Genomic DNA, 43,378 nt, shown 5'->3' on the forward strand with positions numbered 1-43,378 from the left:
TCAGCATCAACGCGGTGGTCGGCTCGATCTGCCCCGGCGCATACCCGTGCAGCCGGTACACCTCCGGTGACCACTCCCACCGCCGGGTCGCGAACCAGAACCGGAACCCGCCCACCGCAGGCCCACCGAGCCCCGGTACGTCGGAGCTCGATGGATTCGGTGTCACGGGTGCTCGCACCGAACCAGTATCCCCTTCATCGGCGGGCCTCGTGCTCTTGGTGGGGTCGATCACCGCGGGCGAACCGGCCACGTGCGTGCACCAGCGCGCGGGGACGCCGGGCGCCTGTCACCATGCGTAATTTTCTCGGGCGTGGGTGCATAACAACCGGTGGCACCGGATAAGCCGGAAATGCCGGAGATGGCTGTACGCAGCCTCCCCTGGCGGGCCGGGAGTGGTTGAGCAAGCAGCCTCACCCGGCATCCGGCAATTCTCAGGGTAGTCGCCCCGATGAAACTGAGCCGCAGAAACCGTCGACGGTGCGGCCGTCGGTGGCGGCGGCCCAGCTGAGGCCCGCGCCGCCTTCACTTCGGCATCACCCCGTGGAAGCCGTTGCCCGCCAACCAATCCGAGGGCTGACCAACACGCGCCCAAGGCCTCGACACAAGACGAACCCGTCTTGTGTCGTTCGCGACGGGCCCGCAGGAGCGCGGCGAATTCGCGAGGCGCGCCCATCGTGCCGCTCGCCCTCTTCTGACCCTCGGGCGCGGGTGGGATTGGCGTTACCAGGAAAAACTCTCCCTTCCCCCGGTCCGCGCATGGCAACATCCTGGTTATTGATATGTGGAGTACGGATCGGGCGGACACTGGAAAAGGAGTTTCGTACTGGTGTTCGTCAGGTCCGTCGTTCGCTTGGACGAGGTCAGCGCCATCGCCCTCGGCTACCCCCACGACACTCTGGCCCGCGACCGCGGCCGCGCCCTCGGCGGCATGAAGTCGAACCGCACCTCTGAGAAATGAAGGGAGCAGGGAGATGAGCGGCACCATCACCAGCGGCCCCGCGACAGGTGGATCGGTGACGGTTGGCAAGCTTGCCGTTCCACCTCGCGAGAGGAATGGGGAGCTATGGATCTGAGTCTGCATTACTGGAGCTTTTCGATTCCGGCGGATCCAGCACGGATGGCCGGCACGCTCGGCGACAGTGCGCGCCTCGCCGAGCAAGCCGGGTTTGCCGAATTCACCGTGATGGACCACTTCTTCCAGCTGGAGAACGAAGCGCCTGCCGACGATCCGATGCTGGAGGCGTACACCACCCTCGGGTATGTGGCGGCGCTGACCGAGCGCATGCGGCTGTCGGTGCTGGTGACCGGTGTCATGTACCGGTATCCGGGTCTGCTCGCCAAGATCGTCACCACGCTGGACGTGCTGTCCGGTGGTCGGGCCCAGCTGGGGATCGGCGCCTCCTGGTACGAGCGCGAGCAGCTCGGGCTCGGCGTGCCGGTGGTGCCGGTGAAAGAGCGGTTCGAACGGCTGGAGGAGACGCTGCAGATCTGTCTGCGGATGTGGAGCGACAACAACGGCCCCTACCAGGGCGCCCACTATCAGTTGGCCGAAACCCTGTGCGTGCCAGCGCCATTGACCCGGCCGCGGCCGCCGATTCTCGTGGGAGGAAGCGGTGAGCGCAAGACGCTGCGACTGGTGGCCCGGTACGCCGATGCCTGCAACCTGGTCGAATCCAACCCCGAGGATGTCGCGCACAAGCTGGACGTGCTGCGCGGCCACTGCGAGACCGAAGGACGCGATTACGACGCGATCCGCAAGACCATGTTCTACACGGCGCCCCTCGGCGATCCGGACACGGTACTGGCCGATGCGCAACGCTATGCGGCCATGGGTATTTCGCAGTTCAACATGATGCCCGACCGACACCCCATCGAATATGTGGAGCGGGTCGCCGACCTGATTCCGAAACTGGCGCACGTATGACCGTTCCGCGCAACGGACGTAGTCGCTCGCCGTTGGCGTGCATCCTGTTCACCGGCAAAGCGTCCGCTGCGGAGGGCATCGCATATTTGGCGTGCGCGGCCTGTCGAGGATGTCGTATCGTGGTCGAGTCCTGTACCGAGGATTCCTTCGGCGGCAGGCGCGGACTTCCTGATGCTTCTGTAGTGGATTCGAGGTGGTGACCTATATCCCAGGCCATGTAGCCGTCCGTGTTCCCCCCACGTCCTGATTTCTGAACGTGTCCGGGGGCGGACGTCGCGCTGGCCTGAGTTGCGTCACCCACCCCCTTGTTTTCTGTCATTTCCCGGGTGCAGCTCTGCCGACTGCCCCGGGTTTCGTGTTGTCCGGCCCCTGGTGTGGTTGACGGCGAGCTCCCCGATTCCTGAACCAGGAGTCCTACCGTGAATTCCTCCGCGCTCGACAACGAGCCCGAGCACACCCCCGAGCCCTCGACTCATACCCCGTCCGGCAGGTCGTCGACGATGACGACGGCCGCCAAGATCGCCCTCGCGGTCGTGCTGACGGGCGAACTGATGAACATCCTCGACGATTCGGTCGTCCTGACGGCCATGCCTACTCTGCAGCAGTCGCTCGGCGCCGGACCAGCCGTGGCGCAGTGGCTGACGGCGGGCTATGCGCTGACCTTCGCGCTCGGGCTGATCACCGGTGGCAGGCTCGGCGACCTCTACGGCCGACGCCGGATCTTCCTGCTCGGCACCGCCGGGTTCACCCTGGCCTCGCTGCTGTGTGGCCTCGCGGCCGACCCCGGCATGCTGATCGCCGCGCGCGTGCTGCAAGGCGGTGCCGCCGCGGTGATGATCCCGCAGGTCCTGGCCACCCTCCACGTCGCCTTCGACGGCGAAAACCGCAGCCGCGCGTTCGGCCTCTACGGCGCCGTCCTGGCGACGGCCAACGTCGCGGGTCCGGTGCTGGGTGGCCTGCTTACCGAGGCCGACCTGTTCGGACTGTCGTGGCGGCCGATCTTTTTGATCAACGTGCCCGTCGGGCTCGCGGTGCTCGTCCTCGGACGCAAGTTCATCCCCGAGTCGACGGCGGCGAAGGCCGACCGTCTCGACGTCGCGGGCATGCTGCTGTCGGCGATCGCGGTGGTATTGATCGTCTTCCCACTCACCGAGGGCGACACCCACGGCTGGCCGCTGTGGTGTGTGGCCATGCTCGCCGCTGGTCCGCTCGTGCTGGGCGTCTTCGTTGCTCACCAGCAGCGCCGCAAGAACGATTCGCCACTGGTGGCGCTGTCGCTGTTCAAGGCCGGTCAGTTCCGCGGCGGTCTGGCCGTGCAGTTGACGATGGCGTTGCTGTGCGGGCTGTTTTTCATGACCTGGAGCCTGTACCTGCAGCACGGGCTGGGCATGAGCCCGGTGATGGCAGCACTGGCCTTCGTGCTGCTGGCCCTCGGCGAGGTGGCCGGTGCGATGACCGCGACGAAGACTGCTGGGCGCTTCGCACGTCGCCTGCCCCAGGTCGGCGCTCTTATCGCTCTCGCCGCGGTGATGGCCTACGGGATCCAGATCAGCGGGCAGGCCGAGTTGACCCTGCTCGCGATGACGGTGCCCGTTGTGCTGCTCGGGTTCGGCTTCGGCATGATCGGCGGACCGATCGCGGACCTGACTTTGGCGAAGGTTCCGCACGAGAGCGCCGGTTCGGCCTCGGGCCTGTTCAACACCGCGCTGCAACTGGGCTACGGCCTCGGTGTCGCGCTGACCGGTCCGCTGTTCTTCGCCGCCACCGGCGGCGCACCCACCAGCACGCTCAACCGCGACGCGTTCACCGGCGTGTTGTGGTGGGTCGGCGGCGCATTGGTCGTGATGTGGGCCTTGATGTTCTGCCTGCCCCCACGCACGAAGGGCCAAGCCGAGGAGGCCGTCGGGCAGTGACACTCCCGGTCGTGCTGGATCCCATTTCCGGAGGTTGGAGCGCGCAGTCGATCTCGTGGTGTCGACCGCGCCACCAGCGGCATTTCCCTGCGTCCAGTGGCTCGACGGGAGGCCAAGGCCGGGCGAGCCTGTGCGCGAATCTCAGCTTGGTCGGTTCGAAGACCCGACCGCCAGCGAGCTGGATGCACCCGCCGAGCAGGACGACTTCAGGCGAGGCGAGCCCGAGATGCAGGCATCGAGGGCGGACAAGTTCGACCCGTACACCCAAGGCGCATAGCCCGACAACACTCCCGAACGCAGGTAGCCGACACGTCAAGCGGCAGGCTGCTCGGCCCGGTCCGCAACTTCGTCCCGGGCTCCACGATCCGCCGGCAGGTCACCTACCGAAGGTTGCCTGACAAGCCATTAGCGCTTGGTGGCGAGATCCTTGGCGCAGGCGTCGAGGATTCGCCCGAATACATGGCCGACCACGGTTCTGGCGATCCTGCCGACGATTGGGCCGACATCGACGGTGCTGGCCCAGACCACCCGTGTGCCGCCCGGCGTTGGCGTGAACGTCATCGTCGCGCCTGTGTGCGGTATCGAAGGAAAGCTACGGTCGACGATGTAGTCGAACGAATGCGGCGGATCGTAGCGGGTGATGCGCTCATGGAAGCGGCCGATCAGCCAGGTGTGCAGCCGGATTGCGCCGACCCCGTACGCCGCGCCCTCGCCGGGACGGGTGAGCTTGTCGCGCAACACCCAGACGGTGCGCTCGTAATTCGTTGTGATGGCACACCAGTCGAAGACTTCCTCCGGCGGGGCGGCGATGGTGCGCTCGACGACGATGGTTTCCATGTCGGTCCTCTCCCTCGGCATTGATCCGAACATCACCTTGGACACCACTCGATCCCCAACCGTGACACCCAGCGTTGTGGTCTCCATCACGGAAGCGCCGCCGACTCACTGGAATCGGCATGTGCGGATGTTCTGGGCGGCAACACATCTCACCCGTCCACCGCGCGAACATGACAGGACGTCGTGAGGCGCCGAGCTTCTGTTCACCAAACGGGACAGCACTCAGCTGCCGACAGCTCCTGTCGTTCGTCATGGTGTGCGCTGCCGCGAGCCAACTTCAGTGACCAGGTGTGATCGGGTTGCGGCGGCTGACGCTGTTGCCGCTGAGCCGGTCGCCGGCTCCGAGGTCGGCATGGGTGGTCTCCCGTGTGGAAGATATGACACCGCTAGCTTGTCGCGGGCTCACTCGTCTCGGGCCGGTGCTGCCGTTCACTCAGCACGAGCGCGCCCGCCGCCAGCAGGTAGAACGGCGACAGGAACAGCAAACTCGATCCCGCCGTGTCGTTGTGCTCGAGCGCCGACATCCCCAGATATCCGTCTACCGCGCCGAGAACGGCCAGAATACCTGCGGCCCAGCGCGTTCCGGGCCGGGCATACCTGCGCGGCAGCACGAAGACGACTGCGGGCAGCAGCACCACGAGGCCGGACTCTGCGACATATTCGAGCCATTGCTCGAGCAGCGGCGGCGGCGTGTAGGTCACTTCGTAGAGCTTTTCGACGGCCACCACGGCCTCGTCGTGGATCGCCCCGGCGTCGCTGTCCGGCAGCTCCGGGAAGTGCGCAGTGAGCACCTGTGGTAATGCGACCAGGACCAGGGTCAACACGCGCCAGCAGGTGACGGAGCGCCACCACCGCCCCAGCGACACCATCATGCCTCCGTCCAATCCGACCGACCTCTGCGCGGGCGACGCTACCCGCGCAGCCCATCCGCAGCGAATCCTGTCCGGGCCCGCCGAGGACCTGAACAACCCTACTGTCATTCCGGCGTGCCTTCGACCGAAACCACAGGCCGACAACGGATCCCGTCAGAAGGCATGCCGGGATGACGAAGATGGGTGCTGGAGACTGCGAACGCCCGGGACACCAGAGCTACGGCACCCGGAGATGACAACGAGGTGCGCGCGTGACAATCGCCTGGACCTATCCGTTTCCCACCGAACAGGTTTTCGACAGAATCAAGTGCTGCTGCCATGCCAGCGGCGTATCACCGGATCGGATTCCCGCGCTATTTCTCGATGTTCTCGTAATCGAATTGGCCGTTCCAGGTGAGGGCGACGTTGCGGACCTTGTCTGAATGGCCCGCCTGGGCTACGTAGTCGAACAGCGGAATGCTCGGCATGTCCCGCAGCAGCAGGGCCTGGGCCTGACCCACCAGCTTGTAGGAATCGGCGTCGGTGGGCGCCGCCAGCGCGGCATCGATCAGGCGATCGAACTCCGGGTTGGCGTAATTCGTGTTGTTGTAACCAGCGGTGCTGTAGAAGTTCGCGGTGAGGAATTGCAGCATGGTGGGGTAATCGCCCTGCCAGCCGTAACGAAATCCCTTGCCGATCGTCTTGGCCGTGATCGCCGACCGAATGTCCTTGAACGTCGGATATGGTGCGCCGACGACATTGATGCCGAGAGTGTTCTTGATGCTGTTGGCCACCGCGTCGACCCACGCCTGGTGATCGCCGTCGGAGTTGTAGGCGATCTCGAAGGTCCCCGACCACGGCGACATCGCGTCGGCCTGGGCCCACAGCTTCTTGGCCTCGTCCGGGTTGAACTTCAGATCGTTCACCCCGGGCAGGTTCGGGTCGAATCCGGGCAGCGTGCTCGCGGTGAAATCACGCGACGGGATGCGGGCGCCATGGAAGATGTTGTCGCAGATCTGTTCTCGGTTGACCGCCATCGACATCGCCTTGCGGCGCAACACACCCTCCTGGCCGCCGAAGTGCGCCAGGGTCGGTTGCAGGCCGAGTTGCTGGTTCTGTGCGGTCGATTTCGTGATGGCGCGGTCGCCGAGATCGGAGCGGAAGCTCGACAGCGCGCTGTTGGGAATGGTGTCCAGGGCGTCCAGGTTGCCCGCCTGGAGATCCGCGTACGCGGTGTCGATGGATTGGTACATCACCAGCCGCAGCCCCTTGTTCTTGGCCGGGCGGGGACCCCGATATTCCGGATTGGGCACCAGGTCGATCTTGACGTTGTGCTCCCAGGCTCCCGTGCGCGCGAATTTGTAGGGGCCGTTGCCGATCGGATTCTCGCCGAACGCCTTGGGATCGGCGAATGCCACCGCGGGCAGCGGATAGAACGGCGACCAGCCGAGCGCGTTCTCGAAGTCGATCGACGGGCTGGTCAGCTCGACGGTGAAGGTGTGGTCGTCGACCACCTTCAGCCCCGACATCGTCTGCGCCGTCGGCGTTTTCCCGGCCACGGCGTCATAGCCGACTATCGGGCTGAACACGTAGCCCTGGATCTGGGCATTGGTGCCCAGGGCCGCGAAGTTCCACGCATCGACGAACGATCTCGCCGTGACCTCGGTGCCGTCGGTGAACTTCCGATTCGGCTCGAGGATGATCCGGTAATTCTTGCGATCGGAGGTCTCGATCGACTTCGCCATGTCGTTGTGTGCCACCCCATCGGCGTCGTAGTACTTCAGGCCGGCGAAGATCCGATCGAGGACGCGACTGCCGTTGTTGTCGTTGGGATTCGCGGGCAGCAGCGGGTTCTGTGGCTCGCCGAGATTGGCGGTGACGACGCCCGCATCGCCACCGCCGTCCGATGAACACGCCGTCAGCGCGAGTCCGGCGGCCAGCAGCACCGCGGCGGCAAGGGGGGTCACTCTGTGGAGTCTCACCGGGTTCTCCGATCGAGAGGCAGGTCCGAACCGATGAGGGCGCACAACGGTGGGCGCGCCCACGGCGATCCGCGTAGGTTCCTCGGACAGTAGTCAATTCGGATATTCCGCAGCGGTGAAACGACCGATCGAGTTCGTCACGGGCGCAACAGATTGGATTCGCCGCGTCATCGTCTCGGCGCCCTTCACGGAGGCGGTTGGCCAGGGGCGTACTGCTTCACGATCCACCGGCAGATCGCTTCCACCACATAGGCTCGCTCGGCGGCGTCGAGTGCGTGCCCGGCGGGAATGCCGTGCCAGCGCGCGAGGCAGGTGCGGCAGCACGTCGCGGTGGCGTGCTGGGCGACGAAAACGGGATGTCCGCGGTAGGGCGTCTGTCGGCCGTCGTTGAGCGGTTCGGCCGGGGCCAGCCTGCGGGCGATCAGGTCCTCGGCGTGCTTGCGGACGGTCGCGATCCCGCGCAGGTCGACCACCGCACGGTCGCGTCCGCGCAGCCGGAACTTCGCACGGAAATGGTGCTGGCCGATCCGGTTCAGCCTGTCGTCGAGTTCGTCGGTCATCGGTGCGGGATCGCTTCGAGTGCCGCGGCCATGCGATGCCCCGGTAACTGTTCGAGCCCTGACGACGAGGGCCGCCCCGCACGAGCGGCACCACTCGAGCACCCTCCGGAACCGACCGGCGTCGCTCTGATCGTCACGAAACGGACGCTACCAGCACAGACCGTCACCAACCTGAGAAGCACCCACCGGCGACCATACGCAGCAACATGTAATCGGCATGTGCGTGCGTTGGAAAGCCACGCCGGCCAACCGATCCGGACGGCTTACCCAACGCCCGCCCAGCGGCGTTACAGCTCATTCGGCGATCCGCTGTGCAGCACCTCAGTCGGCGAGGTAGCGCATCATCACCGCCGTGTTGAAGTGCCTCGTCTCGATCAAGCGGAGCTGGATGCGCTTGGCCAGGGGTGGGAAGAGCGGTGTGCCGCCGCCGAGCACCACGGGTGCGAGGAACAGCTGGTACTCGTCGATGAGCCCGTGGGGCATCAGCGCGGACGCGAGGCTCGCGCCACCGACCTCCATGACGCCATCGCCTCCGGCCTTGAGCCTGCGAACCTCCTCGACCGCGTTCTCGCTGACCAGGGTGCTGTTCCAGTGGACCTCGGTGAGCGTCCGAGAGAAGACGACCTTGGGTTTCTCCGTCCACAGGCCGCCGAACTCGCGCTCGATGCGCGACGCGTCCTCGGGTACGTGCGGCCAGTACTCGGCCATCAGCTCGTACAGGCGGCGGCCGTGCAGTGCGATTTCGATCTCACGGTAGCGGTCGTTGTGGAACTGGTGCAGCTCCTCGTCCGGGTCGGTCCAATCGATGCTGCCGTCGCGGTCGTTGATGTAGCCGTCGAGGGACACGCCGAACGTGTAGATCAGTTTCCTCATGACCAGATAGACCTCCTCCGCGCTCGAAACTCATCGGACGGTCTCGAGGTGAAATCAGCCCGTTCCGCTTATCGAGCAGGGCACGTCCCACACCGTTGCCCCACACACCGGGGTGCACACCGCGATAGCGGATCTCGGTGACCGCGGGCTCGTCCGCTATGCCCGCAAAGGCAACGAAGCGATCGCCCGGATCCGGGGGATCCGCGTTCAGAGCACCACGCGCTGCTCCTCGGGAAGGAACAGTTTGTCGGTGGGTCGCACGCCGAAAGCGGTATAGAACTCGGGGATATTGCGGATCACCTGATTGCAACGAAATTCGCTCGGCGCATCCTGGTAGGTGGCCAGCCGAGCTGCCAACGCCTCGGGGCGGATCTTCTCGCGGCGGATGCGCGCGTACGACTGGAATACCGCCGCGTAGTCGGGGTTCACCACACCCCGCGCCCGCTCGGTGATTTCGTAGGCGGTCACGGCGAGCAACAGGCCGTGCAGATCCGCCAAGTTTTGCCCGACAGTGAGCGCACCGTCCACATGGTGCTCCGGCAGCAGGTCGGGCACCAAAACGTTGTACTGTTCGATCAGGGCCTTGATCTTCTTCTCGAAAGCGGCCCGGTCCTGCGGAGCCCACCAGTCGCGCTGCTTGCCGTCACCGTCGTACTTGGATCCCAGATCATCGAAAGCGTGCCCGATCTCGTGGCCGATGACCGCGCCGATCCCGCCGTAGTTGACAGCGCGCGCCGCGTCCTTGTCGAAGTACGGCCTTTGGAGAATCCCAGCGGGAAAAACGATCTGGTTCAGCGACAGGTCGTATCCGGCGTTGACCGATTGCGGGGTGAGATACCAATCGCCTCGGTCGACGGGTCTGCCGAGCTGGCCGACCTGGCGTCTGGTCTCGGCGATGTTGATCGACAACAGCGACGTGATCAACTCTCCTGGAATCACGGTCACCCCCGAGTAATCCCGCCACCGTTCGGGATAGCCGATCAATGTCTCCATCTTCTCGAGCTTCGCGATGGCGGCCGCACGAGTGGGCGGCGACATCCAGTCGCTGCGCTCGAAACGAGCGCGGCAGGCCGCCTTCAGATCGGACACCAACTCGAGCACCCCCGACTTCGCCTCGGGCGGGAAATACTTTGCTAACCAATGTTTTCCGAGTAGTTCACCAAGAGTGTGGCCGAGCACCTCGATCGCCCACTTCCACCGTGGCGGTCGCTGCTGCTGCCCCTCGATAGTCGTGCCGAAGAAGTCGAAGTGCCGGTCGGCGATGTCGGTCGGCAAGTAGGGAGCGAATGTGCGCACGACGGCGAGTCGGAGATACTCACACCAGACGCCGGGGGGCACCTCCTCCCATAGTCGGCCGACCGCGGTGACGAACGACGGCTGCCTGACAATGACGGTGTCGAACGAATCGGACCGATCCGAGATCGCGGCCAGCCAACCGTCCCAGTCGAATCCCGGTGCGAGGCTGCGCAATTGATCCCAACTATGTGGATTGTAGGTTGCTATGGGGTCCCCGGCCCGCGCGTTGTCCCAGTGCTGGGCCGCGATTCGCTGCTCCAGATCCGCAACGCGCGCGGCGCTGCCGACCGGATCACCGAGACCCGCGCCGCGGGCGATCGACTCCAGATAGGCCCGGTATCGGGCACGGATATCGGCATGCTGCGGCTCCCGATAATACGACTCGTTCGGCAGACCGAGACCCGACTGGGCGATGAACGGTCGATAGCGGGTGGCATCCGTATTGTCCGTCCCCACCGTCAGTTCCATCGGGCCGACCGAGGCAACCGCATGCATCAGTCCACGCGAGGCGATCGCATGCAGCCGCCCCATCACCCGCGCCAAATCCGCTTTCGTTGCCGCGCCATCGATGTCGGCGAGTAATCCCGCGATCGGGGAGAGGCCCAACTTCTCGATCGCTTCGCGGTCGAGAAGATTACGGTACATATCACGGAGTTTCTGTTCCTCCGCGCCGGACGCACCGGCGCCGATCGACTCCAGGATCTCCCTCAGCTGCGGCTCGATCCGCTCACTCGGCTCATCCCAGGCCCCGAACGACGCCCGGTCGGGAGGCAGCTGATATTCACGCAACCAGCGACCGTTCACGTGGCGATACAGATCGTCCTGTGGCCGGACCGCCGGGTCCGCGCCCGACATATCCGGTCCCGTCGGCGCGGAATGTTGCGTCGAACAGGCGAACAACGCAGCCGGAATCGCACCGAGAGCCAGCAGGAACGGTCGCCGACCGAAGCCGTCCATGATTGCCGCGCGCGCACCGTCAGCTCGGGGAGCCGAGCAGCGGGATCTTGGCCCGCATATTCGGCAGCGCGACCCAGTCCCACACCACCCGGCCGTCGACGTCGACGACGCGGGCGAGCACCCGGTTGTCGCGGCGCACCACGACGGTGACCTCGAGGTTCTTACCATCGGCGTCCCAGGTCGCGCTGAGCGAGCCCGCCACCGGATCCTCGCCGCCCGGTTCGCCCCAGTTCACCGAGGGGGCTCCCGACACCAGGCCTTGAAAACCGTTTCTGCTGATGAACTGGACCACGGTGTTGTCGGGGGTGATCACCAGCGCGTCGAGCCGGTTCTTGTCCGAGGGATGCTGTACGAGTGCCACGTGATTGTCTCCTGTCGCTGCGAAGTGCGCTTTCGCTGGCGGTACGCCCGGCCCGGGCCAGTTGTCGTCGGTGACCAGCGAGATGTCGTAGTGGCCCGGCGATCCGTGCCCCGGCTGGGCCCACTGGCAGGCCACCGCGCCCTCGAATCCGTGCTCGACGCCGGTCGGATCGGCGACCCACAACGCGTAGGTGAGTCCCTCGCAGGCGGTTCGCACCGCCGGTATGGACGATTTGCTGCAGTAGATCGTCGGCCGCTGCAGGCCCGCCGCCTGACGCATCCTGATCCAGCCCGGCGCCTGTTCCGGCTCGGCAGCGCCCGGTTCGACGTCGAGTACCTCACCGTTGTCGGTTCGCGGATCCACGGCAATGCCCACCTTGGTGGCGTTGGGAAACAGGTCCCAATCCGCCTGGGACCATTTCGGTCTCCCGTCGACATACCCGGCCACCATCGTGGCATCGGCGGGGATGGCCTTCGCCGTATCGGAGTCGTACATGGTGCGAGCCATCACGTTCCCCATCCGTGTTGTAGGTGATCTGCTCGGCACAACGGCCAAGGCCCCCGTCGCCCGCCCCCGGCCGCGTGATGTCGCGTTCCTCTCAACTGTGCGCCGGGTGCGAAAAATTCGCATGCCCCCATTTCCTCCGACACTCGAAAGTGCCATTACCGTAAAGACCAACCGTATCGATTCTTGCTTCCGGATCGAACTAGTTTGTTTTCAATCAAAACGATATGCACGGAATCCGAGCGACAGGACGCCGGTGATCATCACCGCGATAATGGCCGACATGGAGGAAGTCGAGGTCGTCGTCGCCCACCGCGAGCGCGCGACACTGCGCGTCGGCGACATGTTCCTGAAGGTGGACGCCGAGCGGACCCGCACCGACCGCGAGGTCGCGGCGATGGCCTTGGCGCCCATCCCGACTCCGGAAATCCTGTGGCGCAAGCCGCCCGTGCTCGCGCTCGCCGCCCTCCCCGGGACGGCGCTCGGCCGCCTCGGCGAGCCGTCGCCCGCCTCGGCGGCGGCGTGGGCCGCCGCGGGCGCCGCCGCACGGATGCTGCACGACGCGCCGCTGCCGCCATGGCCCGGGCGCGGCCTCGACGAGATCGCCTCGCACCTCGACAGCGAATGCGCGTGGCTCGTCACCACCGGCGTCCTTCCCGCCGAGGTGGTCACGCGCAACCGCGAAGTCGCCGAGGCCGCCCTCCGGCCGTGGACACCGGTGTTCACCCATGGCGACCTACAACTCGCCCACGTGTTCGCCGACGGCGACGAGATCACCGGCGTGATCGACTGGTCCGAGGCAGCCCCGGGCGACGCCCTGTACGACCTCGCCACCTTGACCCTCGGCCACGAGGAGCACCTCGGCGACGTCATCGCCGGCTACGGCACCGATGTCGACCTCGACGTGATCCACGCCTGGTGGTCGTTGCGAAGCCTGCGGGGAGTCCGCTGGCTGGTCGAGCACGGCTTCGACCCGACCGCGCCGGGCTGCGAGGTCGACGTGCTGAGAACTCGGGCAATGCGGGATTGACGAGCACGGGCCATCCCCTCAAACCCCGGTCGTCGCCGTCACATCCGAAATCCGCTCCGCCTTCGCGATGGTTTCCGCGAGAAGATCCGCTGTCGACTCCAGTTGCGCTGCGGTGTGTTCGGAGGTCAGGAAGAAACGAAGTCGTTCCTGGCCCGCCGGGACCGCGGGGGCCGAGATGTTGCCGACATAGACGCCGTGTTCGAGCAGGGTGGAGGCGACGAAACCGCAGCGGATCTCGCCAGGAACGATGACCGGACAGATCGGGGTACCTTGGGAGACACCGAGATTCAGGCCGCGCTCGGTCAGGAGCGCGTGGAAGTGCTCGGCGTTGGACCACAGGCGGCGCAGTCGGACGGGTTCGGCCTCGAGGACGTCCAGCGCGGCCTGCGCGGCGCCGATCGTGGACGGGGCCGGGCCGCCGGTGAGCATGGCGACCCCGGGGGCGCTGGATTTCATCGCGCCGATGAGGTCGGCATCGGCGGCGACGAAGCCACCGGCGCTGCCCAGCGCCTTGGACAGGGTGCCCATCCAGATGTCGACCGCCTCCCCGGCCAGCCCGTAGTGCTCGCGGATGCCGTGGCCGCGCTCGCCGAAGACGCCGAAGGAGTGCGCCTCGTCGACCATGACCGCACAGTCGTATTCCCTTGCGATAGCGGCCAATTCGTCCACGCGACCGATGGTGCCGTCCATGCTGTAGTGGCCCTCGATCACCACCAACGCCCGGTCGAAACCGGCCCGCGACATCTTCAGCACCGATCGCAGCGACTCCGGGTCGTTGTGCCGGAAACTCAACCGCCGCGCGGCCGACCACTGCACGCCGGAGATGACGCTGCCGTGCACCAGCGCGTCACACACCGCGACGTCGCCGGGACCGAGCAGATATCCGATGACACCGGCGTTGGTGAGGTAGCCGCTGGTCGTCAGCATGGCGTCGCCGACGCCGTAGATATCGGCCAGCCGCCGCTCCAGCTCCTGATAGAGCGGGATCTCCCCGGCCACGATGCGGCTGGCCGATGCCGAGGCGCCGTAGCGATCCAGCGCCCGCTTCGCACCCTCGATCACCCGGGGGTGGTTGCCCAGCCCCACATAGTTGTAGGCGCTGAAATTCACCAGCTCGGCGTCGGCCAAGCGCGGCTCGGCGACCCGGATCACGGTGTCGTTCGGGCCGGTTCGGGGCAGGAACAGCGGGTTCACCAGCGGGTTCTGCTCGTACAGGGCCGCGATCATGGCCCGCCGCCGCACGGCCGCGGCCACGCCGGGATGATCGGCGAACTGCCTGCCCGGACCGCGGCGCGAGCGGGTGGGCTGCTGCCGGATGGGCGGCGGCGTCGGGACAGCCGTGGCCGTGCCGGCCCCGGAGCTGGTGCCCGCCAACAGCTTTCGTGCCAGCTCACGTGCCGATTCGCTCATGCCGCCACCTCCTCGGCCGATGACAGGCCGAGCGATCCGGAGCCCTCGACGATCGCCTCGGCCGCGATGGCCCCGGCCTGCTCCAGGCTGAACGAGCGGCCCAGCTTCAGCGAGATCAGGTCGACGCCGAGGGTCTGGGTGACCAGCGAGCCGAATTCGACGGCCATGAGCGAATCCAGCCCCAGCTCCGGCAGCGGCACCGTCAGGTCGATCGACTCCGCGGCCACGCCCATCACCGCGGCCAGCTGTTCGGCAAGCATGTGGGCGACGACCTCCCTGCGCTTGGTCTCGTCGAGCGCGGCCAGCTCGGCCCGCAATCGACTTGCCGCCGAGTCGTTCTGAGCCGCCGCGGCGATCATGGCCTCGATGCGACCGGTCAGCGCGAGCTGCGGGCCGGTGGCCGCCACCCGAGCCCAGCTGATCGGGAAGATGTCGACGCGGGTCACCCCCAGCCGCAGGGCTTGTTCCAGATACAGCGGGCCGTCGTCCATTTCGATCGTGTCGAAACCGGTATTGACCAGGTAGCGTGCCAGGTTCTCGTCCGCCGCGGCCATACCGGCTCCAGCCATGTGGCCCCAGCCGACCGCCAGCGCGTTGACGCCCTGGCGGGCCAGCGCCTCGGCATAGGCGTTCACCGCGATATTGGCGGCGGTGTAGGAGTAGTGGCCGATGCCGCCGAAAATCGCGCTACCAGAGGAGAACAGCACGAACTGGTCCAGCCGCGCCCCGGCGGCCACGACACCCTCCCATAGCGCGCGGGCACCGATCAGCTTGGGCCGGAACACCTTTGCCAGACTCCCGCGGTCCATCGCGCCGATCCGCTTGTCGTCCACCGCACCCGCGGTGTGGAAAATGCCCCGGAGCGGATGTTCGCGAGTGTGCGCCCGCGCCACGACCGCGGCGACCGCCTCGGCGTCGGCCACGTCGACCAGTTCGGTGGTGATCGCCACGCCCTGCTGCTCCCACACCGCCAGCTGGCGACGGGCCTCCTCGGTGGCGGGTCCGCCGCGGCCGAGCAGGGTCAGCCGCCGCGCGCCCTTGTCGACCAGCCAGCGCCCGACGGCTAGGCCGAAACCGCCGAAGCCGCCGGTGATCAGGTACCGCGCGCCGGAGTCGATGACGACGTCGGGGATCCGCGGACGTACCAGTGGCGCATCCTCGTCCAGATCCAGCGCCACACGGCCGATCCGGCTGGAACGGGCCACCTCCTCGAACGCCCGCGCCACCTCGGCGGTGCCGTACATCTCGAACGGCAGCGCCCGGTAGGTGCCGTCGTCGATGCGGCCGTTGACCGCCTTGGTGTATTCGAACACCTCCTGCTGGCGCAGCTTCATCATGCGGTCGAGGTCGAAGGAGAAGTAGGCCACATTCTTGTCGAAGTGCCGCAACTCCAGCACGCCACCGAAGTAGATGTCGGCCTTGCCGACCTCCACGATGCGCCCGAATTCCGCGACCGCGTCGAAATTCTGCACCAGGATCTCCCCGGGCGCCGAGCTGATCACGACGTCCGCGCCGCGTCCGTTGGTGAGCGCGAGCACCTCGTCGACGAAGTTGAGCGATCGCGATCCCAGCGCGTGATCGGCGCCCTGCTCGAGCACGTAGGCGCGGCGCTCGTCGGTGCTGGCGGTACCGATGACCCGGGCGCCGTGCAGTTTTGCGATCTGCACCGCCGCCGAGCCGACGCCACCGGCCGCGCCGTGCACGAGCACGGTCTCACCCGGCCGCACCCGCGCCAGTTCCAGCAGCGCGTATTCGGCGGCCACGAACGAGGTCGAACTACTGCAGCGGCCCGGTTCGAAGCCCTCGCCGACGCGCCAGACCAGATCCTCGGCGAGGGTGTTGAACCGGCCGATCATGCCCCGGCAGGCCAGGCCGACCTCGTCGCCGACGCGGAAGCCGGTGACGCCCTCGCCGAGGCGGACGATCACGCCCGCACCCTCCATGCCCGGTTCGGTGCCGAAGAAGGTGTCGCCCAGTTCGCGGTCGCCGAGCACGCCGATGACCCGCAGCGAATCCTTGTAGTTCAGTCCGATCGCGGTCATCCGCACCTCGACCTCGCCCGGCCCGGGCGCCCGCCGCTCGCCGCGACGCCACCCGAGCTTGGCGAAGGTCTTGTTGCGGGGCAGCTCGAGCCGGAAATCGGCCTCCCGATCGGTCAGCGGCCGCGCCTCGTCCAGCGCGTCGAGACGCTCCTGCAGGGTGCGGCCCACCACGGTGACCCAGCGAATCCCGTTGTGCAGGAATACTTCGTCGGCATGGTCGTGGGTGAATGCGCCCGGAATCGTCAGTTCCGCGGCCAGATCCGCGTCGGCAACCTCGCCGTCGGCGTCGATGAGCCGCCAGCGCAGCCGGGTCTGCTCGTTGAGCAGCGCGCGGCGTGCGCCCGCGAGCGCGGCGTGGCTCGGATTCGGCGCGGCCTCGCCGTCGGGGTGGGTTCGAGCGTGCTCGGTGATGAGCGAGGCGTAGTAGGTGCCGTCGCCGAGCAGTTCCATCTCGGCGCCGTGCTCGGCGAGCCAGGCGTCCAGGACGTGCTCGGCGGTCAGGGCGATTCGGCGCAGCGTCCAGAGGCTGTCCATCTCGTCGTAGTCGTCCCCGGCCACCACCACCAGGTGCAGGCGCTCGACACCCGCGCGGCCGCGTGCCCGGCGAATCCGCTGGGTCAGTTCGTCCTCCAGGTCCGCGCGGTCGGGATCGCCGATGACGAACAACTCCGAGGAGGCGCGACCGGTGGCGGTGACGGCCGCGATCCGCTCGGCGATCACGGTGGACGCGGGGGCCATGACGGCGACCACGGTGTGCAGGCCGTCGGTCGCGGGCAGGGCGGCGGATTCGACGGGATCGCGCATCTCCCAGCGGTCCTCGTAGAAGAAGTCGACCATGCGCTGCATCGGGCCCGGCCGCGGCGCGATCGAACCGAACCGCAGGCCCCGGATCTGCACGCACACATGGTGATCCGCGTCGAGCAGATCGATATCGGCGGTCGGCTCGCCGGTGGTGTCGACGCGGGCCACCACGGTGACCTCCTCCGGCAGCGGGGCCAGCAGCCGCATTGCGCGCACGGCCACCGGCACCATGGCGCCGTCTCCGGTGCTGCCCGCCCCCGCCAGCAGCGCGGCCACGCTCTGCAGCGAGGCGTCGACGACGGCCGGATGCGCGGGGTGCCGGGTCTGCCGGGCAATGGTGCCGTCCAGCCTCGCCACCACCGTGCCGCCGGAGACGCGGATCGAGATGGCGCGGCGGAAGGCGGGGCCGTAGTCGAGTCCGTGCGTAGCCAACTGGGCGTAAAATTCGGCCGGGTCGATCTCGACCATCGAATCATCATCGGGCACATCGACCTTGGCGCGTTCGTAGACTCCCTCCACCAACCGGCCCATGGCGTTGATCGTCCAGACCGAACCGGCCAAGCCGCGGGAACGGATGGTGAAACGCCGGGTCGATTCCTCGAGGTCGAACCGCATGATCGGCGTCTCGCCGTCGTCGATGACCAGCGGAGCGACGAAGCGCACCTGTTCCACGGCCACCCGCGTGGATTCGGTACGCAGTGCGGCGACACTGAGCGCGGCATCCAAATACGCTGCGCCGGGCAGGATCCTGGATCCACCGACCACGTGATCGGCCAGCCACGGCAGGGTCTCGTTGCTCAGCTCCAGCTGCCAGCTCGCGGTCTCGTCGGGTTGCTGATCGCCCAGCATCGGGAGGGTGTCGGGGGCGCCGTGGCGGCGCAGCCGATGGATCGGCAGATCGTTGCGCAGGTGCGTGCGCTGCCACGGGTAGCGTGGCAGATCCAGATGCGGGGTAGGAGTGGGCAGCTCGGCGAACAGCGCGTCGATATCGAGCACCCCGGCCGCGTACAGCCCGGCGACGCTCTGCCGGACGCTCTCGGCGTCGGACTGCTTGCGATTGAGGGTGGCGACGGTTGTCCCGGATTCGCCTGCCGCAATCAGGATTTCGCGGATGTTCGCGCCCAGCACCGGATGCGGGCCGACCTCCAGGAAGACCCGGTGACCCGCGCGCACCAGTTCGGTCACCGCGTCGGCGAAACGCACCGATTGCCGGACGTTGGCGCACCAGTATTCGGCATCCCAGTCGCCGGTGGTGACCGGTGCCCCGGTCACGGTGGAGTACAGCGGAATCCGCGGCGCAGACAGGCGCAGATCCGCGAGGACCGTGCGCAGCTCGTCGAGAATCGGATCCATCAGATGGCTGTGATAGGGCACCTCGACCTGGAGTCGCCGCGCGAAAATGCCTCGAGCGGTGAGGGTTTCGGCTATCTCGTCCAACCGCCCCACATCGCCGGCGAGGGTGACCGCCGACGGGCTGTTGACGGCCGCGACGTCGACGCGGTTGTCGCCCTCGATCAGGGCCTGCGCCGCGGCCAGGCCGATACCGACGGCGAGCATGCCGCCCGAGCCCGCGGTGGTGGCCTGCAACCGGGCGCGGTGGTAGCCGACCAGCAGGGCGTCGTGCAGCGACAACATGCCGGTGACGTAGGCGGCCGAGACCTCGCCGACGCTGTGGCCGACGATCGCGGCCGGGTGGACGCCCAGCTCGGCCAGCAGGGCGACCAGCGACACCTGCACCAGGAAGTTGGCGGGCTGTGCGACCGCGGTCGTGGTCACCCGCGACTCCTCCTCGGGCCGCAGCAGTTCTTCCACGATCGACCAGCCCGCGATGGCGCGGAATTCCGTGTCGATGCGCTCTGCCTCGGCCGCGAATGCGCCACCTGCGGTGAGCAATTCGCGGGCCATGGCCCACCACTGCGGACCCATTCCGGTGAACACGAACACCGGCTCGGGGGCCTTGCGCGCGATCACGCGGCTCACTCGGCCCGCACCACCGGCGAAGTCGACCAGATTCCGGACCAGTTCGGTGTCGTCGCCGAAGGTGATCCCGGCGCGGAACGGGTGATGGGCCCGCCGGGTCCACGCGGCCTCGGTCAGGCGGCCCGGATCGGCGCCGTCGGCGATACGTTCGGCGAAGCCTCGGGCCAGATCGCGCACGGCCTGTTCGCTGCGTGCCGAAATCGGCAGGACGCCAGGATGTTCGGGTTTCCGGGGAGCGGGCCGCGGTCCGGTGTATTCCTGCAGGATGGCGTGGGCGTTGGTACCGCCGTAGCCGAATCCGTTGACCGCGATGGTGACCCGGTCGACCTCCGGGCCGACCTGTTCGACCTCGAGCTGCAGCCGAATGCCCAGCTCTTCGAACGGGATGTCCGGATTCGGCGTGTCGATCCAGCCCTGCGGGGCAATCGTCCGCTTCGACACCGCCAGTGCGGATTTGATGACGCTCGCGATGCCGGAGGCGGCCTCGGTGTGGCCCAGCTGGGCCTTCACCGAGCCGACGCCCACCGGCGTGGTGCGACCGGGCACGGCGCCGTAGGCATGGCCGATGGCCCTTAGTTCCAACGGATCTCCGACCGGGGTGCCGGTGCCGTGCGCCTCGATGTAGGTCACCTCGTGCGGCTCGATCCCCGCGCGTCGGATGACGGCCTTGGCGAGGGCCTCCTGCGCATCGGCGTTGGGAACGGTGATGGCCGTGGTGCGGCCGTCCTGATTGGAGTTGGTCGCCTTGATCACCGCGTAGACGCGGTCGCCGTCACGTTCGGCGTCGGCGAGTTTCTTCAGCACCACCATGCCCACGCCCTCGCCGCGGCCGTAACCGTCGGCGGACGCGTCGAAGGGCTTGCTGCGGCCGTCCGCGGCCAGGAAGCCGCCCTTGCACATCGAGACGAAGGGTTCCGGCTCGGCCAGCACGGTCACCCCGCCCGCGACGGCGATCTCACAGTCCCCGTTATCGATGGCCTGACACGCCAGATGCAGCGCGACCAGGGAGGATGAACAGGCGGTGTCGACGGTGATCGCGGGCCCGACGAGGTTGAGCGCGTAGGCGATCCGGTTCGAAATCATCGTGTAGGAGGCGCCGGCCGCTGTGTGCATGTCGACATGCGGCAGCGCGGGACCGCCCACCGAGACGCCCAGCTGATCGAGGGTGAACGCGCCGACGTAGACACCCAGCGGCGCGCCCGCGGTACGTCCGGCGATGCCCGCGTCGTCGAATGCCTCCCAGGTCACCTCGAGCACCAGCCGCTGCTGCGGGTCCATGGCCGCGGCCTCGCGCGGGGAGATGCCGAAGAAGTCCGGGTCGAAGGCCCAGGGGTCGCCGGTCATGAACGCCGCCCGCTTGGTGTACATCCGGCCCGGGGCGCGCCGGTCCGGGTCGTAGTAGCGGCGCCAGTTCCAGCGCTCGGGCGGTATCTCGCGCACCCCGTCCCGCTTGTTCACCACGAAATCCCAGAAGGATTCCGGTGAATCGATACCACCGGCATAGCGGCAACCGATTCCGACGATGGCAATATCCGACACTACGACTCCTCGGCCGACTCGAAACTCTGGCGATTACCCCCCGGAAAAGAACGACAGCCGCCGACGCGGAATCAGACGGTTTCCGCGCGGACCGGCTGCCGGAGCATCACATTCATCGAAGGCCCGTGGGCGCCTATTCCGGCGCGGTCCACTGCCTCGAATCCGAACCTTCGGTAGAAGGCGACGTTGCCGTCCTTACAAAGACCATGGATCGCGACGTTCTCGGCATCGGCCCGCTCCACAAGCGACCCGAACAGCGCGCTGCCCACACCTCGGCCCTGCACCTCGGGGTCACAGCCCAGGTGGACGCACCACAGATGCGGCTCGTCGGGAGCGAGGCGCGCGATGGTCGCGTCGACATCCATCCCGCGCCGGGTCGCCGAGCCCATGGCCGCAAGCAGCTTCGGCCCGGAAACAACCTCGTGCCACAGGGATTTTCGGTAATCGGCCGGATACCACAGCAGCACCCCCACGATCCGCTCGCCCAGGGTCGCCACCGCCGCCCCACCGGAAGGCAAGAAGCGATGCCGAATCATGATGCTGGTCATTCGTTGCGCGCGCCGATGGCGGACGCGCTCGTCGGGGAATATGTACTCGTCGATCGGATCGTCGTGGTCGAATGCCTTTCCCAGCACCCGCGCCATTCCGGCGATGTCGTCATGCGCGGCTTTCCGCACGACTGAGATCTCCGGTTGCACCAAAGCTCTTGTCCCTCACATATTTCTGCTCTTGTCCGCCCGTCGTTGTGCAGTCTCACAAGCCGGACTTCCGTCAGACTACCGCAGAACGAAAGCTTCTCTACCGGCCAGTAATGTGCGGTAGGACACAGATTTTATACATTGCACAATCACTTCGACTTCCCGTACAGTACGCACCCATTCCGTCCCGCTCGAACCAAAAGGACTGCCACTCGGATACTTTCGAGGACCGTGCTCGAATTCATTCCGCGCACCACTCCCTGGCCGTCATGCCGAGAGGACAGGCACCGAGTCATATTCGCCAGTGTGGGGCTCCCCTCCGCTCGGCAGACTGCCGGGAACAGAGCGAACCGGAGCGACGAGCTATCGCGAGATACCCAGGCCTCAGGAATGAGCCGACGAACGGATGAACTACGGGCAGAATGGTTCTCGAAGCGGTCGGACCGCCGCTGAGAACGCGCGCCCGAATCAATGGTATTGCCAAGGCAATCCGGCGCGCGATCGATACCGTCGAACACGCCCATCCGTTCTACTGACCTTCCGTTCGAAAAGAACTTCGGCCGACGCCGATACCGAAGGCGCGCAGGGGTAGATCGCCAGTGGTGGTTCTCCGCCCATCTCGCCCGCAGAAACGTGCCGCGCCTGGTCGTCCCGACCCGCGGCATACCCATCGAGACCCCCTCGACCCTCAACGCGGCCCTGCGCCACACCGTCAATAGATCCGGGCGAAACGAACGCACGGCGATGGATCTGTTCCAGAGCTGGTGGTGAGCCCGCTACGGCTGGTGCGCGCCACCAGTCATCGGGTCTACCTCGCCATGCCCGCGCCGCCGGACAATGGACGTGGATGTCCCAATTGTCCAATACGAGTGCCACCGTGGTCGCCTAGCGTCCGGCACAGCAGATCAGCGCGACCGACGAGGATAGATGACTCAGGGCAGCACACTTGCGCCGCTGCGGCGCGAACCCACCGAATCTGTTGTGCCCAGGGGTATTTGGGCCGGGCGAGTCACGCTGAGCGCGGGGTGGCTGACCGTCCTGCTGTTCGGCGTGCTGGCATTTCAGCGCCGGTGGATCGGTGACGACGGCATGATCGTGGTTCGGGTGGTGCGGCAGATTCTGGCCGGGGCGGGGCCGAACTACAATCCGTTCGAGCGGGTCGAGGCGGCGACCAGCCCGCTGTGGGTGTGGTTGCTGGCCGCGTTCGCCTATGTGCGGCCGGGGGATGTCGCGGCGGCGGCGGTCGCGCTGGGGCTGGTGCTTTCGATCGCTGGGATGGGCGCGGGGCTGGCCGGGTGCGTGCGGCTGCACCGGGCGCGCGGTGAGATCGGAGTACTGGTGCCGCTGGGTGCGCTGGTGCCGCTCGCGGTCGGCGGGTTCTGGGATTACGCGACCTCGGGGTTGGAGACCGGACTGAGCCTGTGCTGGTTCGGGTATGTGTGGTGGCTGCTGGTCTCGATCAACGAACGGTCCGGCCCGGGACGGGTGCTCGCGACCGCGGTGGTGATCGGCGCGGGACCGCTGATCCGGCCGGATTTTCTGCTGGCCTCGGTCGTATTCGGGGCGGCGGCGCTGCTGCTCACCCGGCCGGGTTGGCGGCGTGGCCTGGGGTACTGCGGGGTCGGTCTGGTGCTGCCGGTCGGCTACGAGATCTTCCGAGCCGGGTACTACGGCATCCTCGTGCCGCTGCCCGCGGTGGCCAAGGAGGCGAGCAGTGCGCGCTGGGGGCAGGGGGTTTCGTATCTCAATGATTTCGTCGACGCCTACCTGCTGTGGATTCCCCTGCTGATGATCGCCGTCATCGGAACCCGCCTGCTCGACCGCATCGCGATCGATCGCCGCACCGCGGTATTGCTGGCGACGCCGGTGCTGGCGGCCGTTTGCCTCGGGATCTACCTGGTTCGGGTCGGCGGCGACTACATGCATGCCCGGCTCTGGGTGCCCGTGCTGTTCGCCCTGCTGCTGCCGGTGCTGATGGCACCGCTCGGCCGTCGCCGCCTGGAGTCGACCGGGGCGGCGCTGCTCGCGGTCTGGGCGCTGATCGCCGGGTTGTTCCTCGGACCGCCTTATCACGGAACACAATTCGGCCCCACCGGCCTGACCGACGAACGTGATTACGAGACAGTGGCATTCGCCGACCCCCACCCCTCCGCCGAGTCTCGCCGCAAGGACACCACCCTCATCGCGACCCTCGCCGCGCTGACCGACCACCGCGACCGAACCCTGGTGCTGCGGACCGGCACCGCCGCCGACGGCAACCTCTGGACCATCCCGCTCGCACCGTCGTTACCCGACCGCGGCGGCTACTTCTACAACAACATGGGCATCGCGGCGGCGGTAATGCCGTTGCAGGGCACCGTGATCGACGTGAACGGCCTCGCGACCCCGCTGGCCGGTCACCTCCAGCTCGAACAGCGCGCCCGACCGGGCCACGAGAAATGGCTGCCCGCGGCGTGGGTGCTCGCCCGCTACGCCGACCCCGCCGCGATCGCGATGCTGCCCGACACCCCGGACGCGACCAAGGCGCAGGTCTACGCCGCCCGCGACGCGCTGTCCTGCGGCCGCCTCGCCGAACTCGTGGACTCGACGAGTCGGCCGCTGACACCGGAGCGTTTCTGGGCGAATCTCACCGGTGCGCTGTCGCGGACCGGCCTGCGGATACCACAGGATCCCTTCGCCGCGAAACAGCGCTTCTGTCGCTGAAATCGGCCGTGTAACGTCTTGGCCGCCAGTCCGATTCAGCCTGTGCAGTGCGAAGACAGGACTGTGGCATGAGCGAACTGCGCAGACGACAGCCATGGCGGCTGTGGCAACTGTGGCGACTGTACGAGCTGTGGCGGGTGGCGCGGCTGTGGCGGATAGGGCTGGCGAAGAAGTCACAGCTGCAGGCGGTGGCCGGTGCCGCGGCGGCAATGGGAATAATCTGTGGGAGCGTCGCATTGACCTGTTGCGCGTCCCCCACCCCGAAGGACTCCTACCCCATCAAGATCGCACCGGTCACCAAGCCGTTGCCCCCGAATTATACGCCGAGGTAAGGAGATTGGGCGTGTCGTCGGCGACACGACCGCGGCGAAGAGGCTTCCATTCGGAAGAGCATCTATCGTGGGGGGATGGCTATTCGGCGCATAGTCCTGATCGCGTTCTTGAGCGCGACCGTGGCCGCCTGCGGCGGCAACTCCGCATTCAACCCCGGCGCAAGCCCGCCCGCCGACGCCGCGGCGTCGGCGAAGGCCAAGGACGCACTGCTGCGTGGGCTCGGAGCGAACAGCTTCGCCGATCTCTGCGACCGGGTCGACTGGGCCTGTCCGATCACCGATGTGGCGGCCGAATCGGAATACGTTGTGTCCGTTCGGTCCTCGCGCACCGACACCCGCTGGGAGCCCGCCGGACGCGGCGCGCGCAGCGTGCTGAGGTATCTGCGGCAGGCCCCCGAGACGTCGAAGGTCACCACCGTCAAATACGTCAACGCCAACGGCGTCGTCCTCGACACGGCCGACCGGCTGACCTCCGCGGTCGGCGGCGACTGCGCGCTGCCGTGCGGTCGGCCGGGGTAGCGGTGGGACTCAGCCGGTGCGCTGCGAACTCAGCGGCGCGGCAATACTTTCCAGCGACCGCCCCTCGGCGCGCACCCCCAGGATCAGCTCCGCGATACCGCCGACCATCATGACGACCGCGCCGATGGTGAAGGCCAGCGCGGTGCGGCTCGGATCGCCGTCCTCGGTGAGCTCGGCGAAGACCAGCGGTCCCGCGATACCGCCCGCGGCGGTGCCCACGGCGTAGAAGAAGGCGATGGCCATCGCCCTGGTCTCCATCGGGAAGATCTCGCTCACCGTGAGATAGGCCGAACTCGCACCGCACGAGGCCACGAACAGCACCACCGTCCAGCACGCGGTGAGCGTCACGGCGGTGAGATCACCGCGCACCAACAGCATCGCGGTGCCCAGCAACAGGATTCCCGACCCCAGATACGAGCCCGCGATCATGGGTTTGCGGCCGACGGTGTCGAAGAACCGGCCCAGCACCAGCGGTCCGAAGAAGCTGCCCAGGCACATGACGGCGTAGAAGTAGCCGGTCCGGTCGCTGGGCACATCGAAGGATGTGCCGAGGATGACCGCGAAGTTGAAGGTGACCGCGTTGTAGAGGAACGCCTGCCCGACGAACAGCGCCAGGCCGAGCGTGCTGCGGCGCGGGTACCGCCGGAGCATGACCGAGGCGATCTCGCCGAACCCGGTGGAGCGGCGCTGGCGCACCTCGATGGTCTCCTCGACCTCGGGCAATCGCGCACCGGTTTCCCGGCGCACCCGATCCTCCACCCCCGCGACCAGCTCCTCGGCCTGGCGGTCGCGGCCGTGGATGAACATCCACCGCGGGCTCTCCGGCACATGCCGCCGCACCACCAGCACCAGCAGCCCGAAGATAACGCCCATCCCGAACATCAAGCGCCAGCCGATATTCGGCGCGAACAGCTGCGGATTCAGCGCGGCCACCGACAGCAGCGCCCCACCGGACGCGCCCAGCCAATAGGTGCCGTTGATGATGATGTCGATACGGCCGCGGTACTTGCTCGGAATCAGTTCGTCGATCGCGGAATTGATCGCGGCGTACTCGCCGCCGATGCCGAGCCCGGTCAGGAACCGGAACAGCACGAACCACCACAGCGAGAAGGAGAACGCCGTCAGGGCGGTCGCCACCAGATACACCACCAGCGTGACGATGAACAGCTTCTTACGGCCGTAGCGGTCGGTCAGCCAGCCGAACAGCAGGGCCCCGACACACGCGCCCGCCACATACATGGCCGCCGCCAGCCCGGACACCTGCGCCGAGGAGATCGGCAGGCCGCTGTCCGGTTCGGACAGCTTGGCCGCCACGCTGCCGACGACGGTCACCTCGAAGCCGTCGACGATCCATACCGAGCCGAGCCCGACCACGATCATCCAATGCCAGCGCGCCCACGGCAGACGATCGAGCCGGGCCGGGATCTTGGTCCGCACCGTGCTCATGCCGGTGATCTTTCCCCGCCGCGGGGTCGGGAAACCTCAGCGACGGTCGCGTTCGAAGGTGCGCAGCAGGTCGGCGGCGACGCTCACCGCGATCGTGGCGGGCTCCTTGCCGGTGATCTCGCTCAGCCCGATAGGGGTCTTGATCCGCTCGATGGCGGCGGCGTCGTGACCGCCCTCCTCGGCCAGCCGACGCCGGAACCGTGCCCATTTGGCGGCCGAGCCGATCAGCCCGATCGAGCCGAGACCGGCGGTGCGCAGGGCGGCGTCGCACAGCGCGGCGTCCTCGGCGTGATCGTGGGTCATGATGAGGATGTGGGCGCCGGGCGGCAGTTCGGCGAGTACCTCCTCCGGCAGCAGCGGGGTGTGGTACACGTGGACCTGTGCGACCGCATCGGCGAGCACGCCGAGCCGCTGCTCGGTCAACTGGTCGGGGCGGGTGTCGATCAGATGCAGATCGAGGTCCTGTCGGGCCAGGATGCGGGCCAGCTCCAAACCGACGTGCCCGACGCCGAAAATCGCCACCGCGGGCACGACGGGCAGCGGTTCCAACAGCACGGTGACCGCTCCCCCGCAGCATTGCACGCCGTGGCGGTTGGTCACCTTGTCGTTGAGGGCGAATTCCATCAGCTCCGCCTCCGGATCGGGCGCGGCGAGCAACTCGCGGGCCCGATCGATCGCGACGGCCTCGATATTGCCGCCACCGATCGATCCCCACGTCTCGGCCTGCCCCACAACGAGTTTCGCGCCCGCTCGCCGGGGTGCGTGGCCGCGCACGGTCGCGACGGTCACCAGCACGCCGGGTTCCCGGCGGGCTCGCAACCGCGCGACCGCGGCCACCCAGGTCATCTCAGGCACCGGTCAACGCGCTCGCGCGGGCCCTGTCACCACCGGCCTGACCATTTCCGTTGCTGCCGTTGCCGTTTGCGGAATACCCGTTGACCGGCACAGCGCCGCGGCGCGCGGCCTGGATCGCCCAGTACACCGCCTCCGGCGTCGCGGGCGAGGCCAGCTCGACGCTGACACCGTCAGGGCCGAATGCGGCGACGGCCTGGCGCAACGCCTCGCGCACCGAGAAGGCCAGCATCAGCGGCGGCTCACCGACCGCCTTGGACCCGTAGACCGCGCCCTCCTCGGTCGCGTTCTCGAGCAGGGTGACGTTGAACTCCTCGGGCATCTCCGAAAAGCTCGGCAGCTTGTAGGTACTCGCCGCCTGAGTGAGCAGCCGGCCGCGGTGCGGACCGTCGCCGGTGTCCCAGCGCAGATCCTCGAGCGTCAGCCAGCCCGCCCCCTGCACGAATCCACCCTCGACCTGACCGAGATCGATCAGCGGGGAGAGGCTGTCACCGACATCGTGCACGATGTCCACCCGCCGGATGCGGTAGGCGCCGGTGAAACCGTCCACCTCGACCTCGGTCGCGGCGGCGCCGTAGGCGAAGTACTTGAACGGCGAGCCCCGGAACGTCTTGGCGTCCCAGTGCAGGCCCTCGGTCCGGTAGAAGCCCGCCGCGGACAACTGCACTCGCTGGAAGTAGGCGGTGCGCACCAGATCGTCCCAGGCCAGTTCCCGCTCGCTGCCCAGGGCGCGCGCGACGCCGTCGACGATGCGCACATCCGAGGCGTTCACCCCCAATTGGGAGGCGGCGACATGCAGCAGCCGCGTGCGCAGCTGCTCGCAGGCGTTCTTGACCGCCGCGCCGTTGAGGTCCGCGCCGGAGCTGGCGGCGGTGGCGGAGGTGTTGGGCACCTTGTCGGTTCGCGTCGGGGCCAGGCGCACCTTGTGCAGCGGGATGCCCAGGGTGGTCGCGGCGACCTGCAGCATCTTGGTGTGCAGGCCCTGCCCCATCTCGGTGCCGCCGTGGTTGATCAGGACCGAGCCGTCCTTGTAGATCAGCACCAGCGAGCCACCCTGGTTGAAGGCGGTGAGGTTGAACGAGATTCCGAACTTGATGCCCGTGATCGCCAGCGCCCGTTTGGTGTTCGGGTGGGCGGCGTTGAAGGCCGCGATCTCGCGAGTGCGCTCGGCGACAGCGCCGTTTGCCCGAACCTGGTCCCAGACAATGGAAATCCGTTCCGGGTGGCCGACCGGCTGCCCGTACGGCGTGCACTGCCCCTGCCCCGGCCGGTAGAAGTTGCGCTCGCGCAACTCCATCGGGTCCAGGCCCAGCAGCGGCGCGCAGCGGCCCAGGATGTCCTCCATGACCAGCATGCCCTGCGGGCCGCCGAAACCGCGGAAGGCGGTGTTGGACACCGTGTTCGTCTTGGCGATTCGACCGGCCACGCGGGCGTTGGGAATCCAGTAGGTGTTGTCGATATGGCACATCGCCCGGGCCAGCACCGGCTCGGACAGGTCCAGGCTCCAGCCACCGTCCGCAGTCAGGGTCGCGTCCAGGGCGCGGATGCGCCCGTCGGCGTCGAAGCCGATCTTCCACGAGGCGTGGAAGCCGTGCCGCTTACCGGACATGGTGAGGTCCTGGGTCCGGTTGAGCCGCAGGCGAACCGGGCGGCCGGTCAGCGTCGCGCCGAGCGCGGCGACGGCCGCGAAGCCGTGCGGCTGCATCTCCTTGCCGCCGAAGCCGCCGCCCATCCGCAGGCACTGCACGGTCACCTCGTGGCTGTGCAGACCGAGCACGTGCGCGACGATTTCCTGGGTCTCCGAGGGATGCTGGGTGCTGCTCTGCACGAACACCTGCCCGGCCTCGTCCACCTGGGCCAGCGCCGCATGCGTCTCGAGGTAGAAGTGCTCCTGCCCGGCGAACTGGAATTCGCCGGTGAACACATGCGCCGAATCGGCGAAGCCCGACTCCACATCGCCGGTCACCATCACCGGACGCGCGCCGTGATAGCTCTCGGCGGCCATGGCGTCCTGCAGCGTGATCAGCGCGGGCAGCTCGTCGAGTTCGACCTCGACGGCGGCCGCGCCCAGCCGGGCCGCCTCCAGGGTCTCGCCGAGCACCCAGGCGACGGCGTGGCCGTAGAACATGACCTCGTCCGGGAACAGCGGTTCGTCGTGCTTCATCCCGGCATCGTTGACGCCGGGCACGTCGGCCGCGGTGAGCACACGCACCACGCCGGGCACGGCCAGGGCGGGCTCGGTGCGCAGCGCGGTGATGCGGCCATGCGCGTGCATGACCTGGACCGGATGGGCGTGCAGCACATCCTTGGTGCGATACACCAGGTCGTCGGTGTAGAGCGCGGTGCCGGTGACGTGCAGGGTGGCGCTCTCGTGCGGCATGGCCACGCCGACCACGGACCGCTCCGGACGCTCGGACAGATCGCTCATGACAGCACCGCCTCGGTGGTCTGCGTGTACAGCTTCAACAGGCTCTGGCCGAGCATGGCCGCGCGATACTCCGCGCTCGCGCGGTGGTCGCTCATCGGCGTGCCCTCCGACCGCAGGACCGCGGCGGCGGCCTCGACCGTCTCCGCCGACCAGGGGCGGCCGATCAGGGCGGCCTCGGTGTCGCGGGCGCGGACCGGGGTGGCGGCCACGCCGCCCAGGCCGATGCGCGCGGCGCGGACCATCCCGTCCTCGATGTCGAGCGCGAAAGCGACCGCGACGCTGGAGATGTCGTCGAAGCGACGCTTGGCGATCTTGTGGAATGCCGCCACCGGGGCCAGCGGCAGCGGGATGCGCACGGCGCGGATCAGCTCGTCCGGCCGCCGCACGCTGCGGCGGTAGCCGGTGAAGTAGTCGGCCAGGTCGATCTCCCGCTCACCGTCGGCGTCGGCGAGCACCACCGACGCCCCGAGCGCGAGCAGCACCGGCGGGCTGTCACCGATGGGTGAGCCGGTACCAAGATTGCCGCCCAGGGTCGCGCCGTTGCGGATGAGCCGGGAGGCGAACTGCGGGAACAGCTCCGCGAGCAGCGGCACACTGCCGTCGAGCCGCCGTTCGATCTCGGTGAGCGACAGCGCGGCTCCGATCTCGATGCGATCGGCGTCCACGCGCAGCTCCCGCAATTCGGGCAGGCGATCGATCGCGATCACGTAATCCGCCCGGCGCGCACGGATATTCACCTCCACGCCCCAGTCGGTACTGCCCGCGACGACCACCGCGTCGGGGCGTTCGCGCAGCAGCCGCAGCGCCTCGGCGAGGGTGGCCGGGCGGCGGAAGGTGCGACCGTCGCTGGTCAATTCGGTGGCGACCGGCGCGGGCGGGGACTGCTCGCGGCGCCGGGCGAGCGGATCGTCGTCGCTCGGCGTGCCCACGGCATACGCGGCATCGCGGATCGGCCGGTATCCGGTGCAGCGGCACAGGTTTCCGCTCAGCGCATGCAGGTCGAAACCGTTGGGGCCGTGTTCGCAGTCGTGCGGATCGGAGTGCGCGCCATTGGATTCCGCCGGGGCGCAGCGGTCGGGCCGGTAGTATTCGGCGGCCATGCTGCAGATGAATCCCGGTGTGCAGTAGCCGCATTGCGAGCCGCCGCGCACGGCCATCTCCTGCTGCACCGGATGCAGATCGGCGGGCGTGCCCGTCCCGCCCGCGCTGCCGAGTCCTTCGGCGGTGACGATCTCCTGGCCGTCGAGGGCGGCGACCGGGACCAGACAGGCGTTGATCGCGACCCAGTCGGTGGGCTTGCGCAGGCCCGGGCGGGCCACCAGGACCGAACACGCGCCGCATTCGCCCTCGGCGCAGCCTTCCTTGCTCCCGGTGAGGCCGCGCTCACGCAGGAAATCCAGCACCGTTGTATGCGATGCGGCCGGGGAAATCGGGGTAACCTTCCCATTGACCGTGATCCGCGCCGCTACCATGGCACATCCTCATTTCGGTATGCGGTCGATCCAATAATTCTAGTCGCCATTTCAGGAGCTTTCTATTTCGGTGGCACAGCCCGAGAGACGCGTGTCGATTCGCGCGGTGACTACAGAAGCGAAGAGGCCGGGGCCGCGCGGGCACGCCGGTAGCAGGGCTGCTCAGCAGCCGTGCGCTACCCGGCCCGGAATCCAGGACGTCCGATGAGCGAGGCGACGCAGGTCGGAGATGGTCGACATCCGACTTCGCCTCCTTTCAGCAGCCCACGAGTCGGTGCGCTCGAAACTACGTCGCGGCGGGCCGATCGGTCAAGCCGACGTGGGCGGACCGGTGGCGGTTTGTAGGAATCCATAACCGACGCCCGGCCGTTCTCGAATTGTCTCGGCGCATCGCACAAATGGATATTGCGGCAATGTTTCCGGCGGTTGACGCGCCGTTGTGAAAGTCTACGAAATGCCGGACTCGGCCTGCGGATGTCTTCATGTGTTCCACCGCTATCCGATACCGCCCGGTCGGCGGTGTACTCCTCACGCCAGTTTGCCGCAACGCAGGGGATCCCCTTGCCGGACAAGGAGTTCCCGTGCCGATCCAGCGCAAGCACACCATGCACCACTCGACCATCGTCGACGCCGATCCGGACACCGTCTGGGCCGTGGTCCGAGACGCCATGCAGGTGGTGCGCATCGTATCCGGCCACGCGGCGCGGGACGTGAGCTGGACCGAGGGCGGTGCGGTCGAGCGAGTGCCCGCGCGCTACGACTTCACGCTGGTGTTCAACGACGGCCTGGTCCAGCAGGAGGTGGCCGGGCGCGACGAGGTGCGCCGCTCGCAGACCTATCGGGCCGTCGCGCCGACGATGGGCGTCACCGCCTACCTGGCCACGATTCGCGTCCGCACGATCACCAACGATCCGAACCGCAGCTTCTTCGAATGGTCCCGGGAGCTGACCATCGCCGAGGACGCCGATCCCGAGGTCATCGAGGCGATCATCGCCATGATGGCCAAGCAGACCGACGCCGTCCGGGATCATTTCGCCGCCTCAGGGCACTAGGCGATCACCGCGACATACATCGAGGAGCAACCTTGACCGATTCAACCTCCGGTCGTCACATCGAAATCGCCTGGCCCGCTGTGGGTATCACCGTGACCGCCGAACTCGACGATCGCAACGCCGCACTGGCCGACGCGCTGTGGGAAGCGCTGCCCTATCGGAGCCTGCAGGGGCACGCGCTGGTGGCGGGACATCATCTCTATCACGCGGCGCCGATCCCCTCCCTGCTGCATCTGCCCGCGACCACGCGATTCGATCGGCGCGAGGCGCCCGACGGGACCGTATTCTGTTCGGCGCTCCAGCATCTGGGCATCAAATACGGCACGCTGACCGAACCTATGCCCGCCTCCCCGGTCGGCCGGGTGCTGCCGGCGGACATGCCCGCACTGCTCGAAGTCGGTCGCGCCGTGTGGGATTCGGTGTATTCGACCAAGCAGCCCATCCTCGCCGAGGTCCGCAAGGCGGGCACGGCGGGCGGGCATCGCATTCCGCATGTGACCGCCGCCGATCCGGAGGCGAACCGCCTGATCCACGAGGTACACGCCGAGACCGAGCGGATCTGGCTGTCCGAACCACCCGAGCTCGCCGATCTGCACCGGGGTAGGATCCCCTCCGGCGCGGGGAGTTTCGACACGGTGCTGCCCACCCTGCTGTTCGTCAACGGCGAGACGCGCCCGCTGGGATATGCCACCTACGGCGGGCTGGTCCGGGCCGCGGTCGCGGAGATGCCGATGGATTCGCTGCGCCAGATGGCGCGGTTGCTGATCGGCGTTCCGGCGGAATTCCTCGGTTACTGCGGTCTGGAGCGGCTGTGGGCCTTCACCCAGCGCTTTCTGGCCTGTCTCGACCGGCTCGACCGCGACGACTTCCTGGCCGTGGCGAGCCAGATGGCCCTCTACGTCAACTGCCTGGGCGGCTGGAATCTGCACCTGTTCCCCTGGAACACCGGTGACCATCTGCGGCAGTTGCGCCCGGCCGAGGCGGGACGGCCGTCATGAGCGCGCTGCCCGAACGGACCGACGTCCTTGTCATCGGCGGCGGCGTCATCGGGACCTCGATCGCATGCCATCTCGGCGCGGCCGGGGTGGGCACCGTGCTGCTCGAACGTGGCATGCTCGGATCGGGTGCGTCCGCGGCCACCGCGGGCGTGCTGCGGACCTACTTCCCCGGGGCCGCCGCGACCGGCGGCCTGGCCGTGCGCAGCCTGGCGGCGTATCACGGCTTCGCCGAGCGCACCGGGACTCCGCTGGGCCTGCGGCGGGTCGGGTTCCTGGTGCTGTTCACCGAGGACCATCAGGTGGCGGAGTTCCGGCGCGAGCAGGCCGCCCAGCGAGCCGCCGGGGTCGAGATCGAGCTGGTCTCGGCTTCCGAAGCGGCGCAACTCAATCCGCTGCTCGACGTGCGCGCCGTCGTGGCGGCGGCCTGGTCGTCGCAGGCGTATGCCTGCGACCCCCTCGCCATCGTGCGCGGGTACGCGGCGGCGGCGCAGGACGCGGGCGCGATGTTGCGCACCGAGACTCCCGTGCTCGGTATCGAGCCCGATGGTCGGGTGCACACACCCGTGGGCAGCATCCGGGCCGACACCGTCGTCTGCGCGGCCGGTCCCTGGGCGGGGGCGGTCGCCGCGCTGGCCGGGGTCGACCTGCCTGTCACCACCTACCCCATCGAACTGCTGCTCACCGATCCGCCCGCCGCACCGCTCACCACCGTGCCGATGACCCTGCACGCCGCGACCGGGCTGCGCATCCGGGCGTGGCGCGACCGCGTCCTTGTCGGGATGGGTGTGCCCGATTCGGGCGAATCCCGGGCGGACTGGCTGGGGCGGCTGGCGAAGCAGCTCGGTGACACGTATCCGGCCCTGGCCGGTACCCGCCTGCATCGGGGGTGGAGCGGGCCCTTGGATGCGAGCGCCGACGGGTCCGCCGTCATCGGCCGGGCGCCCGCGCGACCCTTCCTCTATGCGGCCGGATTCTCCGGTCAGGGAGTGTGTCAGGCGCCCGCTGCCGGGGAGATCGTTCGCGACCTGCTGGCCGAGGGGAAGGGATTGTCATGATTGTGTTGGGGTGCAACGGTTTCACCCGCGTCTCGCAATACTTCGCCGAGAATTTCGATGCGGTCGGCACCGAGCGGCACTATCTGCTGGGCCACGACGCCGGGGCCGCGCTGCTGGTGGATGGCGAACTGGTCGCGGCCGTGGAGGAGGAGCGGCTCAATCGGGAGAAGAAGACCACCGATTTTCCAGTCGGTGCGGTGCGGTGGTGTCTCGACCATGCTGGGGTGGACTTCTCCGATATCGATCTCATTGCCATTCCGTGGGACTTCTCCGCCGAGGTCTTCGACGGGCTGTTGCGCGACATCGTGTCCGCGCCGATGCCGGCCGCGAACAAGGTGGGTCTGGTTCGGGCCATCGGCGGGTTGTGCACCGAAATCGTCGGCCACGAGGCGATGCTGGCCGACTTCGCCGCGCGCACCGGTTTCACACCCGATCCGGACAAGGTGGTGTTCGTGCCGCATCACCTCGCCCATGCGATGACCGGCTACTACCTGGCGGGCATGAAGGATGCCGCGTTTCTGATCAGTGATGGTCGCGCCGAACGGTTTTCGGCGCTGATGGGCGAGATCCGCGACGGGCGGATCCGGGTCTTCGACGAAACGGCCATCGGTGCGGAGTATTCGATCGGTCTGCTGTTCGGGGCGATCACCCGGTACCTGGGGTTCGTGCCGAACAACGACGAATACAAGATCATGGGCCTGGCCGGATATGCCGAACCGCCGTCGCCGAATCCGTTTCTCGAGCATTTCGTCGAACTGCACGAGAATGGGCGATACAGGTTCCGGCAACCGCTCGAGACGGATAACCCGCGCGGCCTCGAGCCGCTGTTCGAACAGTATTTCGGGCCCGTGCGGCACACTCTGGAGTACCGGGCCCGGATGGCAGCGGCGGCCCAGCAGATGCTGAGCGTGGTCACCAGCCATCAGCTGCGCGCGCTGGCGGGCAAGACGGATCTGAAGCGGGTGCTGTTCGAGGGCGGTGTGGCGTTGAACTGCCTCAACAACACTCCGTTGTTGGCGGGGTCGCGGTTCGACGATATGGACGTCGGTTTCGGTGCCAGCGATACCGGCATCGTCATCGGTGCGGCGGTGCATGCCTGGCTCGGTCGCTCGGGGAGGGTGACGACCGCGCCGACGGTCACGCCCTATCTGGGACCGGAATACGACGATGCGACGATCGAGCACGCGCTGCGGGAATTCGGCGGGCGGGTGGTATGGCGGCGGCACGACGATGACGAGGTCGTCGATCAGGTGGCGAAGCTGCTCACCGAGAAGGTCGTCGTCGGATGGTACGAAGGCCGGATCGAGCATGGGCCGCGGGCGCTGGGGCACCGCAGTATCCTTGCGAATCCGCGGTTTTCGGATATCAAGGACGTCATCAATACCAGGGTCAAACATCGCGAACCGTTCCGCCCGTTCGCGCCGATCGTGCTCGAGGCCGACGCGCCGCGGATCTTCGAGATGGGGCGCAAGACCCGGTCGCCGTATATGACATTCGTATTCCCGGTGCGGCCGGAATTCCGGGACGTGATCCCGGGTGCGACCCATGTGGACGGCACCTCGCGGGTGCAGACGATCACCGATCGGGACACCCCGCGGCTGGCGGCGCTGTTGCGGCGGTTCACCGCGTTGACCGATGTGCCCTGTCTGATCAATACGTCGTTCAATGTGGCGGGCGAGCCGATCGTGTGCACCCCGGCAGACGCGCTGGGGTGTTTTCTCGGCACGGAGATCGACTATCTGGTACTCGGCAATTACCTCGTCACGAAAACCGAGGCGGCGCAATGACATTCCCCGGCGATCCCGGGACGGCGACGACGCTGCTACTGCTCCGGCACGGTGCGACCGCGCTGACGCCGGAGCGGCGGTTTTCCGGCAGCGGCTCGGACCCGGGACTGTCGGCGGCGGGATGGCGGCAGGCCGAGGCCGCCGCGCAGATGCTCGCGAAGCGCTGGCCGGTGCGGGCGGTGGTGTCCTCGCCGCTGCGCCGGTGCCGGGAGACCGCCGCGGTGGTCGCGCGTCGGCTGGGCTTCGATGTCCGGATCGATGCGGGCTGGCGCGAGGCGGACTTCGGGGTCTGGGATGGGCTGACCTTCGCCGAGGTGCGCGAGCGCCATCCGGACGAGCTGGCCGCGTGGCTGGCCTCACCCACGGCGGTGCCGGGTGGTACGGGCGAGTCGCTGGCGGCGGTGACGCGCCGAGTCGAACCGACGCGGGACAAGTTGCTGGCGGGTCACCCGGGGCAGACGGTGCTGGTCGTCTCGCATGTCGCGCCGCTGCGGACGCTGGTCCGGCTGGCGCTGGGCGCGCCGCCGGAGGCGCTGTTTCGGATGGAGCTGGCGGCCGCATCGGTGTCGGCGGTGGCCTATTCCGAGGAGGGGAATGCGTCGGTGCGATTGCTGAACGACACCTCGCACCTGCGCTGAGGGCGGTAGGAATTCCGCCTGGAATCACCTTGTCGAAGTCTACGAAAACCCGGTGTCGGCCCGTCGGCGTCTTTATGTCTTCCGCCGCTATCCGACGCCACCAGTTTGCCTGTGTACTGCTCATGCACATTGAAACAAAAGGAGTGACCGTGACCGCGCACACCCGGGAAATGTCCGTTCAGGAGCTCGAGCGCGCCTGGATGGACGAGGCGATCAGGTTGGCCACCGACAGCGTCCTGAACGGCGGCGGCCCGTTCGGCGCACTGGTCGCCAAGGGTGGCGAGATCGTCGCGATCGGTAACAACCGGGTCACCGCGACCCTGGACCCAACCGCCCACGGCGAGGTGAGCGCCATGCGCGCGGCCTGCAAACAACTGGGCACCTTCTCCCTCGAGGGCTGCACCCTCGTCACCTCGTGCGAGCCCTGCCCGATGTGCCTGTCCTCGGCCCTGTGGGCGCGAGTCGACCGGATCATCTATTCCGCCGATCGGCACGACGCCGCCATGGCCGGATTCGACGACCGCAAGTTCTACGATCTGTTCGAAAAGAAGCCCCAGTCCATGTGGCCCACCCGCGTCGAACAGCTCGACCTGCCGAACCGCACCGCGCCGTTCGAGGCGTGGCTGGCGAAAACCGATCGCATCGATTACTGAGGCCACACCGAACACGTTGATGCGCAAGCTGTTACGGTCGCGCGGTGCCGTCCTGTTACCACGTCACGTCGGTACTCAACCGCGCCTCGATCGCTCGATACGGTCTGGACTGGCGCCGCATGGGCGCCGCGCGTGGGATCGCCGGTAGCTACCGGCCCGAACAGCAAGGCTGTTTCCTCGCGTTGAACGAGTTCGAGTGCGAATGGTTCGTGCGCATGAACAACACCGGAGGGCCCGTGGACGTGTGGGAGGTCCACGGGATCGAGACCGCCGACCTTGTCCTGTCGCCGCACGGCTTTCATTACTTCCCAGGCGTGATCGCGCCCGCTCGGCTCCATCTGCTGCGGCGGGACGTGCCGCCCGAATCGGACTGAGCGCGCGTCCGAAAAGATCGACGGTCACCTCGACAATGCTGATACGGTCTGGCAATGAAGCCTCTGTCGCCGTTGGCATTCCGCGTCTTCAGCGTAGTGTGCGGGTTCCTGATCGTAATCTGCCTGCTGACACCCATGCTGGTGAACGGGGCAGGTTTCAGCGGAATCATCGGATGGGCACTGGCCGGGGGCTTGCTCGCGGTGTGGATCGCGTCGGCCGTATCGGTCTGGCGCGGGGGCAGGTGACCGGCACACCAGGTCGGCGTCACCACACTCCGTCGGGCATCTGGCCGCAGCGATCGATACCGCCGTTGACTATTCGCAGAGCTGACCCGTTCGAATGGGTCGCGAGTATCGTAAGCTATTAATTAGCTATCGCCATTGGCGGCGTCACTCGGCAAGCTCGACTCGGATTGTCGACGGGAGGCTGGACCGCGAATGTGGATGATGCGCCGGATGGTCTTCGGTTTCGCAACCTCAGTCGCGCTGATCGTGGGCGCGAATTCGGTCGTGGTGGCCGATGAGGGCTACAACCCGCTCGATGGTGTCGCGCCCGCGATGCCCACGCTCGGCGGGGCCGATCCCTGGTATGACGCTCCGCCGCTGCGCGGGGACGAGCAGCCGGGGACGGTGCTGCGGGTGACGCCGTTCGAGGCGCAATTTCTGGTGGCGCGGTTTCCGAATATCGACTCCTACCGAGTCATGTACGTGACCACGGGGCCGCGGGGCGAACTCGCGACGGTGACTGCGGCGGTGTTCGTGCCGAAAAATCGGTCCGACCGTCCGCGCGTGCTGCTCGGTATCGGTGGAATCGACGACAGCATGGGGAGCTACTGCCATCCGACCAGTTGGTGGTCGGGCGGGGATCCGATGGATGCGCCGAATGCCGCGGCGACGGCGCAACCGATGCTCGCCGCGCTCGGCGCGGGGTCGGTGCTGATGATGCCGGATCTCGGCAACAACGGTGGCCAGGCTCCGCTGCCGGTCATGGTGCCGCGGTTCAGCGGTCACGCCATGCTGGACGGCCTGCGCGCGGCCCTGCGAATGCCGCAGGCCGGACTCGATCCGGCGGTACCGATCGGGATATACGGCCCCAGTGGGGGTGGTGGCATCGCCGCGGCCGTCGCCGCCGAACAACAGCCCGATTACGCGCCGGAATTGAATCTGCGGGCGGTCGTCGAAGGCCAGATCATTCCGGATCACGAGAACTTCATCCGCGCGAACGACGGCGGAATGGGTTCCGGGTTCGCCTTCGTCGACCTGCTCGGCCTGGCGGTCGGATATCCGGAAATGCGGGTCGACGAGCGGCTGACCCCGCTGGGCCGCACCATCGCCGACACCTTCCGGCGCACCTGCGGGGTTCAGCCGTTTCTGGGGCTCGGTTTCGTCCCGCTGCGCCTGCTGTTCACCGATGGAATCAGCCCCGCCGATTTCCCCGGCTACCGATCGGCATTCGACGACTCCGCGATCGCCACCCCGAATTCCCCCGCTCCGCAGGCGAAGCTGCGCATGTTCAGGTGTACCGACAACAACAGCATCACCTCTCTCACGCCGGTATCGGATCTGGCGCGCGCGGTCGCGAACTACCGCGCCGCGGGTGTCGACGTGGACGAGCACATCATCGATTGCGGGCGACCCGATTTCAAGATGGACAACGGCGATATGGACTGGCTGCTGCGACAGACCCTGTGACGGTGTTGCCGCGATCATCGACCGGTGAGGAAGCCGTCGATCGGGGCGGCGCAGGCGGGGGCGTCGTCGAGCCACGGGTTGTGGCCGCCGGGGACGACCGCCAGCTCTGCAGCCGGGATCTGCTCCACGCTGCGACGGCCCCGCTGGGGTGCGCAGAACGAGTCCTGTTCGCCCCAGACGAACAGCAGCGGGGTCGTGATGCCGGTGAGCTCCGCCTCGCTCAGCACGTTCTCGGGGCGAGGGTTTCTGCCATTCATCAATCGGCACAACAACTTCCGATACGAGGCGGCCTTGCCCGGCAAGCGCAGCGGCAGGCGATGCAGGTCCAGGAGCTCGTCGGACATGCCGCGCGCCGCGTCCATCCCGATCGCCTCCGCGAGGGCGGCGCGTGCGACGAAGCACGGGGACGGTAGCCGCATCAGCTGCTGCTGGACCCGCCCCCACACCGGGGAGGTCAGTGCCGCCATCGACGCGGTGCCGCGCGTGCCGGGCAGTGCCGTCGCGGGCGCGCCCACGATCACCGCTCGCGATAGGCGTGCGGGGGCATCCAGCGCGGTCCACAGGGTGAACAAGCCGCCGAGCGAACTTCCGACGACACTCGCCCGGGCCAGCCCGAGCCGGTCCAAGGTTCCGGTGAGTACCTCGGTCGCCAGTTGACGCAGCGGCGGGCCGTGCCAGTGGTAGGCGGAGGCGAGACCGTGTCCGGGCAGATCGACGAGGAGGTGCCGGTATCCCGGTAATCGCGCGGCCAAGGGCGCGAAACCCATGGCCGGAGTGGAGATCCCGTTGATGTACAGCACCGGCTCACCCGCGCCCGCGGCCAGGACGCGTAGCCGGACCGACGGCCGCTCGAGAGCGACGACGCACTCGGTCAGCCGCAGCCCGCACGCGTCGGCCACGCGCCGTTCCGCGGCCCGGATCCGTCGCTCGAGTCTGGCAGTCATGGAGCCACTGTCGCCGCAGGGGGTGGCTGGTGTCTTGGACGAATGTCCCCGCCCGTCAGCACCATCCGCGTCCGACCGTCGGCGGTGACTCCGGTCATAGCGCGCCCACGCGAGGCCGCCCGGACCTGGTCGCTTACCTGAACGTTGGGCAACCACCAGGGCAGGTGCGTACTTGTCGCCGACGATGCGGGTGCGGAGACTCGGTCCTCGTGAATACTCCGGTAACCGTGCTCGGCACGGGCTCGATGGGATCCGCGCTCGCCACGGCCTTTCTCGCGGCGCGACATCCGACCACCGTGTGGAACCGCGACCCGCGACGGGCAGCTCCGCTGGCGGCCGCGGGCGCGAACCAGCGGCTCGACATCGCCGACGCCGTCGCCGCCAACTCGCTGATCATCGCGTGCCTGACCACCTTTGCGGCCACCCGCGAGAGCCTGGCGGCGGCGGAGACCGAACTGCGGGGGCACGCGCTCATCACGCTGAACAGCGGGTCACCCTCCGAGGCAAGGGAATTCGCGCACTGGGCGACCGAACGCGGGGCGCGTTTCCTCGGCGGGGCGATCAAGAATGTGCCCTCGGCCGTCGGCAGGCCGGACACGCTGCTGTATTTCGGCGGCGAGCGAGCGGTCTTCGACGAGTATGCCGACACACTGCGGGTGCTGGGTGGTGACCTCGTGTACCTGGGCGCCGAACCGGATCTGGCCGCCCTCTACGAATCCGCCGTCGGAGCCACGCTGCTGCCCACGCTGCTGGGCTTCTTCGAGGGCGCGGCGGTGCTGGCCGCGCGTGGTCTTCCGGCGCGCACGATGGTGCCGTATTCGATCAAATGGCTGCAGATGATCGAATCGCTCCTACCGATCATCGCCGAGGAGATCGATACCCGGGACTACACCCGGCTCGGCTCGTCGGTCGCGCTGTTCGAGACCGCGATCGGCGCCGACGAGCGGCTCGGGCGGGAGTCGGGCATCGATGTGTCCTGGCACGCTCCCATGCACGACCTGCTTCGCCGCGCGGTGGCCGAGGGCCGGGGGAGCAGAGCATCACCGCACTGGTCGAACTGCTCGCCGCACCGTCCGGCTCCGACAAGTCCTGAGTACCACTGGCTTTCGGACGCCTCCCCGCTCCAGCCGAACTGGATATCGCTTAGCAGAGATTCTCCGTATCTGCTGAGATGATGCCATTGGCCATCGGTGGCGAGGAGAACGACCATGCGAATGCCGCGGCTACTCGTTCCACTCGCCGCCGCGACGCTCCTGTTGTCCGTCTGCGTGGGCGACGCCCTCGACCCGGCGAACAAGCCCGCACGCGACGCCTACTACGACCAGAATGTCCGCTGGAAGCACTGCGCGAAGGGCGAGGGGCGCAGCTGGTTTCTGGATATCCCGGCCGACGGCCGTCTGTGCGCGCGCATCCTCGTTCCGCTCGATTATCGGGGCAGCCGCCCGGTGGCCCCCGGGCGGGTGAAATCCGTCTCGCTCGCCGTCGCACGGCTGGTGGCGACCGGCGAGAAACACGGCACGCTCGTGCTGATCAGCGGCGGCCCCGGCCAACCGGGTCTCGGCATGCTGGATATGCCTTTCCCCGAGCCGATCCGGCGGCATTACGACATCGTCTCCTACGACCCACGCGGTGTCGGTCGGTCGACGCCCGCGATCCACTGTGCGTGGAACAGTGCCGAACTCCTCGATGAGCAGGACTCGGCCACCGCCACCGAGGCCGCGCGCCGCGAGTTCGTCGACTCCTGCGTGAACCGCACCGGCGCGAGAGTACTGCGGCACATCGGTTCCGACGAGGCCACCGACGATCTCGACATCATTCGCGGGGTGCTGGGCGAGCAACGGCTGAATCTCCTTGCCGCGTCGTACGGGACTCAGATCGCGGCGATGTACATCGACCGCTATCCGCAGGGTTACCGAGCCGCCGCGCTCGACGGTGTCGTCGATGTCACCGAAGGGTTTTTCGAGATGTGGATGGGACAAATGAGGGGCTACCAGGACACGTTCAATCGGGTAGCCGCCTACTGTGCGGGACCGTATCGCACGGAATCGCGCGGCGAATGCCCGCTCGGCGGCGATCCAGCCAAGGCACAGAACGTCTTTCACGGCATCCTGCGCGGCCTTCACGAGCGTCCGGCACCGGCGGACGAGCGTGCGCCGGTCGAGCCGGGCACCGTACTGCAAGCCATGATCACGGGATTCCTCTGGCCGGAGGGCTGGGCTCCCTTCCTGGACGCGCTCGTTGCCATCCAGCACGGCGACGGCACCCCCATGCGCAAGCTGGCGAACGAGGAGTACGACGAGACCCCGCCTCGAACACCGTATGACAGCATCCTCAGCGACAATGCCCTGGTAGCGATCACGTGCGCCGATATCGCCGAGCCCACCAGCGACCGGGCGGCCAGGCAGGCCGATCTGGCGGCGCTGCACCACGCGGCGACCTACGACGACTACCGGCCGCGTCCGACCGAATTCCCGCTCGGCACCTGCGATTTCTGGCCGACCCCCGGCACCGCCAAGGCCTACCGGCCGCACCGCGCGAACGGATCGCCGCCGGTCCTGTTCATCGGCACCCGCCACGACCCGACCACCCCGCTCCGCAACGCCGAACGCATGGCCCAGTACCTCCAAAGCCCCCTGCTGATCCGCGAGGGCGACGGCCACACGTTCGTCTTCAACGACGTCAACTCCTGCATCGATGATCTGGTCGTGCGCTACTTCGAGAATCCACCCGCCGCCCGCAGCGCGATCTGTGACTAGGGCGTGTCCTGTAAGTCATCGCAGCCAGAGGATGATGGCGGCGATGGTGAGTTCGGCCTGGTAGTAGGCGGCGCGTTTGGCGTAGCGGGTGGCCAGCTCCCGGAATTGTTTGAGCCGGT

At 67.7% G+C, this 43,378-nt stretch carries 33 protein-coding genes; 18 read left to right on the forward strand and 15 right to left on the reverse strand.

The window, feature by feature from the left end; all coding sequences use genetic code 11:
- Nucleotides 1–826 precede the first annotated feature (826 nt).
- The 3 genes from NDR87_RS37565 (at nt 827) to NDR87_RS35770 (ending at nt 3,837) form a co-directional block, all read left to right on the forward strand.
- Nucleotides 827–958: a hypothetical protein gene (locus tag NDR87_RS37565; RefSeq protein ID WP_286014454.1), complete on the forward strand. Its 132-nt coding sequence runs from the start codon at nt 827–829 to the stop codon at nt 956–958.
- A 105-nt stretch (nt 959–1,063) separates the two neighbouring features.
- Nucleotides 1,064–1,924, forward strand: coding sequence for an LLM class F420-dependent oxidoreductase (locus tag NDR87_RS35765; RefSeq protein ID WP_251918521.1), 861 nt, complete (start codon nt 1,064–1,066; stop codon nt 1,922–1,924).
- A 419-nt stretch (nt 1,925–2,343) separates the two neighbouring features.
- A complete protein-coding gene (locus tag NDR87_RS35770; protein WP_251918523.1) occupies nt 2,344–3,837 on the forward strand; it encodes an MFS transporter in 1,494 nt (497 codons plus the stop codon).
- Between the two features lie 405 nt (nt 3,838–4,242).
- Here the strand turns inward: NDR87_RS35770 and NDR87_RS35775 are convergent, their stop codons facing one another.
- From NDR87_RS35775 to NDR87_RS35805, 7 genes are all read right to left on the reverse strand, one after another.
- A complete protein-coding gene (locus NDR87_RS35775; RefSeq protein ID WP_251918525.1) occupies nt 4,243–4,674 on the reverse strand; it encodes an SRPBCC family protein in 432 nt (143 codons plus the stop codon).
- Between the two features lie 386 nt (nt 4,675–5,060).
- On the reverse strand, nt 5,061–5,546 hold the full coding sequence (locus tag NDR87_RS35780) for a hypothetical protein (RefSeq protein ID WP_251918527.1): 486 nt from the start codon (nt 5,544–5,546) through the stop codon (nt 5,061–5,063).
- A 353-nt stretch (nt 5,547–5,899) separates the two neighbouring features.
- Entirely contained in the window at nt 5,900–7,492 is a 1,593-nt protein-coding gene (locus NDR87_RS35785; protein ID WP_251918529.1) for an ABC transporter substrate-binding protein, read from the reverse strand.
- A gap of 200 nt (nt 7,493–7,692) precedes the next feature.
- Nucleotides 7,693–8,067, reverse strand: a complete 375-nt coding sequence (locus NDR87_RS35790; RefSeq protein ID WP_251918531.1) for a DUF4186 domain-containing protein — start codon at nt 8,065–8,067, stop codon at nt 7,693–7,695.
- A gap of 321 nt (nt 8,068–8,388) precedes the next feature.
- Nucleotides 8,389–8,940 carry a dihydrofolate reductase family protein gene (locus NDR87_RS35795; protein WP_251918533.1) on the reverse strand — a complete coding sequence of 184 codons (552 nt, stop codon included), beginning with the start codon at nt 8,938–8,940 and terminating at the stop codon, nt 8,389–8,391.
- A gap of 207 nt (nt 8,941–9,147) precedes the next feature.
- Nucleotides 9,148–11,193, reverse strand: coding sequence for a M13 family metallopeptidase (locus tag NDR87_RS35800; protein ID WP_251918535.1), 2,046 nt, complete (start codon nt 11,191–11,193; stop codon nt 9,148–9,150).
- A gap of 19 nt (nt 11,194–11,212) precedes the next feature.
- Nucleotides 11,213–12,061: a hypothetical protein gene (locus NDR87_RS35805; protein ID WP_251918537.1), complete on the reverse strand. Its 849-nt coding sequence runs from the start codon at nt 12,059–12,061 to the stop codon at nt 11,213–11,215.
- Here NDR87_RS35805 and NDR87_RS35810 point away from each other — a divergent pair.
- Entirely contained in the window at nt 12,048–13,088 is a 1,041-nt protein-coding gene (locus NDR87_RS35810) for a phosphotransferase family protein (RefSeq protein WP_251918538.1), read from the forward strand. The two genes, NDR87_RS35805 and NDR87_RS35810, sit on opposite strands and share 14 nt — an antisense overlap.
- An 18-nt stretch (nt 13,089–13,106) precedes the next feature.
- Here the strand turns inward: NDR87_RS35810 and NDR87_RS35815 are convergent, their stop codons facing one another.
- From NDR87_RS35815 to NDR87_RS35825, 3 genes are all read right to left on the reverse strand, one after another.
- Complete coding sequence (locus NDR87_RS35815; RefSeq protein ID WP_251918540.1) at nt 13,107–14,498, reverse strand: aminotransferase class I/II-fold pyridoxal phosphate-dependent enzyme; 1,392 nt, start codon at nt 14,496–14,498, stop codon at nt 13,107–13,109.
- Nucleotides 14,495–20,860: a type I polyketide synthase gene (locus NDR87_RS35820; RefSeq protein ID WP_251918542.1), complete on the reverse strand. Its 6,366-nt coding sequence runs from the start codon at nt 20,858–20,860 to the stop codon at nt 14,495–14,497. Before NDR87_RS35820 ends, NDR87_RS35815 begins: the two co-directional genes overlap by 4 nt.
- 71 nt (nt 20,861–20,931) lie before the next feature.
- Nucleotides 20,932–21,537, reverse strand: a complete 606-nt coding sequence (locus NDR87_RS35825; RefSeq protein WP_251918543.1) for a GNAT family N-acetyltransferase — start codon at nt 21,535–21,537, stop codon at nt 20,932–20,934.
- Nucleotides 21,538–22,485: 948 nt separating this feature from the next.
- On the opposite strand from NDR87_RS35825, the gene NDR87_RS35830 reads away from it, so the two are divergent.
- The 3 genes from NDR87_RS35830 (at nt 22,486) to NDR87_RS35840 (ending at nt 25,112) form a co-directional block, all read left to right on the forward strand.
- Nucleotides 22,486–24,261 carry a hypothetical protein gene (locus tag NDR87_RS35830; RefSeq protein ID WP_251918545.1) on the forward strand — a complete coding sequence of 592 codons (1,776 nt, stop codon included), beginning with the start codon at nt 22,486–22,488 and terminating at the stop codon, nt 24,259–24,261.
- Between the two features lie 68 nt (nt 24,262–24,329).
- Nucleotides 24,330–24,593 (forward strand): hypothetical protein, encoded by a 264-nt coding sequence (locus NDR87_RS35835; RefSeq protein ID WP_251918547.1) that lies wholly within the window; start codon nt 24,330–24,332, stop codon nt 24,591–24,593.
- A gap of 75 nt (nt 24,594–24,668) precedes the next feature.
- Nucleotides 24,669–25,112 (forward strand): hypothetical protein, encoded by a 444-nt coding sequence (locus NDR87_RS35840; protein WP_251918549.1) that lies wholly within the window; start codon nt 24,669–24,671, stop codon nt 25,110–25,112.
- Nucleotides 25,113–25,121: 9 nt separating this feature from the next.
- On the opposite strand, the gene NDR87_RS35845 is transcribed toward NDR87_RS35840, so the two are convergent.
- From NDR87_RS35845 to NDR87_RS35860, 4 genes are read right to left on the reverse strand one after another with little or no spacing between them, the layout of a single operon-like run.
- Nucleotides 25,122–26,558: an MFS transporter gene (locus NDR87_RS35845; protein WP_251918550.1), complete on the reverse strand. Its 1,437-nt coding sequence runs from the start codon at nt 26,556–26,558 to the stop codon at nt 25,122–25,124.
- Nucleotides 26,559–26,594: 36 nt separating this feature from the next.
- A complete protein-coding gene (gene xdhC, locus NDR87_RS35850) occupies nt 26,595–27,404 on the reverse strand; it encodes a xanthine dehydrogenase accessory protein XdhC (protein ID WP_251918552.1) in 810 nt (269 codons plus the stop codon).
- A 1-nt stretch (nt 27,405) separates the two neighbouring features.
- Complete coding sequence (xdhB, locus tag NDR87_RS35855; RefSeq protein ID WP_251918554.1) at nt 27,406–29,838, reverse strand: xanthine dehydrogenase molybdopterin binding subunit; 2,433 nt, start codon at nt 29,836–29,838, stop codon at nt 27,406–27,408.
- Nucleotides 29,835–31,310, reverse strand: coding sequence for a xanthine dehydrogenase small subunit (locus NDR87_RS35860; RefSeq protein ID WP_251918556.1), 1,476 nt, complete (start codon nt 31,308–31,310; stop codon nt 29,835–29,837). The genes xdhB and NDR87_RS35860 overlap by 4 nt, the downstream gene beginning before the upstream one ends.
- Before the next feature lie 581 nt (nt 31,311–31,891).
- Between NDR87_RS35860 and NDR87_RS35865 the strand changes: the two genes are divergently transcribed.
- The 9 genes from NDR87_RS35865 (at nt 31,892) to NDR87_RS35905 (ending at nt 39,559) form a co-directional block, all read left to right on the forward strand.
- A complete protein-coding gene (locus tag NDR87_RS35865; RefSeq protein WP_251918558.1) occupies nt 31,892–32,362 on the forward strand; it encodes an SRPBCC family protein in 471 nt (156 codons plus the stop codon).
- A gap of 32 nt (nt 32,363–32,394) precedes the next feature.
- A complete protein-coding gene (locus tag NDR87_RS35870; protein WP_251918560.1) occupies nt 32,395–33,360 on the forward strand; it encodes a hypothetical protein in 966 nt (321 codons plus the stop codon).
- Nucleotides 33,357–34,415, forward strand: a complete 1,059-nt coding sequence (locus tag NDR87_RS35875) for an FAD-binding oxidoreductase (protein ID WP_251918561.1) — start codon at nt 33,357–33,359, stop codon at nt 34,413–34,415. Before NDR87_RS35870 ends, NDR87_RS35875 begins: the two co-directional genes overlap by 4 nt.
- Nucleotides 34,412–36,202 carry a carbamoyltransferase C-terminal domain-containing protein gene (locus NDR87_RS35880; protein ID WP_251918563.1) on the forward strand — a complete coding sequence of 597 codons (1,791 nt, stop codon included), beginning with the start codon at nt 34,412–34,414 and terminating at the stop codon, nt 36,200–36,202. Before NDR87_RS35875 ends, NDR87_RS35880 begins: the two co-directional genes overlap by 4 nt.
- Nucleotides 36,199–36,840 (forward strand): histidine phosphatase family protein, encoded by a 642-nt coding sequence (locus NDR87_RS35885; RefSeq protein ID WP_251918565.1) that lies wholly within the window; start codon nt 36,199–36,201, stop codon nt 36,838–36,840. Before NDR87_RS35880 ends, NDR87_RS35885 begins: the two co-directional genes overlap by 4 nt.
- 149 nt (nt 36,841–36,989) lie before the next feature.
- The gene (locus tag NDR87_RS35890; protein WP_251918567.1) at nt 36,990–37,493 is read left to right on the forward strand and encodes a nucleoside deaminase; all 504 of its coding nucleotides are present in this window, start codon (nt 36,990–36,992) and stop codon (nt 37,491–37,493) included.
- Nucleotides 37,494–37,612: 119 nt separating this feature from the next.
- On the forward strand, nt 37,613–37,867 hold the full coding sequence (locus NDR87_RS35895; protein WP_251918569.1) for a hypothetical protein: 255 nt from the start codon (nt 37,613–37,615) through the stop codon (nt 37,865–37,867).
- A gap of 54 nt (nt 37,868–37,921) precedes the next feature.
- The gene (locus tag NDR87_RS35900; protein ID WP_251918571.1) at nt 37,922–38,113 is read left to right on the forward strand and encodes a hypothetical protein; all 192 of its coding nucleotides are present in this window, start codon (nt 37,922–37,924) and stop codon (nt 38,111–38,113) included.
- Nucleotides 38,114–38,323: 210 nt separating this feature from the next.
- Nucleotides 38,324–39,559 carry a lipase family protein gene (locus NDR87_RS35905; RefSeq protein ID WP_251918573.1) on the forward strand — a complete coding sequence of 412 codons (1,236 nt, stop codon included), beginning with the start codon at nt 38,324–38,326 and terminating at the stop codon, nt 39,557–39,559.
- 14 nt (nt 39,560–39,573) lie between these two features.
- Here NDR87_RS35905 and NDR87_RS35910 read toward each other — a convergent pair whose 3' ends face one another.
- The gene (locus NDR87_RS35910) at nt 39,574–40,503 is read right to left on the reverse strand and encodes an alpha/beta fold hydrolase (RefSeq protein WP_251918575.1); all 930 of its coding nucleotides are present in this window, start codon (nt 40,501–40,503) and stop codon (nt 39,574–39,576) included.
- A 209-nt stretch (nt 40,504–40,712) separates the two neighbouring features.
- Between NDR87_RS35910 and NDR87_RS35915 the strand changes: the two genes are divergently transcribed.
- Both NDR87_RS35915 and NDR87_RS35920 read left to right on the forward strand, forming a co-directional pair.
- A complete protein-coding gene (locus tag NDR87_RS35915) occupies nt 40,713–41,678 on the forward strand; it encodes an NAD(P)-binding domain-containing protein (RefSeq protein WP_251918577.1) in 966 nt (321 codons plus the stop codon).
- Between the two features lie 33 nt (nt 41,679–41,711).
- Nucleotides 41,712–43,259: an alpha/beta hydrolase gene (locus NDR87_RS35920; RefSeq protein ID WP_251918579.1), complete on the forward strand. Its 1,548-nt coding sequence runs from the start codon at nt 41,712–41,714 to the stop codon at nt 43,257–43,259.
- The last annotated feature ends 119 nt before the right edge of the window (nt 43,260–43,378 follow it).

The organism is Nocardia sp. CDC159 (genome assembly GCF_023740735.1).
Taxonomy (GTDB): Bacteria; Actinomycetota; Actinomycetes; order Mycobacteriales; family Mycobacteriaceae; genus Nocardia; species Nocardia pulmonis.

Excerpts from the sequence above, each read along its gene's own strand:
- NDR87_RS35765 (WP_251918521.1), top strand. The coding sequence starts at position 1,064 with ATGGATCTGAGTCTGCATTACTGGAGCTTTTCGATTCCGGCGGATCCA.
- NDR87_RS35775 (WP_251918525.1), bottom strand. The coding sequence starts at position 4,674 with ATGGAAACCATCGTCGTCGAGCGCACCATCGCCGCCCCGCCGGAGGAA.
- NDR87_RS35780 (WP_251918527.1), bottom strand. The coding sequence starts at position 5,546 with ATGATGGTGTCGCTGGGGCGGTGGTGGCGCTCCGTCACCTGCTGGCGC.
- NDR87_RS35790 (WP_251918531.1), bottom strand. The coding sequence starts at position 8,067 with ATGACCGACGAACTCGACGACAGGCTGAACCGGATCGGCCAGCACCAT.
- NDR87_RS35795 (WP_251918533.1), bottom strand. The coding sequence starts at position 8,940 with ATGAGGAAACTGATCTACACGTTCGGCGTGTCCCTCGACGGCTACATC.
- NDR87_RS35800 (WP_251918535.1), bottom strand. The coding sequence starts at position 11,193 with ATGGACGGCTTCGGTCGGCGACCGTTCCTGCTGGCTCTCGGTGCGATT.
- NDR87_RS35810 (WP_251918538.1), top strand. The coding sequence starts at position 12,048 with ATGGTGCGAGCCATCACGTTCCCCATCCGTGTTGTAGGTGATCTGCTC.
- NDR87_RS35805 (WP_251918537.1), bottom strand. The coding sequence starts at position 12,061 with ATGGCTCGCACCATGTACGACTCCGATACGGCGAAGGCCATCCCCGCC.
- NDR87_RS35815 (WP_251918540.1), bottom strand. The coding sequence starts at position 14,498 with ATGAGCGAATCGGCACGTGAGCTGGCACGAAAGCTGTTGGCGGGCACC.
- NDR87_RS35830 (WP_251918545.1), top strand. The coding sequence starts at position 22,486 with ATGACTCAGGGCAGCACACTTGCGCCGCTGCGGCGCGAACCCACCGAA.
- NDR87_RS35835 (WP_251918547.1), top strand. The coding sequence starts at position 24,330 with ATGAGCGAACTGCGCAGACGACAGCCATGGCGGCTGTGGCAACTGTGG.
- NDR87_RS35840 (WP_251918549.1), top strand. The coding sequence starts at position 24,669 with ATGGCTATTCGGCGCATAGTCCTGATCGCGTTCTTGAGCGCGACCGTG.
- NDR87_RS35845 (WP_251918550.1), bottom strand. The coding sequence starts at position 26,558 with ATGAGCACGGTGCGGACCAAGATCCCGGCCCGGCTCGATCGTCTGCCG.
- xdhC (WP_251918552.1), bottom strand. The coding sequence starts at position 27,404 with ATGACCTGGGTGGCCGCGGTCGCGCGGTTGCGAGCCCGCCGGGAACCC.
- xdhB (WP_251918554.1), bottom strand. The coding sequence starts at position 29,838 with ATGAGCGATCTGTCCGAGCGTCCGGAGCGGTCCGTGGTCGGCGTGGCC.
- NDR87_RS35860 (WP_251918556.1), bottom strand. The coding sequence starts at position 31,310 with ATGGTAGCGGCGCGGATCACGGTCAATGGGAAGGTTACCCCGATTTCC.
- NDR87_RS35875 (WP_251918561.1), top strand. The coding sequence starts at position 33,357 with ATGAGCGCGCTGCCCGAACGGACCGACGTCCTTGTCATCGGCGGCGGC.
- NDR87_RS35880 (WP_251918563.1), top strand. The coding sequence starts at position 34,412 with ATGATTGTGTTGGGGTGCAACGGTTTCACCCGCGTCTCGCAATACTTC.
- NDR87_RS35885 (WP_251918565.1), top strand. The coding sequence starts at position 36,199 with ATGACATTCCCCGGCGATCCCGGGACGGCGACGACGCTGCTACTGCTC.
- NDR87_RS35895 (WP_251918569.1), top strand. The coding sequence starts at position 37,613 with ATGGGCGCCGCGCGTGGGATCGCCGGTAGCTACCGGCCCGAACAGCAA.
- NDR87_RS35900 (WP_251918571.1), top strand. The coding sequence starts at position 37,922 with ATGAAGCCTCTGTCGCCGTTGGCATTCCGCGTCTTCAGCGTAGTGTGC.
- NDR87_RS35905 (WP_251918573.1), top strand. The coding sequence starts at position 38,324 with ATGGTCTTCGGTTTCGCAACCTCAGTCGCGCTGATCGTGGGCGCGAAT.
- NDR87_RS35910 (WP_251918575.1), bottom strand. The coding sequence starts at position 40,503 with ATGACTGCCAGACTCGAGCGACGGATCCGGGCCGCGGAACGGCGCGTG.
- NDR87_RS35920 (WP_251918579.1), top strand. The coding sequence starts at position 41,712 with ATGCGAATGCCGCGGCTACTCGTTCCACTCGCCGCCGCGACGCTCCTG.